The organism is Acinetobacter equi (assembly GCF_001307195.1).
Classification (GTDB): domain Bacteria; phylum Pseudomonadota; class Gammaproteobacteria; order Pseudomonadales; family Moraxellaceae; genus Acinetobacter; species Acinetobacter equi.
The window spans coordinates 173015-230685 of the sequence record NZ_CP012808.1; the positions used below are offsets into that span (position 1 = coordinate 173015).

Consider the following 57671-nt stretch of genomic DNA (forward strand, 5'->3'; position numbering starts at 1 on the left):
TGCTAATAACAGCACCAAACTTTGGAGATAAACCCAAAATAATGGCAAATAAACCCGCAACAACAAAAACAATCGATGAATAAATACGAGTAGCCGCCATTACTCCAATATTTTCAGCATACGTCGTTAAACCTGTTCCTCCGACCGCACCAGACATAGATGTACAAATACCATCAGCAAAAAATGCTTTTCCCATATGCGGGGTAATATTTTTGCCTGTCATTTCGCTCACAACTTTAAAGTGAGCCAAGTTTTCTGCAATAAGAATAAAAGCAATTGGTGTAATCAATAAAATTGCATTCAGCTGAAATTCTGGTTGATGAAATGCAGGCAAACCAAACCAAGCTGCATTTGCCACAGGTGCAAAATCAATTGGTTTTCCAAAGCCCATCATATTTGCAAGTACAAAATAAATAAGATAAGAAATAATTAAACCAACCAATAAAAGCAATCGTCTTAACATACCTGTTGTAAAAACAGCAATTCCCCCAATACACATAGCTGTAAGCAATGCCATCCATGTATCAAATGAATTTCCAGCGATTGCACGAATTGCCCCAGGTGCAAGATTTAGCCCGACAATCATAATAATAGCGCCTGCAACGACTGGAGGAAGTAAATTTTCCATCCATTGCGAACCTGTTTTCATCACAATCAAGCCAATCAGTGCATAGAATAATCCACAGACAATTGTTGCACCTAAAGCAATACCAATATTAGGATTTAGCCCAGATCCGCTATAACCAGTAACAGCAATTACAGCACCAATAAAAGCAAAACTTCCCCCTAAATAACTTGGTACTCGACCACCTGTAATTAAGAAGAAAATAATTGTTCCTATACCCGAAAGTAAGATTGTTAAACTCGGATCGAAGCCCATCAACAATGGTGCCAATACAGTTGCACCAAACATGGCAAATGTATGCTGTAAACCAAGAATAATCGTCTGCGCAGGGGGCAAATATTCATTCATAGATACGGGAGTTTTATCAATATTGCCTTGATAAGGCTTAAATTTCACAAACCAACTTTCTTTCATCACATACCACCCCAATTTACGGCTATGTGAGCTAATACTTAATGGCATTAGCCTGATAAAGTAATTGCAATATTATTCAGATAGTAATTTTTTCTTTTATAAAAACTGTAATTAACTGGTTTAATAAAAGTAATGTCAAAATTTATTCACACCTTACTATTTGAATAACTTTTTAAAATATTCATTATTTTTTAAGCAACAAATATACCAAATATTAAAAATATGATTTTCAAATGACTTAAATAATAAAAATCTAAAAATTCAGCTCAATATTCATAACTTATAGAAATTTATAAATTTAATTTGCACCAAAATAACATCAACTGTTCCATTTTTGAACAAAAAGTCAAATTTAAACACCTACTCAAGGAAATAAATATATATTTTTAATATCAAATATTTTCAATTAAATTCATTCACTTAGTTTTAATATTTTATTTTAAATTCTTATTATTCGAACATATTATTTTATTTATCAATAAAATTAGAAATATATTTTACAGCTTCCCTTTCTAATTTTATACATTAATCAAAAAAGCCATCCATAGCATTTAATTTGAATGACAAATTAATATAAATAGGCTAAGGATGGCTAAATTTATTAAATTAATGCTTTAAAATCTTGTTGACGCCATGCTTCATATAAAATTACGGCAGTCGCATTTGATAAGTTTAAGCTACGTGAATTTGCAGCCATTGGTAAACGAATCCAATGCTCTTTCGGAAACATTAAACGTACGTGTTCTGGCAAACCACGAGTTTCAGGTCCCATCAACAAAGCAACAGGTCGATTCAAATTAGAAGTATGCGGTGTTTCAAAACCCTTGGTTGTTAATGGATAAATTGCATCCATTTCAATACCTTTAGATTTTAAGTTTTCTAAACATTCTTCAAAATTTTCCCAAATTTGCATACGTGCATATTCGTGATAATCCAGACCTGCTCGTTTTAGTTTTTTATCATCAAGTTCAAAACCTAATGGTTTAACCAAATGCAATTGTGCCCCTGTATTCGCACATAAACGAATGATATTCCCTGTATTGCTTGGAATTTCAGGCTCGTATAACACTACATGAATCACAGGATATCTCTACTCTTTTCAATGTAACAAAGCAATTAGCCTTGCCACTGTAATTGTTCACGCAAGCAAACCACTTCACCAATAATGGTTAGTGTTGGTGCTTGTATTTGATGATCAGTCACTTTAGAAGCAATATCTGCTAAAGTTCCAACCACGACTTTTTGCTCTGGCGTTGTTCCTTTCGAAATCAACGCAACAGGCATATTTGGTCTTTGACCATATTCAATCAGTCTTTGACAAATTTTTTCCAATCCAACCAAGCCCATATAAAGTACTAAGGTTTGATTTTCATAGACGAGTTCATTCCAAGGAAGTTCTGGCGAACCTTCTTTTAAATGTCCAGTTAAAAAGCGCACACTTTGTGCATAATCACGATGTGTTAATGGAATGCCTGCATATGCTGAACATCCCGATGCCGCAGTAATTCCAGGTACAACTTGAAATGCAACATCTGCATCAAAAAGTTCTTGAATTTCTTCACCACCACGACCAAAAATAAATGGATCACCACCTTTTAAGCGACAAACACGTTTACCTTCTTGAGCATATTTTACTAATAAAGCATTAATGCCTTCTTGTGGTACAGCATGATTTGAACGTGCTTTACCTACATAAATTTTAGTTGCATCACGGCGGCATAAATCCATAATAGGCTGTGACACCAAACGATCATAAATCACAACATCTGCTTGCTGCATTAAACGCAAAGCTTTTAAGGTTAAAAGTTCAGGATCGCCTGGACCTGCTCCAACTAAATACACTTCGCCTTTAGGTGTTTTCCACTCAATTAATGCTTGCTCAATAATTTGATTCGCTTCATCTAAGCAATCATTAAAGACTTTTTCCTTAAGTGAACTTGCATATAAATTTTCCCAAAAAATACGACGTTCATCAGGATTGATAATTTTTGCTTTAACCTGACTACGCCATTTTCCAGAAAATTCAGCAAGTTTGCCCATACCATGCGGAATAGTTGTTTCAAGTTGAGTACGAATCTGACGAGATAAAACAGGAGAAGTACCATTACTGGCAATTGAAATAACAAGTGGTGAACGATCAACAATCGCTGGCACCATAAAACGACAATGTGGTGGATCATCCACACTATTCACTAAAATATTCTGTGCTTCACAAACCTCAAATACATTTTTATTGGTTTGTGCATCATCTGTTGCGGCAATCACTAACCGATACATATTTAAAGGTATCGATTGATCAAATTTAGCCTGAATATATTTCCCTTGGCTTTCTTCAACCAATTGTAATAATTGTGCATCAATTTCAGGGGCAACAATATCAATTATTGCACCTGCTTTGCTTAAAAGTACTGCTTTTCGATAGGCAATATGTCCGCCACCGACAATCAAACAACGTTGCTTCTGCAACTTTAAAGAGATTGGAAAAATATCCACCAAATAACCTCAAAATATCAATCTGATTGCCGTAGCCGACATTTACACACTCTCTTACATCAACAGTTAGTCGATATAAGTTGCACCACCCATATATGGACGTAAAACTTCAGGAACTTCAATTGAACCATCGGCACGTTGATAATTTTCCATTACTGCCAATAATGTACGACCAACAGCCAAACCTGAACCATTTAAAGTATGCACGAATTCAGTTTTCTTTTGGTCTACACGGTAACGTGCTTTCATACGACGTGCTTGGAAATCGCCCATGCATGAACACGAAGAAATTTCACGATATGTATTTTGACTTGGTACCCAAACCTCTAAATCATAAGTTTTGATTGCACCAAAGCCCATATCACCACCACACAATACGATTTTACGATATGGTAGACCTAATGCTTGAAGGATTCCTTCAGCATGACCTGTTAAATCTTCAAGTGCTTGCATTGATGTTTCAGGTTTTACAATCTGAACCATTTCAACTTTATCAAATTGATGCTGGCGAATTAGACCACGTGTATCGCGACCATAAGAACCAGCTTCACTGCGGAAACATGGTGTATGTGCGGCATATTTTAGTGGTAAACGATCTGCATCAATAATTTCATCACGCACAAAGTTTGTTACAGGAACTTCAGCTGTAGGAATAAGATAAAATTCTTTTTCACCTTGAAGTTTAAATAAATCTTCTTCAAATTTAGGTAACTGACCTGTACCGCGTAAAGAGTCAGCATTCACTAAATAGGGTACATAAGCTTCGGTATAACCATTTTTCAAAGTATGTGTATCTAACATAAATTGAGTCAAAGCACGTTGTAAACGAGCTAATGGTCCTTTTAATACGCTAAAGCGAGTTCCAGTTAACTTCGTTGCAGTTTCAAACTCTAAACCACCCATCATTTCACCAAGATCAGTATGATCTTTGATTTCGAAATCAAATTGACGAGGTGTTCCCCATTTCAAAACTTCAACGTTATCACTTTCATCTTTACCTTCAGGTACAGACTCATGTGGTAAGTTTGGAATAGATAAAGATTTAGCTTCAATTTCAGCTTGTAATTCAGTAAGTTCAACTTCAGCAGCTTTAATTTCATCACCAATAGCACCCATACGCGCCATGATTTCTGAAGCATCACCACCTGCTTTTTTAATTTGACCAACTTGCTTCGCGCCTGCATTGCGTTCAGCTTGTAGATTTTCAGTTTTGGACTGAATTTCTTTACGACGAGCTTCTAATGATGCCCATTCTTCTACGTTGAGTTGTACACCACGTTTAGCGAGGGCTAAGTTAACAGCCTCAATATTATTTCTAAGTAATTTAGGGTCGATCATAGTCAATCTTGAGTAAAGAAAAAAACTGGCTATAGTGTAAGCTCTTAGCACTAAAAAATACAGTGATAGAGCTTACAGCTGTGCCTTATTAAGACAATAAAATCATTATTTATACTGATTAACGTTTTTTATAATTTGGTAAACTTGGCAAATATTCTGGTTTAATCACAGCTTGACTCACACGGTAAGGTAAAATGAGTTCAGGCATACCTTCTGCATAACTTGCTAATTCATATAATGGATATACAAAAACAAGCCCATCTACACCGTAATAAAAGTTATCACTTAATTGTAGTTTATCTCTAGTAATCGCATGATCATTTAACCAATTAGCATTTGCTGAATAAAGCTCATCAAGAACTTTTCGTTCAGTCCCTTTAATTAAAATATCTTGTAAAGCAATACGTTTTTGTAAACTTAAATCAAAATTTACAAATTCTTTATGGTATAAACCATGTGCTGCCCCTGCACTATAAGTATATGAATCAACAATAAATGTTGCGACTTTATACCACTGACTCAAATATCGTACTGACATACTACTTTGACTTAAACCAGCAACAGCTCCTTCTCCAACCTTCACCTGTTCATTTGGCTCAGCCGAAAATGCAGCAGGTTCTGCTTTTTGAATACGATCTTCAAAATATTGATTAATCCAATCTACATTTGTTTCGATAGTTTGAAGATCATATTGCGTACAACCTTCCACATTACATGCTTCTGATTTTAGAAGACTCATCTCAACCGTTTTAGCTTGAATTAAAGGTATTGTCTGTTCTTCTTTTACTTCAACTTGCTTATCTGCAACTGGTTCATTTCGAGGTTTACATCCCGCCAATAAACTCATTGAAATAGCAACAGTTGCAACTACAGCCGAAGTTTTGACTTGCATGAGCTTCATGCTCACTCCCTTTTTATATATTTAAATAACTATTTAAACTATAACAAACTACATATAATTTTTTATTACCCCAATATAATATACAAACACTTATTTAGTGATTAAAAACACAAAAAATACAAATAAAATATAATAAAACACAAAAACTTACTAAGATATAAAAAAGCAACCCATAAGGACTGCTTTCATATTTCACAAAAAGAATTCTTTAGCTTTTTACATAAACAAAACTACTTATTGATCAATGATGTCTGTTCCTTTTGGTGGAACAAAATTAAAGGTAGATGCTGGAATCGTACTATTTACTTTCACATTATTAAACTTCACATACGTTGTTTGCCCTAATGAATCTTGTAGCACCATCAACGATGGTTTATTTTTCGCACTAAAGCTAATTGTTAAACTCTGGAAAGCACTTTCTTTATTTTTTGGAATTAATGTGTAATACGTTTTTGCTTTATCTGGTTGAGTCACTTTATAACTACTCATAATTTGATTAGTATTACCAGACAATAATAAAGCAGGCGTATTTGCAACTTGGTCATCTAAACTTTGACGCACAGCCTGTTGTAAATCTGGATCATAAATCCAAACCAGTTTCCCTGAAGATACGATTGTTTGTTTTACTGGTGATGTTATTTCCCAATAAAACTTCCCTGGACGCTCAACTTTCATCACACCTTTAAAAGTTTGATTCATGTGCTGAGCGGTTAAACCTTTATTTTTAACTGCTTTTGTATTATGAACTTTAGTAGTTTGTTCAAAATTGGCAGTTAAACTTTGTAATCCATTTAATTGGTTAATCAAACTCGCTGCTGCTTGCTGCTCCGATGCCGCTGTGGCAGCAAATACAGTAGTACTCATCATAGGTGTCATACATACTGCACCTAAAGCAATAGTACATACAGTTTTACGAAGCATATTCATAGATTCACCTTTTATATTTGCTTAAAGCAATGATGTAATGTCTTATATTAAACCAATTAAAACTCATAAATTTAGAGAAAATAAGAAGATTTGTTTTGTTATACATATGAATTGTGCAGATTTCTCCATGATGATGAAGAAAAAACATTTTATTATTTATTATTTGAATAATTATTAAAAAAAACCCACTTAAAAAGTGGGCTTTTTCTATTAAAGCTTATGCTTCAACAGTTACGTAGCGACGGCCAAATTGACCTTTCACTTCGAATTTTACTACGCCATCAGCAGTAGCAAATAATGTATGGTCACGACCCATACCAACGTTTGCACCAGCGTGGAATTCTGTACCACGTTGACGAACGATAATGTTACCTGCAGTTACAGTTTGACCACCGTAAACTTTAACACCTAACATTTTAGGATTCGAATCACGACCGTTCTTAGTAGAACCACCGGCTTTTTTACTCGCCATGTCTTATACTCCTAGTGAATTAGCCTGAAATACCAGTAATTTTCAACTCAGTGAACCATTGACGGTGACCTTGTTGTTTACGGTAATGTTTACGACGACGCATTTTGATGATGCGGATTTTGTCGTGACGACCATGGCTAACCACTTCTGCAGTTACTTTAGCGCCAGCTACAACTGGAGCACCGATTTGAATGCTATCGCCATTTACAACCATTAATACGTCATCAAACGTAATAGTTGAGCCAGTTTCAGCTTTCAATAATTCAACTTTAAGGGTTTCACCCTCAACTACACGGTGCTGTTTACCACCGCTTTGGATTACTGCGTACATAATGTACTCCAACTTACCCGTGTTGTCGTGCCGATAAAGGGATATATCGAACTTAAAACGAGCACCACTGGGGTTATATAAGGGCAAAGATTTTAAGTGATATTCATATAAACAACAAGTCATTTGCTGAAAATATTATCACAAGCCATATGCATACTTTATAAACAGTTGCTTTCATACAGTATTCATAGTATCAAAAGCATGTAGAAATCTAATATTCCCAAATGAAAAATTAGCTACAATATTGATATTGTTTGAGTATTCAATATTAAGTTTGAATATTAAAAACTTATCTATTTTAACCGAGTACAACGTTATAGATTAAAAATTTATTTTTTGGCAGACTTAGCAAGCGCACATTTCTGTATACTATGGCAAAACTCACCAAACTGTACTTTTCAACTTTTACATCGAATAAATGAGGTTTCCCTTCACATGACCATCGATTTTAAGCAAGATATTCTCGCTCCAGTTGCCACTGATTTTGCCACGATGGATACATTTATTAATGAAGGAATAACATCTAAAGTTGCATTAGTGATGGCAGTAAGCAAACATGTTGTTGAAGCAGGCGGCAAACGCATGCGTCCTATTATGTGCTTACTTGCAGCAAAAGCATGTGGTACTGAAGATTTAGAAAAACATCGTAAACTCGCTGCAATTATTGAAATGCTCCATACAGCAACGCTCGTTCATGATGATGTTGTTGATGAATCTGGTCTACGTCGTGGTCGTCCAACGGCAAATGCCACTTGGAATAATCAAACTGCGGTACTTGTTGGTGACTTTTTAATTTCACGTGCATTCGACCTATTAGTCGATTTAGAAAACATGGTGTTATTAAAAGACTTTTCTACAGGAACATGTGAAATTGCAGAAGGTGAAGTTCTACAATTACAATCACAACACCAACCAGATACAACTGAAGCAACATATTTAGATATTATTCATGGTAAGACTTCTCGCTTATTTGAATTAGCAACAGAAGGCTCTGCAATCTTATCTGGCAAAGATCAATACCGTGAACCTTTAAAACGATATGCTGGTCATTTTGGTAATGCCTTCCAAATTATTGATGATATTTTAGATTACACCTCTGATGCTGAAACATTAGGTAAAAATATTGGTGATGATCTTATGGAAGGAAAACCAACTTTACCGTTAATCTCAGCTTTACAGAATACTGTAGGTGATGATCATGATCTTATTCGTAAAAGTATTGCCACGGGTGGTACATCAGACTTAGATAAAATCATTCAAATTGTACAAAATTCAGGTGCATTAGATTATTGTCGAAAACGTGCAACTGAAGAAACTCATACAGCCATTCAAGCATTACATGAATTACCAAATAGCCAATACAGATTAGCGCTTGAAAAGTTAGCACTACTTGCGCTTAATCGTATTCAATAAAACATCACTTTAATTGCTCATGCACATTCAAATCAATGACTTACTGATAAAAATGAAAGAACAGCTAGATACTCAAGCTGTTCTTGAAGATGATTTATTAATTGAGTTAGTTAGTCGTATTCGCCCAACAGATACTCACAATATAGATGAAATTCATCAAAAATTTCAAAGCTTTATTGAAGCACTATTAATTACACCAGCAGCAGCAATTACGCTCCAAAGTTTTGTACTTAAGCTCATTAGTCAATATAAGCAAACTAGTCTTTATGCTGATACTGGTATTTTGTCATTAGATGGTTTTTGGAATCAGCTATTTCAGCGTCTTGGTGCATATTTTCTTCCTTTAATTAATGATCCAAATCAACTGCAAGATTTAGTTCGACGGGTTTTTCATCAACGAAGTGATCAATATTGGTTAGATAGTATTTCTTGCACTGAATGGAACCAATTATTTTCAATTTTGAATCAAAGCAATGCAAATCAAAATGAAAAGCGCCTCATTCGGGTTGACTTAATTAAAGCTTTAACTGTTTTATCTTATCGTGTCAGTGGAATTGGTTTATATCCTGAATTTATCAATGCTTACCCTGAACTTACAGAATATGAATCTCCATTCTTAGTGCAAAACAGAGAAATTATTGAGTTTATTCAGCAATATAAACAACTTCATCAAAACGCAGATGATGTTAGTGCTATAACACCGCCTGATGCATCTCAAGCCCTTGTCATGCTTGAACAATGTAGAGATGTTGTCTTAAAAATCAGACGATCGACTAAACGAATTGGGGTAAGTATTAGCTTAACTTATCTTCTTTCACTACTTGAACAATGCTTAGAGCGTATTGAAATTATTCTTAATCTTATTGTTGAAGAAGATGAAGTGCGCTTTGAATCTATTGGTCAGTTACTTACAGACATTACTGATGCAATTTATAGTGAAACAAGTGTTCGCTCACTTTTAGCAACAAATAGTGAATTAATAGCATTACAAGTAACAGAAAATGCGAGTAAAACAGGTGAACACTATGTAAGTACCGATAAAAAAGGTTTTGGAAGCATGTATAAGTCGGCTGCAGGCGCCGGAATTATTATTGCATGTATGGCAACCATTAAAACCTTAATGACTCGGCTTACACTTGCGCCATTAATGCAAGCATTTTCATATAGTATGAACTACTCTCTAGGCTTCATGCTGATTCATGTGTTGCACTTTACTGTTGCAACAAAGCAACCTGCGATGACGGCTGCTGCTCTGGCTGCGACCGTACATCATCGCAAAGGATCTAAAACCGCCCAAATTGCAGAACTTGCAGCACTAATTATTAATATTATTCGAACACAGTTCATTGCTATTTTAGGAAATATCTCCATTGCAATTCCTGTTGCTGCATTGATTGCCTTTTTCTGGGACTTTGCCTTACATGAACCACTAATGAATCATGCCAAAGCAGCAAAAACATTACACGATCTTAATCCATTTACCTCTTTAGCAATTCCGCATGCAGCTATTGCTGGGGTTTGTTTATTTTTCTCAGGATTACTTGCTGGTTATTATGACAATATGGCTGTGTACCGTAAGATTGGTCCACGTATAAAAGCAGACTATCGCTTAAAGAAAATATTGGGACAACCGAGATTAGATAATTTTGCTAATTATATTGAGAGAAATCTTGGTGCTTTAGCAGGTAATTTTTTATTTGGTATTATGCTTGGAAGTATGGGTACGCTTGGGTATATTTTAGGCTTACCACTCGATATTCGTCACATTGCCTTTGCTTCTGCTAACTTTATACAGGGCTTAATGACGATTAATGATACCCCAGACATTGGTCTAATATTAGTTTCATTTTTCGGTGTCTTACTTATTGGTTTAACAAACTTATTTGTAAGCTTTAGCCTCACAATTATTGTAGCATTACGTGCTAGACGTGTTCGTTTTGAACAATGGAAACCACTTGCAAAACTTGTACTCACACACTTTTTAACACGACCAAGTGACTTTTTCTGGCCTCCAGAAAAGAAACTTGAAATCAACGAACAGCAGAATACAGATAAATGATTTGATTAAAATAAAAACAAAACATATCTTATCTATGAAATATTTTTTAAAAAAGCATATGTTTGTGGTGCTTGAAATAAAGTGTACTGATGGGTACACTTTGTTCAATGAATTAGGTTGTACTCGTCATTGATTACACTTACAAGGATGATAATGTGCCAACTTTCATGATTATTTTTGGCAGTTTTCTTTTAATTATCAGTTTTTTGATACTCAATATAACCCCACTCAATGCTATAGATTTAGCAATAATTGAGTGGTTTAGTCACCAAAGAACACAACAATTAAATGAAATTTCCATTGTACTTTCATATTTGGGTGGCATACCTTTTGTATTATTTATAACAACATTATGGTGTTTTTACGCAAAGTTGTTAAAAAAATACGGACGGATCAATTTTGTCTGGTTTGGACTTTTGGGAAGTATTTCTCTTACATGGTTATTGAAATACTTAATTTCAATACCTCGTCCACCAGAAATTTATCATCTTGTAAATGTGTTTGGTTCTTCATTTCCTAGTGGGCATACAGTCTATGCGACGGCACTTGGATGTTTAGCCATTTATGCGTACTCGCAGTCAAAAAAATTTAGAGTAATTCTATTTTTCTCTATAATTTGGATGGTTGTCATGGGTATTTCACGTGTTTATTTAGGTGTACATTACCCATCAGACGTACTCGCTGGCTGGGGTACCGGTTTGATATATATTTCAATAACCTATCTAATCTGTATCAAATTAGAAGGCTCAAGAAAATTTATAGTTTTAGATTAAATCTAATCGAGGTGGAAGAATGATGTCGGCAAAGCTTTGGGCCCCTGCCCTGACTGCTTGCGCATTAGCAACAAGTATTGCACTTGTTGGTTGTAGCGAAGATCCAAAAGATGCTCAGCAAGCTGCGGCAGCCCAACAAATGCCACCAACTGAAGTTGGTGTTATTGTTGCTCAGCCACAAAGTGTTGAACAAACAGTTGAACTATCTGGTCGTACTTCAGCATATGAAATTTCAGAAGTTCGCCCTCAAACAAGTGGTGTCATTCTAAAACGCTTATTTGTTGAAGGCAGCTATGTTCAAGAAGGTCAAGCACTCTATCAACTAGACTCACGTACCAATAATGCAGATTTAGAAAATGCAAAAGCAACCTTGAATCGTCAAATTGCAAATCTAAATATGTTACGTGTGACCGAAGCACGTTATCGTCAGCTTGTGAGCTCAAATGCCATTTCAAAACAAGATTATGATAATGCTGTAACACAGGTAAAACTTGCAGAAGCTGATGTAGCAGCATCTAAAGCACAAGTTCGAAATGCTGAAATTAACTTAGGTTACTCAACAATTCGTGCACCAATTTCAGGTAAAACAAACCGCTCTACTGTCACTGTTGGTGCTTTAGTCACAGCAAATCAAGCTGATCCTTTAGTCACAATTCAACGCTTAAATCCAATTTACGTTGATATTAACCAATCAAGTGCTGAACTTTTACGTTTACGTAAACAAATCAACGAAGGGAAAGTAAGCGATGCAAACAATCCTGTGGTAAAGTTGAAACTTGATGATGGTAGTTACTATCCAATTGAAGGTCGTTTAGCATTCTCAAATGCAAGCGTTAATCCTGATACTGGTACTATTCTTTTACGAGCAACCTTTAACAATCCAAATGATGGTTTATTACCAGGTATGTTTGTTAATGCGCAAATCGTACAAGGCATTCTTCCAAATGCTTTCTTAGTTCCTCAAGCAGCACTTTCACGTACGCCAACAGGTCAAGCTATGGCAATGCTTGTAAATGCGAAAGGACAAGTAGAGTCTCGTCAAGTAACAACGTCTGGTACACAAGGTCAAAATTGGATTGTGACAGAAGGACTTAAACCTGGCGATAAAATCATTGTTGATGGTATTGCAAAAGTAAAACCTGAGCAAAAAGTTATAGCAAAGCCATATCAACCTAAAGGTGCAGCACCTCAAAGCATGGCTCCAAAAAGCGCTCAGCCAGAAAAACAAGCTGATGTAAAACCAGAACAAAAATCTACTTCAAATGCATAAGGAGTAGACTGAATGGCTCAATTTTTTATTCATCGCCCCATCTTCGCATGGGTAATTGCATTGGTCATTATGTTGGCAGGGATTCTTTCCATCGCCAACATGCCAATTGCACAATATCCAACTGTTGCTCCACCAACAGTTACCATTTCAGCAACATATCCTGGCGCATCAGCAAAGACAGTTGAAGATACTGTAACCCAGATCATTGAACAACAAATGAATGGTCTAGATGGTTTACGCTATATTTCATCTAACAGCTATGGTAATGGTCAAGCATCGATAGCCGTAACATTTGAACAAGGTATTGATCCTGATATCGCACAAGTACAAGTTCAAAATAAATTACAATCTGCGACAGCATTACTTCCACAAGCGGTACAACGCCAAGGTGTAAAAGTTACCAAATCAGGTGCAAGCTTCTTACAAGTACTTGCCTTCTACTCTGATGATAACAAGCTAACAGGCGAAGATATTAAAGATTATGTAAACTCTTTTATTTCTGAACCACTTAGCCGTGTACCAGGTGTGGGTGAAGTGCAGGTATTCGGTAGTTACTATGCTATCCGTATTTGGCTTGATCCTGCTAAATTAGCAAGCTTTCAACTAACACCAACAGACATTTCAAATGCAGTTCAAGCACAAAATGCTCAAGTTGCTGTTGGTCAAATTGGTGGCGCTCCATCTGTTGAAGGTCAAGTTCTTAATGCGACAGTCAATGCACAAAGCTTATTGCAAACACCGGAACAATTCCGTGAAATTTTCTTAAAGAATACTTCGAATGGTGCACAAGTACGTTTAGGCGATGTTGCACGTGTTGAACTTGGTGCAGAAAACTACCAGTTTGATTCGAAATTTAATGGTAAACCTGCTGGTGGTGTTGCGATTAAACTCTCAACAGGTGCTAATGCATTAGATACAGCAAAAGCAGTTGAAGCACAACTTAAAGAGATGCGTAACAACTATCCTGAAGGATTGAAAGATACCATCGCCTTTGATACAACGCCATTTATTCAAATCTCTATTGAGAATGTAGTAGAAACATTATTTGAAGCAATTGCGCTCGTATTCTTGGTAATGTTCTTATTCCTTCAAAACTGGCGTGCAACAATTATTCCAACCCTAGCCGTACCTGTTGTGGTATTGGGTACGTTTGCTGTTATTAATGTTTTTGGCTTCTCGATTAACACATTAACCATGTTTGCAATGGTATTGGCCATTGGTCTCTTGGTCGATGATGCAATTGTTGTAGTAGAAAACGTCGAACGTGTCATTCAAGAAGAACATTTAGATCCAGTTCATGCAACTGAAGTTTCTATGAAACAAATTTCAGGTGCACTTGTCGGGATTACAAGTGTGTTATCTGCTGTATTCGTTCCAATGGCATTCTTTGATGGAACAACTGGTATTATTTATCGTCAGTTCTCCATCACACTTGTAACAGCAATGGTGTTATCACTATTAGTTGCCTTAACATTTACTCCTGCTTTGTGTGCTACTTTACTCAAAGCACATGATCCAAATGCCGTTCCAAGCCAACGATTACATGCACGTTTCTTCAGATGGTTTAACCACACATTTGAAAAAATCAGTCATAAATATCAAAACGGTGTAAACCGTATGACACACCATAAAGTATTTTCTGGTGTGCTATATGTGGTCGTAATTAGTGCAATTGTTGTTTTATTAAATAAACTGCCATCGGCATATTTACCAAATGAAGACCAAGGTGTCATCATTACATTGGTTCAATTACCAGATAATGCATCATTGCAACGTACTGAAAAAGTCGTTGATCAAATGAGTGCCTTCTATCGCGAAAAAGAAAAGGATGCTGTTGACTCTGTATTTAGTGTTGCTGGCTTCTCTTTTGCTGGTGTTGGACAAAACGTCGGCTTAGCTTTCGTTAAACTTAAAGACTGGAAATATCGTACGACACCTGAAACACAAATCGGGGCAATTATTCAACGTAGTATGATCATGAATGTCTTGTTTAAAGAAGCAACGTACATTCTTCCGCTACAATTACCAGCAATGCCTGAATTAGGCGTGAGCGATGGTTTTAACCTCGAACTACGTGATGTTGGTGGTAATGGTCATGCAAAACTGAATGAAGCACGTGATGCAGTGGTAGCCATGGCTGCTCAAGATCCGCGCTTAATGCAAGTTCGTCAAAATGGTCAGCGTGATAATGCACAATATCAGATCAATGTTGATCAAGCTGTTGCGGGTGCAATGGGGATTAATATTGCAGATATTAACAACACCATGAGTATTGCTTGGGGTGGTTCATATGTGAATGACTTCATTGATCGTGGACGTGTGAAAAAAGTCTATGTTCAAGCCGAAGATAATGCACGTATGTTGCCTGAAGATCTTGATAAGTGGTATGTCCGAAATAATCAGAACACTATGGTACCGTTCTCGACATTTGCTACAGGCGAATGGACATATGGTTCACCATTGTTACAACGCTATAACGGTGTTCCAGCGATTAATATTCAAGGTTCTCCTGCACCAGGCACTAGTTCGGGCGATGCAATGCTTGCAATGCAAGAAATCGTTAAAAAACTACCTGAACAAGGGCTCAAAGGTTTTGACTTCCAATGGACAGGTATTTCTCTCGATGCACAAGATTCATCATCTCAAGCACCGATGGTATATGCACTTTCATTATTAATCGTCTTCCTTTGCTTAGCAGCTTTATATGAAAGTTGGTCTATTCCATTCTCTGTAATTTTAGTTGTGCCATTAGGTGTAATTGGTGCAGTTGCATTAACATTCGCAGCAATGATTCTGAAAAGTGATCCAAACTTATCAGATAACATTTACTTCCAAGTCGCAATTATTACCGTGATTGGTTTATCTGCGAAGAATGCTATTTTAATTGTAGAGTTTGCAAAAGAACTGCAAGAAAAAGGTGAAGAACTTTTCGAAGCAACCATGCACGCTGCAAAAATGCGTTTACGTCCAATTATTATGACAACACTCGCATTTGGTTTTGGTGTACTTCCACTTGCTCTATCTACAGGTGCTGGTGCAGGTAGTCAAAACTCTGTTGGTTATGGTGTGCTTGGTGGGGTTCTCTCTTCAACTTTACTGGGTATTTTCTTTATTCCAGTATTCTTTGTTTGGATTCGAAGCATATTCAAATATAAACCAAAACAAATAAATAATCAGGAGCAATCATCGTGATGCAAAACATATGGTCTATTTCAGGTCGTAGCATTGCGGTATCTGCACTTGCGCTTGCTTTGACAGCTTGTCAAAGCATGCGTGGTCCAGAACCCGTAGTACAATCTAATATACCTAGCACATATACCAATGCTTCTGGTACTTCTATTGCAGAACAAGGCTATAAAGATTTCTTTGCTGACGCTCGTTTAGTTAAAGTGATTGACCTAGCATTGGAAAATAACCGCGATTTACGTACAGCAACATTAAATATTCAGCGTACACAACAACAATACCAAATTTCTAAAGACAACCAACTACCAACAATTGGTGCAAGCGGTGGTGTTTTACGTCAAGATACGATTACAGCACCTTCTCCTTACACAACTTATAGTGTTGGTTTAGGTGTAACATCATATGAATTAGATTTTTGGGGTCGTGTACGTAGTTTAAAAGACAGTGCGTTAGATACATATTTAGCAACTGCTAGCGCTCGTGAATCGACTAAAATTGCCTTAATCAGTCAAGTCACGCAAGCATGGTTATCTTATGCTTTTGCGAATGCAAACTTGCAATTGGCTGAGCAGACTCTCACAAGCCAACAAAAGGCTTATGAGCTCAACAAAAAGCGCTTTGATGTCGGTATTGATAATGAACTATCCGTTCGACAAGCACAAATTTCTGTTGAAACTGCCCGTAGTGATGTTGGAAGTTATAAAACTCAAGTTTCTCAAGCACTCAATGCTCTAAACTTATTGGTTGGTCAACAAGTTCCTCAAGACTTATTACCACCTGCGCATTTAGAAAAAGTGACAAACATTGAGGCAATTGGTACAGGCTTACCAAGTGACTTACTGAATAATCGCCCTGATTTACGTAGTGCGGAATATCAACTATCTGCTGCTGGTGCCAATATTGGTGCTGCAAAAGCTGCTTTATTCCCAACGATTACCTTAACAGGTAATGCTGGCTATTCATCTACAGATTTAAGTGATTTATTTAAATCAGGAAGTTTTGTATGGTCTGTTGGTCCAAGTCTTAATCTTCCAATTTTTGACTGGGGCACACGTAAGTCAAACATTAAAATTGCAAAAATTGATCAAGAAATTGCACTTTCTAACTATGAAAAAGCAATTCAATCTGCATTTAGTGAAGTGAACGATGCTCTTGCTGTTCGCACACATATTGCTGATCGCTTATCGGCTCAAAAACGATTAGTCGAAGCTTCTAAAGCAACATATCGTTTATCTGATGCACGTTTCAAAGCGGGTATTGATGGCTATTTAAATGTACTCGATGCTCAACGAAGTTCTTATTCCGCTGAACAAGGTTTACTTGCTTTAGAACAAGCAAACCTCAATAACCAAGTTGAATTGTATAAATCTCTTGGTGGTGGTGTAAAAGCAATATCTTCAGAGCAACTTACAGCCGAGCCTTCTACTTCTGATCTAAAATATGGTAACAAATAAAAAATCTAATCATGATTTTTTATATTGAATAAAAGAGCTCACTTCGGTGGGCTTTTTTATTGAGTAATGATTCGCTTTGAGATATTTTGATCTTCAATCTTTTAAAGTTTCATTTATGACTATGCAATTAAGTAATTTAGAAACTATTCCTGGACATCGAATTCTACGTCAACTAGATGTGGTTTATGGAAGTACTGTAAGAAGTAAACACGTTGGTCGCGATTTGCTTGCAGGATTGAAAAACATTGTAGGTGGTGAATTAAAAGCCTATACCGAACTTTTAGAAGAATCTCGCCAAGAAGCAATGAATCGTATGATTGAAAAAGCACAATCATTAGGTGCAAATGCGATTGTTGGTATTCGTTTCTCTACCTCAAATATTGCCCAAGGTGCTTCAGAACTTTTTGTTTATGGTACAGCAGTCATTATTGAGCCAAATACGATGACAAAACTTCCAGATCCATTTCCAGTACAAGGCTAAGAAACATGGATGGCTTACTGTTTAAAATTGCATTGACCGCTTTTCTATTTTTTATAGGATGGATTTTTGGTCGTCACATTGAGCATAAACACTTACATGAACTAGAAGTACAAGAAGAAAAATTAGCTTATATCACTATAGATACCAATAAATTCAATACATCAAATCACTTTGGACAACTTGTGAGTAGTAATGTTGTACTCTCACATGACTATTTTAAATATATTATTTCTCTTATTCATAATTTCTTTGGTGGTCGTCTAAGCACTTATGAAACTGTACTTGATCGTGCAAGACGTGAGGCAGTTGTTCGACTCAAACAAGAAGCTGAGAAAATAGGAGCTCATCATATTATGGGATTACGTCTAAGCACTACAGAAATGGGCATGGATGGTGGCATGATTGAAGTCTTTGCTTATGGAACGGCTATTTCTAATAAATCCCAATAAAATGAAATACATCTAATATTGATAATCTTTTTCATAAGACTTTGGAATAACATATCTTACTCCATTAAATCTGAGTAAGAAATTTTGCTTTGAAGTCTTTCTATTTATTTCAAAACAATTTTCCTCATCCCCTGTCATTTCATAATGCTCTAGCCGACTACGAACTTGAATATCGAAATATCCATGTGTTTTTGTTGGTCGCATCACTAAGACTGAGTTTCGTTCTTCAATATCTGCATTACAACGCGTATCAGTATCCACAATGTATTCATTCACAATCAGACTATCTAGAATATGTTTTTTATTGTCTAAATCATATAAATTTAAGATAGTCGCATGATATGGGTGAACTTGAGATCTTAGAGAATAGTTTAATCTCAATCCAACAATACGATAACTAGGCTTCACAAAATAAGGAGCAAAATCCCAAGTAATACTCAAAAGTTCAACTGCATCTGAAAGTAATTTATCTTCAATGGCATAAAAGTAATCAACTTTTCTATTTTTATGATTCACACCTAAAATATAAAGTTGATAATCTCCTATTTCTTTTTCCTCATCATATTGCTGAACCGCATACACCATTAATAACTGATTTTCATTTTGAGGATTAGCCTTACAACTTATTAAATGACTTGGATTAAACTCTAAATCAACTTGGTTAAGCACATGGTCAATATTTTGTTCATTTTCACAATTAAATGCATAAACAAAAGATGAGATAAATAATTGTAAAAATATTGCTAAAAAATTAATTTTTATCATGATCAAAATCGACTTCTAATCATGCTTTAGAAGTCTTCCTCATTAAAAAATATCACTTCACTTTCGTTTTTCTAATCATTTTATATAAGGTACTTGGTGAAATCCTTGAAACCCAAGTTCCTAAAACTTCTTTACGTCCACCAATTACAATATATTCTTGCCCATTCAGTAAAGCTTTAATCGAAATATCTGCAAAGTCTTCAGGTTCTAAACCATTTTCAATAGCTTCATCCTGATGTCCTTGTGGCTGTCCTGCACCATTTAAAGCATTAAATGACACATTGGTTTTAACAAAACCTGGAAAAATTACAGAAACATCAACCCCCTCATTGGCAACTTCAGCACGTAAACTATTTGCCCACATATGAACTGCGCCTTTAGCAGCTGAATATGTCGCACGATACTGCGTACCCAATAAACCAGCCACACTTGAAACAAAAACAATTCGACCCGATTTCTGCGCTAAAAATGTAGGTAAAACAGTTTTTGTTAAAAAGACTTGAGAAAAATAATCCACTTCCATAATGGCACGTTCAGTTTGCATAGTTGTATCTGCAATTAAAGCTCTTTGGCTTAAACCAGCATTATTAATCAGCCAATCAATTCTTCCTTTTGCATTCAAAACTTTTTTATATGCCTGAAGTACCTGTTCTTCATCCGTAATATCGGCAGCAACAGATAAATGTTTTTCAGAATGGAGTAAGGCTAAACGAACACTTTCCAATTCATCTACACGGCGTGCTGTTAAAATTACTTCTGCACCTAATGCAGCACACTTTTCTGCCAAAGCTTTTCCTAAACCTGAAGATGCGCCAGTAATCCAAACCACTTTATTTTCTAAGTTTTTTAATTTACTCATCTTTAAACTTCTTCCTGAATTTAAATTCAAATTTCGCTTATTCTTTCATACATCATCTGAAATGATCTTTGGCAAAAAAGATGAAAGATCGCATATTGCTAATTCTTTTCTAAAAAGCCCATAAAATAACGAAAATAAACTTGCGATGTTTCTAAATCAAAATGAGGCACAATTTTTTGAATGCGTTTATATCCTAATTGTGTGGTGACATTAATCACTCCATTTAAGGTTTTGTCGACCACAAGATTAAACTTCAGCATATCTTTCGGTGTACGAATTAACTGACTTACGCCTTGATCAATAATTTTAATAAATAAATCAAATGTTGGGCGAATAAAAGTAGAACTACCCAAATTTAATTGTTCAACACAATTTAAAGCTTCATTCGCTAAAATATCATCAACAGTATAAGTTAAGAACCATTCACCATCTCGTTCTTCCATTTGCTCATAAATATAATTCACCATGGGCTTTAAACGTTCATTACTAAATAAAGAAATTGCCCATGGCATATATTTTTTTAAATTATCGGTAATTTGTTGCAGCGTATGTTCTGTTTCACCTACACCTTTAAAATTTTGTGCCGTAATAATACTAAAAACACGGTCAATCACTTCACATGAAATTTCGGTAAGAACATCACCTAAGGGCTTGGCTAAATTACTCGAACCGTCTTGATTCATTTCATGATGAATGCACTGAAACTTTTGAAATGTAGGCAAATTTAACTGTATACAAATTCGATAACCCATAAAATTCACTCCAATTTTTATCTTAAATTTTCAACTCAAATCATTGTTTTCATGAAAATGATCTTAACTCACTATCACATCATTTTTTATCTATCTGTTTAACATAGCGTACACATCACTAAGATGTCATTTTTTTTGCTACAATAGTTCTAATTATTCATTCACTTTTAATCCGTTCTGACTATGACTGATTCTGCGCAAAATATTGCTACGACTTATGATCCTACCGAGATCGAAAAAAAATGGTACAAGACTTGGGAAGAAAATGGCTACTTTAAGCCATCGGGTCAAGGCGACTCATTCTGTATCATGATTCCGCCACCAAACGTCACTGGTAGCTTGCACATGGGTCATGGTTTCAACAATGCCATCATGGATGCTTTGACACGCTATAACCGTATGTCTGGCAAAAACACATTATGGCAACCAGGTACTGACCACGCAGGTATTGCGACTCAAATGGTTGTTGAACGCCAATTAGGTGCTCAAAACATTAGTCGCCATGACTTAGGCCGTGAAAAATTCATTGAAAAAGTTTGGGAATGGAAAGAACAATCTGGCGGTAACATTACACGTCAAATTCGTCGCTTAGGTTCTTCTGTAGACTGGTCTCGTGAACGCTTCACTATGGATGATGGTTTATCGAATGCAGTTAAAGAAGTATTCGTAAAACTTCATGAAGAAGGCTTAATTTACCGTGGTAAACGCCTTGTAAACTGGGATCCTAAATTACAAACTGCCCTTTCTGACTTAGAAGTTGAGTCAGATAAAGAAGAACAAGGTTCTTTATGGCACTTCAAATATTTCTTTGAAGATAAGTCTCTTCGTACTCACGATGGTAAAGATCACATCGTAGTTGCAACAACTCGTCCTGAAACATTATTAGGTGATACAGCCGTTGCTGTTGCACTTGATGATGAGCGTTATGCAGACTTAGTAGGTAAAAACATTATCCTACCAATTACAGGTCGTGCGGTTCCAATCGTTAAAGATGAATATGTAGACAAAGAATTCGGTACAGGCTGTGTAAAAATCACCCCTGCACACGACTTCAATGACTATGAAGTAGGTAAACGTTGCGAATTGCCAATCATCAACATCTTCAACAAAAATGCTGAAGTTCTTGCTGAGTTTGAATATATCGCTAAAGCGGGCGAGCAAATTTCTAAAACGATTCCTGCACCTACGGACTATATTGGTTTAGAACGTTTTGAAGCGCGTAAGAAGTTAGTAGAACAAGCTGAAAGCGAAGGCTGGTTAGACCAAATTCAACCATATACATTGAAACCACCTCGCGGTGACCGTTCAGGTGTAATTGTTGAGCCGTTATTGACTGACCAATGGTATGTGAAGATCGCTCCACTTGCAGAACCTGCAATTAAAGCAGTGAAAGATGGTGACATCAAATTTGTACCTGAGCAGTACAGCAACATGTACATGGCTTGGATGAACAACATTCAAGACTGGTGTATCTCTCGTCAATTGTGGTGGGGTCACCGTATTCCTGCTTGGTACGATGCTGAAGGCAATGTATTTGTTGGTCGTGACGAAGCTGAAGTTCGTGCGAAAAACGGTATTGCCCCTGAAGTTGAATTGAACCAAGACGAAGACGTATTGGATACATGGTTCTCATCAGGTCTTTGGACATTCTCAACATTAGGTTGGACTGGCGACGAAGCGAAAGATAAAGAAAACTATTTCTTAAATACTTTCCACCCGACTGATGTATTGGTTACTGGTTTTGACATCATCTTCTTCTGGGTTGCTCGTATGATTATGCTTACGATGCACTTCATGAAAAATGAAGATGGTACGCCACAAGTTCCGTTTAAAACTGTGTATGTACACGGTTTGGTACGTGATGGCGAAGGTCAGAAAATGTCTAAATCTAAGGGGAACGTACTTGATCCTCTAGATTTGATTGACGGTGTTGATCTTGAAACTTTAGTACAAAAACGTACAACAGGTTTGATGAACCCGAAACAAGCTGCGAAGATTGAAAAATCAACCCGTAAAGAATTCCCAGAAGGTATTCAATCTTACGGTACAGATGCAGTTCGTTTCACATTCTGTGCGCTTGCGAACACAGGTCGTGACATTAAGTTCGACATGAAACGTGTTGAAGGTTACCGTAACTTTGCTAACAAAATCTGGAACGGTACTCGTTTCGTTCTTATGAATGTTGAAGGTCAAACTGTTGGTCAAACTGCACGTCCTGATCTTTGGGAATTGCCTGAACAGTGGATTGTAAGCCGTTTACAAAAAGCGACTGCTGCGGTGCAAACTGCATTTGCAACATACCGTTTAGACTTAGCTGCTCAAGCAATTTACGAATTCATTTGGAATGAATACTGCGATTGGTACGTTGAATTAACTAAGCCTGTATTAAACGATGAAAACGTATCTGAAGAGCGTAAAGCTGAAGTTCGTCGTGTACTTCTTTCTGTAATGGAATCTTCTTTACGTCTTGCGCATCCGTTAATGCCTTACTTAACTGAAGAAATTTGGCAAACACTTGCGCCAATGATTGGTTTGGGTGGCGAAACTATTATGCTTGCTCAGTACCCAACAACTGACGAAGCGTTAATGAATGACCAAGCTGAAGCAGATATGCAATGGCTTCAAGGTTTGATTGGTGCGGTACGTAACATTCGTGGTGAAATGGGTCTAGGTAATGCTCGCTTATTACCTGTTCTGCTTCAAAACACGACTGATGCTGAAAAAGCACAAATCGCACGTATTGAACCGTTGTTTAAAGCATTGGCGAAAGTTGAAAGCATTACTTTCCTTGCAGATGCTGAACAACCGCCATTGTCTTCATCTTCTGTAGTGGGTCATGTGTCTGTATTTGTTCCAATGAAGGGTTTAATTGACCCTAAAGCGGAATTGGGGCGTCTACAAAAAGACTTAGACAAGGTTCAAAAACAGCACGACCAAATTGCAACTAAACTTTCTAACGAAGGTTTTGTAGCAAAAGCACCTGCGGCTGTGGTTGAAGGCGAGAAAGTAAAACTTGCTGAATTTGCTGACCAATTAGCGAAGATTAAAGCGAATATGGAGCAAATTGCAGCGCTTTAATGCTGTAGTTTGATTCAAAAAAATCCCCTCTTAGTGAGGGGATTTTTTATACTAAATATTTTTCAATTTGGATGATCCACTCAGGTTTTTCTGAAATTTCTTGTCCACAATATAAATCACAGAGTTTAGCTTTATTACAATCAATAAATTTATGAATCTCGTCTTTTAAGTGCTTTGGATTGCCTTCAATTTTTTGTTCGGTATCTAAATATATTATTGAATCATCACCCTTGATGTAACTATTTAGAGCACTTTCATCAAATTTAAATTTAGAAAATATGTCTTTAATATTCTGTTCATTTGATTGCTCAATACAGCTACTTAAAGCATTATAAAAAGCCTTTGGCACTAGAGCTTCTTCAATCTCTGTTGGATAGTGAACTGTACTTTCAATAGTATGAAGTTCAATTTTTTGACTATTAGATTGTAATCTTCTAATTCTCATGATGTTACCAACATCTGATTTTTCCGAAAGTCTTACACCCTGTATGTCAGTATCAATTAAACAAAAAATCTTCCCTTTAAAGGTTTTATTATCATGACCTTGTGCAATAGGAGTATGTAAATAATTATATAATACCGCTACTATTGCACAGCTACCTACAGGTAAAAATTTAGTTTTTTGGATTAATTCTTCACTTAGATGCTTACATATATATTTCTTATCATCTTCGCTTTCAACGACAAGCCAATTTACATCTTGGAGACGTAAAGAACTAATTATAGATGATACTAAGTCAAAATAACTTTTGAATTGAATATCATCAGGATGCTGTCGCTGTTTAGCAAAATAATTAGAAAATGAAAATGGCTTAATTTCAGCTACTTCTGAATCTGATTGAATATGATGTAAAACACCTTCATCAATTATCGGTAAAGCACCATACCAATGAGTTGTAACAAATAACTGTACATTAAATTTTGTTGCCAATATTTGCAATCTTTTAAATTGGTCATAGCACATAGAAACATGTAATGATGATTCAGGTTCATCAATCGCTAAAATAATATTTTGGCTAAGTTTTCTTTCTTGTGTTAAAAATGCATAAGCTATATCTATTAGTGCTTTTTTTCTCTCACCTGCCGACATATTTTCGATAGGTTTACCATCTCGTTTTAATTTACGTTTGGAGAAAAATGAATCAACAATAATATCTGTAAGATGGTTAGCTGTAAGCTTGGTTTTAGCTTTATACTCTTTTTCAAAGTCATACTTATCATCAATTAATTGGACTGTATGAGCTACTTTACCAACGAAATCTTCTAAATCTGAATTGACTATATCCAATAAGCTTTTTTGAGATCTTCCTTCTTGTACTGGTGCTTTTTGGGTGAGCACTTTTTCTATTCTTTCTTTAATATTTTCACTCATCAAGTCCTGCATTCCTTTGGACTCTAATCTTAGAAAATCATTGAGTGATGTTTCTACAGGAATATATTGATATGAATATTTACTAATAAGATCTGACTTTAATTTTTCTAAAACCCTACGCAATTTTTTTCCATCTGATAATTCTGGGACTTTCTCTTTGATCTGCTTAATAACTGATTTATTAAACGTAATAAAAGCATTCTCAAGAAACTCTCCACTAGGTGAATGAGAGCTTAAAATCAAGTAATGAGTTTCGTTATATTTTTTTAAACAATCTCTATGCTCAAAAAAATTATTGTAAATTTTATAATTACCTGAATTTCCATCTAACTCCATAAAAAATTCATTAATAATTGGAATAATTTGCTGAACATCTTTATCAAATTTTTTTAATTCACTTTTTTCTATTAAAAAAACTGGAGCAACAAATGCATCATTTTTATTTTGATGAGTATTATATATAAACTCTCTATTGTTAAAAAAAGAATCTAAAGACTCTAAAATAGAACTCTTCCCTGCTCCATTTTGTCCAATAAAAAGATTAAAATTTTCAACGTCATTAATACCGAAAGGAATATATCGAGCACCTTTATATATTTTAAAGTGACGAAGAAAAACACCAACTAACATACAACCCCAAAGCACAAAATTATTCTATATTTCACGAATTTACCATGATTTAAAATTGAATCCTATTTATTATTGGTCTAATAAGTCTTATTACAGAAAACGAAATTTTAGATTCATAAGTTGTTTGGCACGTAAGAGTTGCCACATCAAATTTTCTGCATCTGTGGCGCATGGATTTGGCGAATTCTAATAGTTGGGGATCTATTTTCATTTTTATTTCCCTCTCAAATTTATTGTCATTATATGCGACGCAATGAAGTTCCCTCTCCTCTCAGGAGAGGGCTAGGGAGAGGTGAAGCTAGAGAATTAAATCTACAAAATACCCTCATCCCCTTGCGGAACCATGTTCCTCATCCCAAAGGGAGAGGGAGAAAAGCTTAAAGCACCTGATGCTCCAACAACATCTCCAACCCACTCTCTTTCCCCATATACATGAGTCTCTGTTTTTCTGCTTTAAGCTGTTGCTTCACCGCCGACACATCCGCATCAATCTGCTTATATAAGTCTGTAATATTCAGTTGCCCTTTTGACTTACTTACTGCAATTTTGGCTTTATTCGACCAAATAAGCGAATCAATTAACTCCTGAATCTGCATCTTTAACGCTTGGCTTTGCGCTTCCAACGCCTGTTGGTAAAACTTCACTTGCTCTGTGCTTAAACCTTTATTTGAACCATTTTTACTTTGCTCGACTTCAAGTTGCAATTTTAGTAAAAAGAACAAATCTTCCTGTTCATGGGCTTCATTAGCACGTTGTAACAGTTCAGTCTTTTCCGCTTTTTTAAACTCATCAGGCTCACGGTCAGGGTGAATGATTGAAGCAATTTTTAAATATACCGTTTTCAGTGATTGATTCACTAACTTTTCAGCTTGTGCTTGTTTATCCTCCTGACGTTTTAACTTGGCTTGTTCACGTGCTTGTAGGTATTTGTCACTGTTCCAACCTTCATCCAAACTTTCTTCTTCAACTTTTAAGTCTTTATTTTCAGGTTCGTTAAAAGACTCTGAACTTCTCTTCTTGGTTTTTTTCTTATCGTACTCGTTTGCCTGCTGATAATAAGCATACATCTTCTCAACCTCATACACCTGCTGTTGATTCAACATTCGAGAGCCTTGCAATAGACGAGCTAGAGCTTGAACCTTATCTTCAACTGTTGCTGTATCAGTTTTGTTGAAACGGTATAGATTCAAGCTATTCCACAATGTTTGCATTTGCTCAAACAAAGTTCTATATAAATCTCGATATGCAGGCATCAGTGCCTTTTGACTATAGGTACGAATTTCATCTTGTGCTTGTTGCCATGCAGCCAGCAACAGTTTTTGCTGTTCAATTTCATCAATTAAACGATTCAGCTTTTTATGTTGTGGTGAAACTTCAAGAACAGTTTGACCAGTAAGTTGGAGTTCCAAAGACATATACATTTCAATAAAAACAACGTGACACTATTATGCCTATCTCTCTAGAAAATACCTACGTTTAATCATTTAAGCTCTATAAAGTAGAGCTATAATAATAACTATAAATTCATCACTATATAAATATTATATAATTCACATATAACAATAATGAGTTTAAGTTTAATAAATTATTTTAATAACAAAAAATATATCTACTTGACAAAAATAGGATTTTAATCCAACATTTTATCTACAAAAAAAACTAAATCAAAATTTTAAAAATCTCAAACAATGTAAAAATTAACGACCAAAATAAAAAAGGATTAATCACGATGTTATTACAATATAATGGCTATAGCATAGAGCTAGAATCAACTTATATAAATCAACTTATCGCAGAAAATAAATTCAAACTAAATGGTACAATTGTAGAAAAAACACATTAATGTTTGAATTTGAAGCCTTTATTGAAGATGAAGAAATCATTATTGATGCTTATTACTCAGATAAAGACTTAGTCAAACTTTATATCGATGAAACGTATGAAATAAACTTCAATAGATATTTCAAAAAATCAGATTTTGAAAATTTTAAAATAATCCAAAAAACCTATTAACATATCAATTAGAATAAAATATATTTTTTATTCTAAATTTCACTTAATGTATAAATCAATTTACTCTGAAATTACTTTCAATCACCGAATAAAGGTTTAGAATGGATCTATATAAGTTTCATTTATCCTATATCCTTTCAATCTAGCCTTTTCTTCATTTTCAAACCTTATTAAGCTTTGTTCTTCTTTATATTGATCTATTTTTAATAATCGCTCTTGCATACTTAATCTTAAAAATTCATATTCCTGCTCTGGAATACACGTTAAATCAGACTCTAAATCTGCACCCATATAAGCATCTAATTTAACGGAATAATCCTTATAAAAATCGATTCTAAAAACCATTTCATCTAAATAAAACTTTGTTTCTATGCAAAAAAAAATCTGGGGTTTGTAACGCACTTTTAAAAGCTTCCACATTCAAAACTTCAGGTGCGATACACAAATAAGGTTGCTCAAAAAAGACTGAAATGCATTCTGTCTTATCATACCTTGCTTCATAAAGCTCAAAAAAATGCTGACATCCTTTATCTAATAAACTTTGAATATACTTTTGATACAATACAAATACATCATCGATATTCAACTGAGCATCAGCCAATTGAAAAACCATATAAATTGAAACAATGTCTCTCTCTTTAATTCGTATAGATAGCTCATTAACATGTTTAAATTGTAATTGACGAAATAATGTATTAATTGAAACAGACACTAAATCTGATGAGTTTTTATTGGCATAGCCTTTGGATACGAAATTAAAATCGTAGTCAGTATATCGGTTATAAATGGGTGGGAAAATAATATTTGCATCATCTAAGTTGCACTCCTGTTCAAGCTGAAAATATCCTTTCCGCCCTAACCCAATATTTAACTCAGAATTTTCAATTTTAATTTGCCCATAGCCCTCTATACTTTTATGAATTGAAAGATCATTATCTAATTTTTCAATTGGGCTTTGTCTGTAAACAAACGAGTCTTTTAAAAAATTTAAATAAAATACTCTATAAGCAAGTATAACCAATATTGTACAAGCTAAAGTCAATCCGATCAGAAATGCATCCATTCATTTCCTCCAAATTCTTTTTATTGTTAAATATTTCTTAAATATTATTCTACAAGAAATTTTTATTTTTTCTAGCGTAGATTCACATTAATATAATATATACGCCTTGAGCTTGTTTTAACTACAATTTCAAACCAAAAAAAATGTATATTTCAAATAAAAATAATATATAAAATACTCCTTACTTTACATTTTCTAATTAATTTTAAAATTCTTATGTGCTCATAGTTTTTTAAGATATTAATTCCTATCAACTATCCAGAACTTTCATACTATTATCAAAAGAAGGCTTAATAATTTAATTTATTAAAAAACATGTATAAAATTCACATTTTCACTATAAAAATACTAGGTGTACATTATAAATCACATAAATTTTATAATCAGAATTTCTGTACATAAGACTTATTCACATCAGCAAAAATATAATTAAATACCTAATATTAAAATATATTTTAATATTACTATTTCACTACCTTACATCAAATATATAATATTTAATGCAATTTAAACCTTATTTGAATTATAGTATATTTCACATAATTTATGAGAATTACATCTAGTTTTTTATTATTTTATAGACAAAAACATTAGTTACAAAATGTTTCTATTTTTCCTTAACCTCAATTTAAAAACCGTTTTTTTTTACTAAATATCAACAATAAAAAATAGCTGCACCCCTTATAAATACTCAACTTTCTAAAATAAAAGTAAAAACCAAGTCACATTTTAAGCATAGTAGTTCTATAAAATTATTCTACTTGAGGAAATATAGTTAAGTCGCATAAGATAAATGTGATGTAACTCTTTCGTAAATAAAAATACATCTTTTATACAGATGAATTCATTTTAAATAACGAAATAGTTAGTTGAAGAAAAAATTATATTAAAACGGAGTTTTATAGATGACATATCAATGCAGTAAGCTATCGGTTCTTTGTGCAAGTGTTTTAATGCTTGGTCTAAGTGCCTGTTCAGACAATAAGAAAGCACCTGCAAGCGAAGGAGCTGGTTCCGAAGCAACAATAACTTCGGGAACATTAGATAAAATTAAACAGTCAGGAACAATTGTTCTTGGTCATCGTGACTCTTCAATTCCATTTTCATATATTGCAGATAATCCAAACCAACCCGTTGGTTATGCACATGACCTTCAAATGAAAGTTGTTGAGGCTGTTAAGAAAGAACTTAACATGCCAGATCTGAAAGTACGTTATAACTTAGTCACAAGCCAAAATCGTATTCCACTCGTTTCAAATGGAACTGTTGACCTCGAATGTGGTTCTACAACTAATAATAAAGAACGTCAGCAACAAGTCGACTTCTCTTTAGGTTTCTTTGAAGTAGGCTCTCGCCTTCTTACTGCAAAAGATTCCGGTATTAAAGATTTCTCAGACTTAAAAGGTAAGAAATTAGTTACTACGGCTGGAACTACATCTGAGCGTTATATTCGTCAGCATCAACAAGAGTTAGGAATTGGGGAAATTATTTCAGCAAAAGACCATGCTGAATCATTCTTAATGTTACAAAATGGTCGAGCTGCAGCATTTATGATGGATGATATTTTACTTGCAGGGGAAAAATCTAAAGCTAAAGATCCAAACAAATGGGAAATCGTAGGGACTCCACCAATTCAAGAAGTCTATGGCTGTATGCTTCGTAAAGGAGATGCGGGCTTTAAAAAAGTGGTAGATGGTGCAATTAAATCAACCTATGATTCTGGTGAAATTAATGAGATGTACAAAAAATGGTTCTTATCTCAAATTCCACCAAAAAACATTAACTTAGACTTCGCAATGTCAGATCAGGTTAAAGCTTTAATTAGCTCACCACATGACCGTGATCAATAATTTAAAACAATAAAATTTATTTCAGGCAAAAGTGATTTTTGCCTGAAATCATTCGGAGTTATTATGAATTATACTTGGAACTGGGGAGTCTTATTTCAGTCTACAGGTGTTGGCACTACCACATACTTCGATTGGATTCTAACAGGAATCGGTTGGCTATTTGTCATTGCTATTGTCGCATGGTCTATTGCAATGGTACTCGGAAGTATTTTAGGTATTATGCGAACATTGCCCAATAAAACTGCACGTGCAATTGCAACAACATATGTGACAATTTTTAGGAATATTCCCCTTCTTATCCAACTGTTTATTTGGTTCTATGTTGTTCCAAATTTTTTACCTGGTCCAATTAAAACTTGGTGGATCATGGATTTAAGTGCCAATACTTCTGCACTTATTTCTGCAAGTGTCGGTTTAGGTTTATTTACAGCTGCACGTGTATGTGAGCAAGTTAGAACAGGGATTGAAGCATTACCTCAAGGGCAAATCAATGCTGGTTATGCCATGGGATTCAGTACATTTCAGTTATATCGTTACGTGGTTCTCCCTCAATCATTTAGAACTATTTTGCCACCACTCAGTTCAGAGCTAACCAACTGTGTAAAAAATACGTCCGTTGCTTCTCTTGTTGGGGTTGCTGAAATTATTACGCAAATGAAAACCATCAGTGAATACACCCAAAGTACAATTGAAGTCTATACCTTTATCACTTTGATTTTTATTGTTATTAATGTATGCCTAATTCAAAGTATGTTATTGCTTGAGAAGCGTTTACGTATTCCAGGCCTCATTGCAGGAGACAAATAATGGAATGGCTCACTGCATTTTTCTCAGACTTACAAACTTCTTCTCCGGCACTTTGGTATGGTTTTACCATTACGTTAAAAGTACTCATTATTTCAACTATTGGCGGTGTTTTCATCGGAACGATATTGGCATTAATGCGTTTATCTTCCATACGTATATTCAACATTGTTGCCAAAGGTTACGTTAATTTATTTCGTTCCATTCCTTTACTTTTGGTCCTAATGTGGTTTTATTTTGCTGTACCATTTTTCTATACAGCAATCACTGGAAAATACTTAACCATAGATACAGCACTTGTTTCGAGTATTGTAGCATTTATGCTTTTCGAAGCAGCTTACTTTTCTGAAATTGTCCGTGCAGGTATTCAATCAATCCCACGTGGGCAATCTGCTGCTGCATACGCTTTAGGAATGACTTATGGTCAGTCTATGCGTCTAATTATTTTACCTCAAGCATTTAGAAAAATGACACCGTTGCTGTTACAACAAACCATTATTTTATTCCAAGATTCTACAATGGTTTATGCAATTGGGTTACTCGACTTTTTCAGAACAAACTACGTTCGTGGTGACTTAATGTCATTGCTGACACAATATATATTATTCGCAGGTTTGGTCTATTTCACTATCAGTGTTTTAGCAACGTACATAGTTAAAAAATTACAAAGGAGGTTAACTGTATGACAGACAACAAAGTAATGATCGACCTCCAAAACGTCAATAAATGGTACAACAAAGATTTCCAAGTATTGACTGATTGCAACGCTCAAATCCGTCAAGGTGAAGTTGTCGTTGTGTGTGGTCCTTCTGGTTCAGGAAAGTCTACTTTAATTAAAACTGTTAATGGCCTAGAACCTTTTCAAAAAGGAAATATTCTAGTTGATGGAATTTCAATTACAGACCCTAAAACTGATTTAAATAAATTACGTAGCCGTGTAGGCATGGTGTTTCAACATTTTGAACTCTTTCCTCATTTGAGTATTACAGAAAACTTGACTATTGCTCAGATTAAAGTGCTTGGACGTTCTGAAGAAGAAGCAATGAAAAAAGGCTTAGCATATTTAGAGCGTGTAGGTTTAAGTGCGCATGCAAATAAATTTCCATCTCAACTTTCTGGCGGACAACAGCAACGTGTTGCTATTGCACGTGCACTGAGTATGGATCCTATTGCAATGCTATTCGATGAACCAACCTCTGCTCTTGACCCTGAAATGATTAATGAAGTATTAGATGTCATGGTTGGTCTGGCTAAAGAAGGGATGACTATGATGTGTGTAACCCATGAAATGGGCTTTGCACGCCAAGTTGCAAATCGCATTATTTTCATGGATCAAGGTAAGATTGTTGAAGATTGTAGTAAAGATGAATTCTTTAATACTCAACGAAGTAATCGTGCACAACAATTCCTAGATAAAATTTTACACTAATTCTTTATATAAAAAAGCAGACTTTTAAGTCTGCTTTTTTCATTACTCGACTACAATTCTTGCATTTTTCTTTTGTACAGGTCTGTTATTGGGAAATACCATTTTTTGTTGTATAGCCTGTAGCTCTGAACCTGATAACATCACACTTTCTTTTAAAACTAACCAACGGACACCCTCTGTACAAGGTGGTGTCGTTAGTGACCCATTAAAACGATAATATGCTTTTTCTTTAGGTAAAAGTTCACTCAACTCTATAGACTTTTTCAACTCATTAGTTCCCCCCTGCGGTGGTGTATTTTTAATAAGTTGTTGAATCGCACGATTTGAAGCTCCTTCATTATATAAAACAGCCAAAACAGCCAACTCATTATTTGTATTTGCATGGACAAAATGAGCTTCTAATGGTGAATGCTGTCCACCAACCGTATTTTCACTTGGACTATGGAAATGAATTTGCTTTAATTCAAATACTTCATCATCTATACCAATAGAAGCCCCTGAATTAAAATTAATTTGGATGGTATGTGGTAAGTTTTGAATATTTTTTATACTTAAATTTTTATAATTAAATTTTATATTTTCTAAATTTCCACTTACTGTTTTTTCAATATTAATCGGTGATTGATTATGCCCTAAACATGCATGATAATTCTGATTTAATGTGGCCCATTGATCTGGTGCATTTTCATTTTGATATCCCCAATCATGTCCTTCTGCTGCCCATGTATTCATAGATAATAATACTGACAAAATAGTCATCTGAAATTTTTTCATTAATTTTATTCTCTTAAAATAAAAGAACAGTAAGATTTAAATAAAAATTGCTTAAATTTCAAAACTTAAAATGACATTTTTATTTAATAAATTCTAAAAAATAAGAAAAATAGTAAATTTTAACTTATATATAAAAATTATATTTAAAAATTAATAAGGTTCAATATTTTATGCTTTGGATATAAAGCATAAAATGTATATCTGTAAATACACTCCACGACAATCACAATAACTTATTGATTTAAAATATTTTGCAATTTTACTTTTCACAAACTTTAACCACTAAAATTTAAAGCTCTAATTTAGGAAAAATATAAATATGATTGTTTTTTAATAAAATTTTATAAATTAATATTTTTTAATATATTTATTTGTAATATAAAATGACTGACATTTTACAATAATACAAATTTAACTTTAATTTTATTCTATTTAAAAACCACTTTTATATTAAAAATTCCGTATGATTTTTAAATAAAATCCAAGACTTCATTCAAATGACTTATTTTGAATCCTACATCATCATTAGAAAAATGAAATCCAGTCAATAATAAAGTATGTAACCCTGCACAATTTGCTCCACGAATATCATTAATTGGGTGATCTCCCACAAATAAACAATTTTCTGGTTTCACATTTAATAATTGACACGTATGCGTAAAAATTTCAGCATTTGGTTTACTGACCCCCATTTTTTCAGAGCTCATAATGATATCAAAATAATGTTCAAAACCGAGCCCTTTTAAAATAGTTAATCGAGTGGCATGCCCACCATTAGAAATAATAGCTAATTTTAAATTTAATTTTTTTAAAGTCCTTAGTAAATTTTCAGCACCATCCATCGCGACTGAGTTTTTACCAAATCGCTCAAACCAAAATTGGCTTAACTCTTCTAAGCTCGGTTTTATTTTCCAATCTACCTCATTTAAAAGTGCATATGCAACAGAAGTACCTATACTTTTATGCGTGAGCATTTCCTTTTTAGGATATCCTCCTTGATCAATACGCTGAATGATTTGAATGATCTGTGTAAGCAAATTTGCATCTAATGACATTTGATAAGACTGAGCTAGATCATGTGCATAACGATAAATACTTTTATCCCTATGTGTTAATGTATTATCTAAATCAAATAAAACCGCTTGAATAGACATTGCGTTGTCTCAACAAAGAATCATTTATAAATTTAGCACTAATCTACCTTTTCTATTCGATCAATATTAAATATCATTATTCCCAAAACTGAAAATGGCGACTGCTTTCAAGATAAAAATCTTAATTATAATTTTTCGGACACAATTCTCTATTTTTAGTAACTCCTATTCCACTAAAAAGAAGATATTAGTCAATCACACTCTAATAGATTATTTAAGTGATTAGCTTAATTAAAACACTAGCTTTCTAGAAATTTCATTCAATTTCTCTAAAATCAATACTTCTTTAAAGTTCTTTTCCGTATACATAGTTATCAAAAAACAACAACTTTAAAAACTTGCTAACACATTTAATTAAATTGTATTAACATGATGGCAATCATATATTTTTCGACCATTTCATTTATGAATCAAATTTATTTTAATTTTTTACAAGAGCATCTTGAAAAACAACAAGACTCTATTGAGTCTTATAAAATTGAAAATATAAAAGTTTGGTTAAAAAAAGCATCTTCACGTCATTCTTCATTGATTTATTTACCTTTGACATGGTTTTCAAAAATTTTTGGTCTTGGTTTTCTCAAACCAGTACCTAATTGTGGTGGAGAAGCTTCTATTAAATGTGAAGTAAATCGAATACAACAATTAAGCCAAGCTGGTATTCATGTTCCTGAAATTTTGGCGTATTCTTCAAAGGGCATATTACTAAAAGATGCTGCTAAAGAAAATAAACCTGTTCTACAATTACAAGCAGCATTGAAACAAGAAGCTTCCACAGAAGCTCGTTTATCTTTATATGCCGATGCAATTCAAAAAATTCAAAATATACACAATGCAAACTGCTATTTAAGCGAAGCGTTTTCAAGAAATATTCTTGTTGACCAAGATCGTAATTTTTCCTTTATCGATTTTGAGACAGATCCAGGCGAGGTTCTAACACTCGATGAATGTCATGCTAGGGATTGGTTATGCTTTATTTTTTCTACAGCAAGTTGCTTTAATGAAGATGAAATAGATCAAGTTCGCTACCTGCTTCGTGATAATTTAATAAAAGATCAAAAAATTTATCATACCCTCTGTAAGGTTGGTCGTAAAATTAAATGGATTTTAAAATTTAAGCTTGAAAAATTAGGCAGTGATGGGCGTCGTTTAAATAAATGTATTTTATTACTAGCCCTATTGGATCAAGAAAAGTAATTTCGACTGGTAAAAAGGATAAGTAAATAACTTATCCCTTTTATATAGATCAATATGACATTCAACTAGATACCTTAAATTCATCTCAAAAATTATTTTTATATATCCATTTCTTCTTTCAGCGACTGTTTTTTGCCCATAAAAATATTGGAAATAAACATAAAATTGCTATTAGACTGATGATTATCAAATATGAAAAATATCCTAATTCATCACCAATAAAACCACTTATACTATAGAGTATCCCACTTATTGTCGCCATAAGTGCAACCTGAAATGTAAAATCAGTTCCTGCAAATATTTTCCGACTATATTTTAAAATTAAAGTTAGCATCGCTACCAACAACATTGAAGACACCATATCTTCTACGGCATTAATGCTATAAATCACCCAATTAGCAATAATCGCCTTAGATTCATATTGATATGCAAGCCAAACATAAGCCCATAAGCTCATCACTTTAAATACAGAAAAAACGATCAATGTCGGTGCTATTGCATAAAATTTTAAAATCCCCCCAGCTAAACCTGCACCCAATAAAGCAGCAACTGCTCCCAATACAGTAATGTACAACCCGATTTGAGTGAAATTCAAACCTAGATCAACCATTAAAGGTTTTAATAAGGGACCTGATAAACCATCAGCAACCTTAAATGTCAGCAATACAAACAACCATAATTTTAAAGTTTTTGATTGAAAAAAATATCGTAAATAAGCTCGAATCTGAGTCCATTTATTTTCTTGATTTTTAGATGCTTGTTTTTCCGAATATTCAGATTCTTTATACAATAAAATAGGAATAGTATTTATTGTAACCAATCCTGCAAGCATTAAAAATGTCGTTTGCCAATCAAGCCAATCCAAAATCCACAAGATGACTCCACCACCAACAATAAAGCCTAATCGAGATCCTATGACTTGAATCATATTTCCCCAATGCTGTTGACCTTCTTTTAAAATATTGACCGCTAAACCATCTGTTGCAATATCTTGTGTTGCACCAAACACATTCATGCTCATTAAAACAATAAAAAATATGAGAAGATAAAGCGGCTGATTTAAAGATTGAATGGGAAGAAATGCCAATATAACCAATGTAATGATCGTTAAAATTTGTGTGGGAATAATCCACGAACGATAGTGACCTTGTTTAATTGATCCATAACGATCAATCAATGGTGCCCATAATATTTTAATTGACCAAGGCAGCATAAGAAGACCAAACCCACCAATATGAGCTAATGAAACACCTTCTGCTCTTAATATGACAGGTAATGCATGCGTCATAAAGCCCACAGGAAGACCTTGAGCCCAATATAAAGAAAATAAAATGATATAAGTATGACGAAAATTTAACATAAAATATTCGGAATCTACGAAATTATGGTGCTATGAAGTGCATCCTCTTTCTTTTAATACTATTACAAGGTAGATTAGCGCTTATATATTACATGAGTAATTTAGCATTCTTATTGAAAGCCTAGAACATTATGTCAATAAAATTTCCAAAACTACCGCCTTTAGTTCCTCACCGCGGTACGACTATCAGCCAAAATTTTTTTAAAACAGTTTACCTTGCTCAAGGCTGGGAAATGCACGGCGAATTTCCAAATTTACCAAAAGCAGTTGCTATTGTTTCACCACACACCTCAAATTTAGATGCTTGGTATGGTTTTTTAGCGCTTTTGGGCTTGGATATTAAAATTACAATCTTTGGCAAACATACATTATTTAAAACACCATTAAAACCAGTTTTAGAATGGATTGGGGTTATGCCTGTAGAACGTAATTCATCTCATGGTTATACACAGCAAATTGCAGAAATCATGAGAAAAGAAGACCGTATTTGGATTGGAATGATGCCTGAGGGCACACGCAAAGAAGCAGAAAAATTTCGTAGTGGTTTTTATCATATTGCACATGAAGCTCAAATTCCGATTGTTATGTTTGCTTTAGATTACCAAAAGAAAGTTATTCGTATTTTAGGTATATATGAAACTACTGGTCATTACGAAGAAGATCTAGAAAAAATTTTAGAACGTTATAAAGGAAATTTTTCTCCTAGAAATTCCAAATGGTTAGCAAAACCGTTACAAAAGCTTTGGAAAAAAGACTAGGCAAAGCGCATTTTTTTTGGTCAGATATGCAATTGTTTTATCTACTGATTGTTTAAATAAACAACTATGAAACTTATTCATCTCTCATTTTTAACACTGCTTGGTCTGAGCTTAGCTGGCTGTGATAAAGCAGTAAAAACACCAAGTACGACAACTCCTATCAATGCTCGTGAACCTGTCATTGCCGTTGCTCTTGGTGGTGGAGGTGCAAAAGGATTTGCTCATATTGGCGTATTAAAAGTTCTAGAGTCACATGGAATTAAACCTAAAATCGTGACTGGAACAAGTGCAGGTAGTTTCGTTGGTAGTTTATATGCTAGCGGAAAATCACCTTATCAACTTCAACAAATTGCGATCAATTTTAAAGAGTCTGATATTCGTGATTTAACCCTGAGTAGCCAAGGCATCTTACAAGGTAAAAAGCTGCAAGATTATGTCAACAAACATGTTGGCAATAAACCCATGGAACAATTCCCTATTCGTTTTGCTGCTGTTGCAACACGTTTAGACAATGGGAAAAAATCTGAGTTTATTAAAGGCAATGTGGGTCAAGCAGTTCGTGCATCTTGTAGTATTCCAAATGTCTTTGTTCCTGCAACAATTGGTGGTGTTCAATATGTTGATGGTGGCTTAGTAAGTCCAATTCCCGTTAAAACAGCTAAAGCTATGGGTGCTGACATTGTCATAGCTGTCGATATTTCTGCACGTCCTGCTGCTGGTAAGTCTGGAAATATTTTTGGCTTACTTGACCAAACCATTAATATTATGGGGCAACAAAGTATTAATGAAGAACTAAGTCAAGCCAATGTCGTGATTCAACCTAAAGTCGGTCATATTGGCACACTCGATTTAAAAGCAAGTAATGAAACTATTTTGGAAGGTGAAAAAGCGACTCAAGCACAAATTCGCTCTATTCAAAAAGCCATTACTGACTTTAAAAAATCTCCTGCTGCACTTAAACCTGCACCAAGACCTCGATTTTAGTACACCAATTAATATTTAAATAACAAGATATCTTTCATTCATTGTTTATATTTTAAATAGGGATGAAAGATGCCTTCTTTTAGATTTTTTATCGTTTATATCGCATTTTGTTTTGAATAAAAATTAGCTATATTCATATATAATTTCATCTGTTACATTAATAGAATATTAAAATCCATATTTCACGCATCGGTCAAAATACACACCAATGCAATGATAAAGAGAAATTTTATGGAATTCGTTTTAGAACCTTGGCATTGGTTTGTTTTAGGTGTTCTTCTCATTATTTCAGAATTATTACTTCCAGCATTTGCAGCACTTTGGTTTGGTATAGCTGCCATTTTGGTTGGAGTTTTATATTGGATTTTCCCAATGATGAGCTTGACCACACAACTTGTGATTTGGATCATTCTTGCCATTTTATGTACATTAGCATGGTTTAAATTTATTAAACCACTTTCTGTAGATAAAACAAAAGCTGGATTATCAAGAGAAGCAACCATTGGACAAATTGGAATGGTCATCCAAACACAACTCGAACATGACCAAATTAAAGTTCGGTTCCCTATTCCTGTTTTAGGTTCAGATGAGTGGAACTGCCGTACTTTATCTTCAGTTCAAGTGGGTGATAGAGTTCGAGTGATTGATATTTTAGGCAACGACTTAGTTGTACAATTAAATAATATACAAAATGAAAAGTGAGTAAATTATATGAATGCTGGTGCAATTATAGTTTTAGCAATTTTAGTTTTTGTGGGCGTCACTATTTTTAAAGGTGTTCGTTTGGTTCCACAAGGTTATTCTTGGATTGTTCAACGTTTAGGAAAATATCACCAAACACTAAAACCTGGTCTTAACTTTGTTATTCCTTATATTGATGAAGTTGCATATAAAGTAACAACTAAAGATATTGTGCTTGATATTCCATCACAAGAAGTCATTACACGTGATAATGCTGTTTTACTCATGAATGCTGTTGCATATATCAATTTAACTACTCCTGAAAAAGCGGTTTACGGTATTGAAAACTATAGCTGGGCAATTCAAAACCTTGTTCAAACAGCACTACGTTCTATTGTTGGTGAAATGGATTTAGATGATGCATTATCTTCACGCGATCATATTAAAGCGAAGTTAAAAGCAAGTATTTCAGATGATATTTCTGATTGGGGCATTACGCTTAAGACTGTTGAAATTCAGGATATTAAGCCTTCTCATACCATGCAAGCTGCAATGGAAGAACAAGCTGCAGCAGAACGTCAACGTCGTGCAACGGTAACAAAAGCAGATGGTGAAAAACAAGCGGCTATTTTAGAAGCAGATGGTCGTTTAGAGGCATCTCGTCGTGATGCTGAAGCACAAGTTGTCTTGGCTGAATCTTCTCAACGTGCAATTGAAATGGTAACTTCTGCAGTTGGTGATAAAGAAATTCCTGTTGCTTACTTATTAGGTGAACAATATGTAAAAGCTATGCAAGATATGGCGAAATCTAATAATGCCAAAACTGTGGTCTTACCTGCAGATGTCTTGAATACAATTCGTGGAATTATGGGGCGTTCTTGATCATTTTATAAAGTAAATTCACAATTTCACATAAAATAGACAGTTAATTTACTGTCTATTTTTTATTTTTATTTCGATAAAAAAGCATTTATTGTTAAATTGTGTTTAAATTTCGCTTTCATATTTATTTTTCTGGCTATTGAAATAACTTCATCGAGTTTGTTCTTACGATAAACACTCTTTTTCGTCGTTTACCGATCGCCAACTCGAACATGGATATTGTATGAGCTCCCTAAATCCGACCTTAATTACCTTTCTATTTTATATCGTCGCCATGATCTTTATTGGTCTAATGGCATATCGTGCGACCAGCAATTTTTCTGATTACATTTTAGGAGGGCGTCGTTTAGGAAGTTTCGTTACAGCGCTTTCTGCTGGTGCTTCAGATATGAGTGGCTGGTTGCTTATGGGCTTACCAGGCGCAATCTTCCTTTCTGGTCTTTCTGAATCATGGATTGCCATTGGTCTTATTATTGGTGCATGGATTAACTGGTACCTTGTTGCAGGTCGTTTACGTGTACACACAGAAGTCCAAAATAATGCATTAACACTACCTGACTATTTTGCAAATCGTTTTAATGACCACAAAAAAGTTCTACGTATTGTTTCTGCTTTTGTTATTTTAATTTTCTTTGCTATCTATTGTGCTTCAGGTATGGTTGCAGGTGCTCGCCTATTTGAAAGTATGTTCAATATGTCTTATGGAACTGCTCTTTGGATTAGTGCAATTGCAACAATCAGCTATGTATTTATTGGAGGCTTCTTGGCTGTAAGCTGGACAGATACGATTCAAGCTGGTCTGATGATCTTTGCATTATTACTCACCCCAATTGTTGCTTTACTCTCTTTCTCAGATTTAACGCAATTTGCAATTGCATTAGATGCTGCGCGTCCAGATGCCATCAATATTATGGGGAATTTAAGCTTCGTTGCGATTATTTCTCTATTGGCATGGGGATTAGGTTACTTTGGTCAACCACATATTCTTGTACGCTTTATGGCGGCAGATTCAGTAAAGTCTATTCCAAATGCTCGTCGTATTGGTATGACTTGGATGATTTTATGTTTAGGTGGTGCTGTTGCCGCAGGTTTTGTTGGTATTGCATTCTTCCAACAACATCCTGAATTAGCATCTGTAGTGAATGCCAATCCTGAAACTGTATTTATGGAATTAACTAAAATTCTATTTAATCCATGGATTGCAGGTATTGTACTTGCTGCAATTTTAGCAGCAGTAATGAGTACATTAAGTTGCCAATTACTAGTATGTTCAAGTACTTTAACTGAAGATTTCTATAAAACATTCCTTCGTAAAAACGCCTCTCAACGTGAACTCGTTTGGGTTGGTCGTCTTATGGTTCTACTCATTGCGATTCTTGCAATCTGGTTAGCTTCAAATCCAAACTCTAAAGTCCTTGGTCTTGTTGCTTATGCATGGGCGGGTTTTGGTGCTGCATTCGGTCCTCTCATTATTTTATCGTTATTCTGGAAACGTATGACTTTAAATGGTGCGATTGTAGGTATGATTGTGGGTGCTGTAGTGGTAATTATTTGGAAAAACTTCTTAGGTGACACTGGTCTTTATGAAATTGTTCCAGGATTTATTCTGTCATTCATCAGTATCGTAGTCGTTAGTCTCTTAGATAAACAACCAACTCAAGATATTGCTGATCGTTTTGAACAAGCAGATAAACTATATAAAAAACAAATCTAATCACAGACATTCAATAAAAAAGGAACACTCTATGTGTTCCTTTTTTATATCTTCATTTTATAACGTAATTAATTTGTTTTAACTCGTCTATTTTTAAAACGTCGTGATGGCCAAGTCATAGTAAATCTAGCACCTCCTAATGAAGGACTTTCATCTACTTCAACCTTCCCACCAAACCAATAAGCAATACGACTTACAATAGATAAACCTAGACCATATCCACCAGAGGCTCTAGTACGACTTCCATCTAACCGTGCAAATGCTTCAAATACACGTTTACGATCTGCCTCAGGAATACCACAACCATCATCTTCAACACAAATATAGGCAAAACCTCGTTCATTAATACCGCCAGTGATTAAGACTTTATCATCACAATAGCGTACCGCATTTCCTACCAAGTTTTGTACCACTCGATGTAAATAGCGATATTCTGCATCAACCTCTACATTTGCAGCAGGTGCATTTAAAATAATTTCTTTTTGTGTTTTTAATGCTTCAGTTTCAGAAACAACCTGATCTAAAACTTCAACTAATGAAATACGCTCAAAATCAAATGATGGTGTCCCCTGCTCTAACTTAGCATAGGTCATAATCTCATCAATTAAGTTATTTAATGCTTCTATATCTTTATCAATTTGCTCAACCTGATTCAAACGATCTTGATAATTATCTTCTTCGGCAAGCATTTCCATACCAAATCGAATACGTGCAACTGGTGTTCTGAGCTCATGTGAAACTGCACGCATCAATTCTCGTTGAGATTCAATTAATCGTTGAATATGGTCTGACATACTGTTGTAGTTCGATGCCAAACTTGCCATTTCATCTGCACCATTCACAGGAAGTCTTAAACTTAAATCGCCTGACTTCATTCGATTCAAAGCATAATTAACTTCACGAAGTCTTCGCTGCATTGGCACTAATAAACCATACACACCTAAACTTAGCACAAATAAACTTAATAAAGTTACACCTGTTGCCAACTCAATTGGCATCCAATTAAAGAGCGGTATTGGTCCAATGACTAACACTTCTCTTGGTGCCTGTGGCTTCGGTGAATAAATCGTAATCGTCGTACCACTTTCACTAGCACTATCACGATAAGAAACAATATTATGGTCTAATAAAATTCGGCTTGTTTGTTCCGTATCCAAATTTAATTCAGACAAATTTTTTATTTCCACATGATATTTAAAATGTGGCTGTAATTTTTCTAATTCTTCTTTTTCCTGACCGGGATAATAGGCTAAATAATCCCAAATAAAGATTGGAATAACACGCATAAGCTGTTCATTAAGATCCTTTGCTTTAGCACTCATATAAAGTATATGTTCAGGATCATTTTTTATTGACTTCACAATATATGATGTTTCATTTTGAGCATCATAACGAACAACAGCTTTTTCTTCTTCTAAACGCCGTTGTTCTGCACGTGTTAAATCTACTTTATTTTTATGTAAGTAATACACAGGAAGTTCAAGTAAATCTGAAGCATCCGAAATCCAATCCAGCTTTTCTTGCAAAGAGGGTTGGCGTGCAATCCCCTCACTAATGACTAATGAAATTCCATCTGTCAAAGACTGTCGATATTCTTGCGCACGTTTATAGTTAATAATTTGAACAAATAGGTATCCAAATAATGCCACCAATACGACTAATATGACCAAACCGCCATATATGCGCAAGAATATACTTTGCTTAAACACAAAACATCCTTAGCTAACGAAAATGGTATTCAAAATTAAATACCATTTGTCTCTTTAACAAATAAATACCCTTTACTACGTACAGTTTTAATACGTTTAGGGTTTTCTGGATCATCACCAATTTTGGGACGAATACGAGAAATACGTACATCAATTGAGCGATCTTGACCATCATATTCAATGCCACGTAAGCGTTCAAAAATATCTTCACGAGATAAAATACGACCCGCATTAGAAGCTAATAACCATAACAAGTCATATTCAGCACTTGTGAAATCGACTAAATCACCATTTAAAGTAACTGAACGACCACCGTTGTCAATTACAAGATCATCAAATTCAATACGTTGAGAAACTTCATCATCTGGTGCTTTATCTGTACGACGTAATAATGCACGAATACGAGCAAGTAAAACACGAGGTTGAACTGGTTTCGCAACGTAATCATCTGCACCCATTTCCAAACCAAGTACTTGATCCATATCTTCAGTACGTGCGGTCAGCATTAAAATAGGTTGATGATAATGAGGTCTTACTTCACGACAAATTGTTAAGCCATCTGCACCAGGTAACATAACATCTAGTACAACCATATCTGGCTGTTCTGCAATAATTCTACGAATGGCACGGTTTCCATCTGGTTCCACCCCTACTTCTAATCCATTACGAATTAAGTATTCTTGAGTTAAACGTGCTAAACGCTCATCATCCTCAACAATTAAAATTTTAGGTAACTTTTCTTCTTGGCTCATCTAAACTGCCCCTTTATTAATCTTTATGTATTCTTTGTTTAAAATCCAAAAGATACGCCCAATATATTTCCAATATACACAGGTTTACAATGTAAACAAGATTTTAAGGCTTAAAGATAGTCTTCAACGTAGTATTTTGTAATATTTTGATCATTGATTGATTTATTGGTACTGCATCATCTCAATTTATAAAAAAAATATGTCGTTACAATTTTAGTAAATCATGATCAATACTGATCTTTTGGTCATAAATTGTTAGATCAAACAACTAGTTTTTAGTTATCCACAAGGTTATCTATAAGCACTTTTTCCATGCTTTGTTATGCTATGGCCTTATATAATACGTGTTTAACCACTAATAATAAAAAGAGGATTTTTTAAATCATTTTTGCAAGCAAAACTGATCAAAAAAATTCATCAAATGTCAATATTGATCTACCCTTGATTTTCCCGTATCTTGTGCCTAATTTCAATTTAAACCACTAAGTCTTGTGTTTATTCATTCATCACTGCAACCTAATAATCGCAGTTCAAATGGTCCATAAACATAACAACAGATGAAAATGGAGCTATGCTGACAATGAGCGTAATCACATCCACACCTGGTCAAATTCAGGTGATTAAACGTACCGGGGACGTTGCCGTTTTCGATGCAGAAAAAATTTCTGTCGCAATCGGTAAAGCGTTTTTGGCTGTTGAAGGTCAACAGAGTCAAGACTCAAGTCGCATACACGACCGTATATCTGAACTTACAGAAATGGTTCTAAATACGTTTAAACGCCGTTTACCTTCTGGTGGCACAATTCACATTGAAGAAATTCAAGACCAAGTTGAACTTGCGCTTATGCGTACAGGTGAACAAAAAGTTGCGCGCGCATATGTGATCTATCGTGATCAACGTGCAGAAGCTCGTAAGCTTACAGGTGCAAATCACCACCCTACACTTCAAATCACTGATACAAATGGTCAACTTAAACCACTTGATTTAAGCAAACTTGAAGCAACAATTGCTACGGCGGCTGAAGACCTTGAAGGTATTGATGTTAAAGCAATTGTTGATGAAACAGTTAAAAACTTATACAACGGTGTAAAAGAGTCTGACATCTCAACAACAATGATGATGGCTACTCGTACACGCATTGAACAAGAGCCAAACTACACTTATGTAACAGCTCGTTTGCTCCGTAATGATCTTGTTGCAACTGGTTTAGAGTTCTTAGGTCTTCCTACAAATACAAATGAAGGCGATGCTTTAGAAACTTTCTTGAAAAAAGGGATTGAATTAGACCTTTTATCACCTGAGTTATTAAACTTCGACCTTGCAAAATTGGCAGCAGCGATTCAACCAGAACGTTCTAACCAATTTACATACTTAGGTTTACAAACTTTATTCGATCGTTACTTCATCCATAAAGATGGTATCCGTTTTGAATTACCGCAATTATTCTATATGCGTGTTTCAATGGGTTTATCATTAAATGAAGAAAACCGTGAAGAACGTGCAATTGAGTTCTATAACTTATTGTCTAGCTTCGACTATATGGCTTCTACGCCAACATTATTTAACTCTGGTACGTTACGTCCACAGTTATCAAGCTGCTACTTAACAACAATCGCAGATGATCTTTATAACATCTACGGTTCTATGCGTGACAATGCCCTTCTTTCTAAATGGGCTGGCGGTTTAGGTAATGACTGGACACCAGTTCGTGCCTTGAACTCATACATCAAAGGTACAAATGGTAAATCACAAGGTGTTGTACCATTCCTTAAAGTAGCAAATGATACAGCTGTTGCGGTGAACCAAGGTGGTAAACGTAAAGGTGCAGTATGTGCATACTTAGAAACTTGGCACTTAGATGTTGAAGAATTCCTAGAACTTCGTAAAAACACAGGTGATGACCGTCGTCGTACACACGATATGAACACAGCAAACTGGGTTCCAGACTTGTTCATGCAACGTGTATTTGAAGATGCAGAATGGACATTATTCACTCCATCTGAAACTCCAGATCTTCATGACTTAACAGGTAATGAATTTGCTGAACGTTATGCTTACTATGAAAGCATTGCCAAAGAAACAAATATGTTGCACAAAAAAGTACGTGCAAAAGATTTGTGGCGCAAAATGTTATCTATGTTATTTGAAACAGGTCACCCTTGGATCACATTCAAAGACGTATGTAACTTACGTTCACCACAACAACACGTTGGTGTAGTTCACTCATCTAACTTATGTACAGAAATTACATTAAATACCAACCAAGATGAAATCGCGGTATGTAATTTAGGTTCAATCAACCTTGTACAACACGTTAAAGGTGGTGTACTCGATCGTGAAAAATTAGCACGTACAATTAAAACTGCAGTTCGTATGCTCGATAACGTAATCGACATCAACTACTATGCTGTACCACAAGCTAAAAACTCAAACATGAAACACCGCCCTGTGGGTATGGGTATCATGGGCTTCCAAGATGCACTTTATGAAATGGGCATGGCTTACGGTTCAGATGAAGCTGTAAACTTTGCTGATGAATCTATGGAAGTGATTAGCTACTACGCAATTCAAACTTCTAGCGATCTAGCTGTTGAACGTGGTGCTTATGAAACATTTAAAGGTTCATTATGGGATCAAGGTATTCTCCCAATTGACTCTTTAGACTTAGTTGCAAAAACACGTCCAGAACGTATGTTCGAAGTTGACCGTACTCAACGTTTAGACTGGGACACTTTACGTGCCAAAGTTCAAAAAGATGGTATGCGTAACTCAAACGTAATGGCGATTGCACCAACAGCAACAATTTCAAACATTTGTGGTGTTTCTCAGTCTATTGAGCCAACATTCCAAAACTTGTATGTGAAATCTAACTTGTCTGGTGAATTTACTGTTATCAACCCTTACCTTGTTCGTGCATTAAAAGAACGTGGTCTTTGGGATGCTGTAATGGTAAATGACTTGAAACACTTTGAAGGTTCTGTGCAAAAAATCGCTCGTATTCCTGAAGAGTTAAAAGCAATCTTCGCGACTGCGTTTGAAGTTGAGCCACGTTGGATTGTTGATGCTGCATCACGTCGTCAAAAATGGATTGATCAAGCACAATCTCTTAACCTTTACATCTCTGGTGCAAACGGTAAAAAGCTTGATCTTACTTATAAGATGGCTTGGTTACGTGGTCTTAAGACAACTTATTATCTACGTGCATTAGGCGCAACTTCTGCTGAGAAATCTACAATCAATACAGGTGCATTAAATGCTGTAAAAGCAACAACTGTTGCTGCACCTGTAGCGACTGCTCCTGAAGTGAAAGCGACTGTTCTTGCTGAAGAGGAAGGTTTCTCTCAAGCAGCACCAGTGCCACAAGCATGTTCAATTGACAATCCTGATTGTGAAGCTTGCCAATAATTGGTGAGTTTTAAATCCTCCCCGACCCTCCTTTAATAAAGGAGGGAGAAAGTCCCTCTTTCTTAAAGAGGGATTTAGGGAGATTAAAAATCTAAATAACAAAGGAAAACGCCATGCTTCATATGACCCATAACTATATGTTAGGACTTGCTGTCTTGGTCATTTCCTTTGTTATTTTGTTTTATGTACCCATTGCTTACTTTTGCGTGCATGCACACAAACAACAGCGTAATCAAAATAAGTAGTGGGGATGTTTGGTTCTATTGAACAAAAATAGTACAACCATCGACAAAACTTAATTTTGCTTACACAAATTGAGCGTATAGTAAGACATCTAAGCGACGCTAGATGTCTGTATAAAAGATATAAAGCAACGTAGAGAGAAGTATTATGTCTATCCTAAGTTGGGACGATTTCGAAGATGATTCGCAAAAACCAGCTGCACAAACACAGCAGCCTGCGCCCGTCGATCCGCAAAAAACGACTAATTCGCAAGTGGTATCTGATGCAGAGCAACCACAGAAGAATGTGGCAACTACACAATCCACTGGAACCAGTGCAAACAGAACAGCACATCCAACCGATTCGTTGGCAAGAGCATCTAACGCTCTAGCAAATTTAGATGTTGCACCAGGTCTTGAAGAACTTGAGATGGGTGCACAGCGTGTACAAGTTGATGATAAAGCAATGATCAACTGTCGTGCTGACTTGAACCAATTGGTTCCATTTAAATACGAATGGGCTTGGCAAAAATATCTAGATGGTTGTGCAAACCACTGGATGCCTCAAGAAGTTAACATGAACCACGATATCGCGCTTTGGAAGTCAGAAGATGGCTTAACTGAAGATGAACGTACTATCGTGATGCGTTCTTTAGGTTTCTTTTCTACTGCCGATTCTTTAGTTGCAAATAACTTGGTTCTTGCAATTTATCGTCATATTACGAATCCTGAATGCCGTCAATACATCCTTCGTCAATCATTTGAAGAAGCGATTCACACGCATGCTTACCAATACTGTATCGAATCTTTAGGTATGGATGAAGGCGAAGTCTTCAACATGTACCGTGAAGTTCCTTCTGTTGCACGTAAAGCTGCATGGGGCTTGAAATATACTCAACAATTGAGCGATCCAACGTTCAAAACAGGTACACCTGAAACTGACCAAATTTTACTTCGTAACTTGATTGCATTCTACTGCGTACTTGAAGGTATCTTCTTCTACTGTGGTTTCAGCCAAATTTTGTCTATGGGTCGTCGTAACAAGATGAATGGTGTTGCTGAGCAATTCCAATACATCTTACGTGATGAATCAATGCACTTGAACTTTGGTATCGATATGATTAACCAAATCAAGATTGAAAACCCTCACCTTTGGACTGCTGAATTCCAAGAAGAAATCGTTCAAATGATTCTTGAAGGTACTATGCTTGAAATCGAATATGCACGTGACACAATGCCACGTGGTGTATTAGGTATGAATGCAGCGATGATGGAAGAATACTTGAAATTCATCTGTAACCGTCGTTTAAGTCAGCTTGGTTTACCAGAGCAATTTGCAGGTGTAAACAATCCATTCCAATGGATGTCTGAAATGATGGACTTACGTAAAGAGAAGAACTTCTTCGAAACTCGCGTAACAGATTATCAAACTGGCGGTGCTTTAAGCTGGTAATTGTTTACTCGTCACCGTCACGCGACACATATGTTGTCATTTGCGACACATAAAATGTCATTGCGCGACACATAAGTTGTCATTGAGAAAACCGCCATTCATGGCGGTTTTTTTTAAAAGATGCAATCTAGTCTTTAATTAAATATTTATATTACACATAGATGTTAAAGCAATGAAAAGGCTAAAATACTTACAAAATTAAATATGTGTTAGGGACGAGACTATTTAAATGTCAAAAGATAAGCGCCAAAAAATCTGGAATGAACTAAAAATAACTTATACAAAAATTAAAGAAATTCATTCAGCTCCTCAAATAATCTCTAAAGATCAATATTTGTCTTTAACACCAATTACTAACGCAGATGAAGATAATGCTTATTCTGATATGCTCAAATTTGCATTATCACAAGATAAAATTAACAACATTGCCATAACTGGACCATATGGGTCAGGAAAAAGTAGCGTATTACTTACCTTTCAAACACAAAATCCAAATTGGAAGTACTTAAATATATCATTAGCAACATTTAAAGATCACTTAGAAATTGAAGGCACTAATAATAAAGAAATTGAAATCGAAGCCATAGAAAAAAGTATATTACAACAACTCTTTTATTCTGTAGATCAAAAAACATTACCGCGCTCACGACTAAAGCGAATTGTGACTGTTAAACCTAGAGAGCTACTAGCTAATACACTTTTTATTATGTTTTGGATTTTTCTAACACTTTTTGTGTTTTTTCCAGGAAGTATTTTTTTTGATAAGTTTAGTATACTAGCAAGTTCAGAACAATTCGCTCAAATAACTTTTTCATTATTATTTTTATCATACTGCATAGTTGGATTATTCACTGGAATAAAATATATTGAAAAACTTAAGGAGCTTAAGTTAAAATTTCAAGATACTGAAATAACATTAAATAATGATAAAACAGAATCAATATTAAATAAACATTTAGATGAGATTTTATATTTTTTTGAAAGAACAGATTTCAATATTATCATAATTGAAGATCTAGATCGTTTTGAAAATTCAGAAATTTTCATTCGACTAAGAGAACTTAATACTCTCATCAACAATTCAAAACAAGTAAAGCGTCCTATAGTATTTTTATATGCTATCAGAGACAATATGTTTAAAGATAAAGATCGATCTAAATTTTTCGATTTTATTATTCCGATTATTCCAGTCATAAATCCAACAAATGCTTATGACTTAATTCGGAAAAACTACATTAACAAAGAAAATAATAGCCAACTACACAATGAAATAGAAGATATTTTTTTACATCAAGTCTCACTTTATTTTGATGATATGAGACTTGTAACAAATATTTTTAATGAGTTTAAACTTTATGTAAAAAAACTCAACAATCCAAATCTCAATAAAAACAAATTATTAGCTTTAATAATTTACAAAAACCACTACCCTGCTGAATTTGCAAATTTACATTCAAATAAAGGAGAAATATTTCAAATATTCAAAAATAAAAAGAAAAAAATAATTGCAAGTCAATTAGAGGAAATTAAAAAAGAAATTAAAAATTTAGAAGAAAAAATTCAAACGTCAGAACTCGAAATAATTCAAAATATAATAGAATTGAGGAAATTATATATACATGAAATTCTAAAAAGATTCCCACAAATCACTAATATTGGCAATAGATATTATTCTATAAATCATATTACATATCTAATAAAACTTAAAGTAGGTGAATTAGATCTAGATTATGAAAACCTAACATTAGATGAAAACTTCGAAATTATTAAAAAAGCAAATAATATCCAATGGGTTGTTGAAATCCAAAATAATATTCAACACACAAATATTGAAATTAAAAATAATCAAGATATTACGTTTAGCTTTAAAACTATTGAAAATATAGTTCACAGTTCACTTTCATATAAAGAAAGGGAAACTAGAATTAAAAATCGAGAAGTCACAAATCGCGGGGAAATATTGGAGCAAAAGCAAGCTTTATTAAATAAAAAAAATAATCTTAAGCTAAATACACTAAAAGAGTTACTCACTATATACTCAAGTGAAGAATTCTTTGAATCTGACATGCATCCACCTTTACTTCAATTTTTAGTTAGAGAGGGTTACATAGACGAGCACTATCCTGACTATATTTCATTCTTTATTGACAGTGTAATAAATATTACTGAAAGAGATTACGCACAGTGTGTTATAAACCATCTAAATTCAGAGTTTGACCTAACTTTAACTAATGTGGAAAAAATATTAGAAAAATATTTAACACCTAGACAGTTTTTACATACAAGCATTCTAAATTTTAATTTAGTAGATTTTATACTAAAAAATGATACTCAATTTAAAGATCATTACAATAATTTATTCAAATTATTATCAAATCAGGATGAACGTTCAATTCAGTTTATTTTCGAATATATAGATAAAGGAGAAAACTCCCCCCTATTCATTAATGAAATAGTTAAAAGCTGGCAGACTTTTTTTAAATATATTCATACGTCAATGACAGATGAAAAAGTCGAAAGCTATCTTCTGCTGATATTTAAAAATTTAGAAAAAGAAAATATTCCTTTACTTAACAAAGATGACATTCTAAAAAACTATCTGTCTTCTAAAAGAAATTTTATCGAATATATCAAAGATGCCTATAGTACTGAGCAAGAAATTCTTAACTTTCTACAGCTTATTAAACCAATATTCGAGTATTTGGATTGTACTAATCAAAATAATGTAAGTATATTTAATGAAATATGTAGAAATGAATATTTTGAATTTAATGAAAAAATGATATTACAAATTATAAGTATAAATAATGAAGATAAAAAAATTGATGAAATCAAAAATATTTTTACTTCAAAACCATATGGTACATTACAAGACTTTGCACCAGACTACTTGAAAACTCAGGTAGACCAATCCATCAGCCATTTCTTCGAAGAAGTTTATATTTCATCATCTGAAAATTTAAACGAATCTTCAAATAACTTCATCAAATTAATTAACAATGAAGATTTAGATAATTCTCATAAAGAATGGTTAATTGAAAATAATGAAGTTCAAATTTCTGATTTAAATGAAATTAAAAATAAAACCTTATGGAGCCATATACTTAAGAACTATAGATTAAATCCAACCTGGAATTCAATTCTTTACTACTATGAAATTATTGAATCTAATATAGATAAAACTATAATTGAGTACATAAACTCACCAGAAGTTTATAATAAATTAAAAGAAGAAAAAATTTCCGAGGCTAATAGCTTTGATAAACTTGGTGATATTTCCAAGAAGTTTCAAAGAGATCTATTAAAGGAGAACCTTTTAAATATTTCAGCATATCAATGCATAATCAAATCTATCTATTTTACATATAATAATCTTGATATCTCTCAATTATCAGAGGACAAGATTTTATTATTATGTAGAAATAAAGTGTTAACACTAAATTGTGAAAACTTAGATAACTTAAGAAATAAAACGAAAAATTTAGTAATAGAATTTCTCTTACCATTTCAAAATATCTTATCTAGCAAAGTACCAGAAGATATCGAATTATCTAATGATGAACTTGAGCTTATACTAGCATCTAACAATTTTACGAATACATTTAAAAAAAATATTATTGATAAATTAAAAATTGATCTATTTTCAAAGTCTGAAAATATTAGAATCTCAATTATAAAGTTGTATAAAAGTTTATCTTTGAAACTTCCACAAGAGTATCTCGACTTTTATTTTGAAAAATCAATTTCTAATACTAAGAATCTAGAACTACTTATAGACCAGATTAAATACTTAGAACATGAGAAAATTTGTAAATACCTAAGCCTACTACAAAACCCATATAATGAAATTTCAATCGCAGGTAGACATATAATTATATTAAATGACTTAAATAGTAAACTTTCACTTGAACTAGAAAAAGTTAGTTTTATTCACAAAAAAGAGATAAAAAGATACAAGATAGCCCAAGATAAAATAGTTTTTTATACTAAATAAGAGAAAAGTCTATTCTTTATTAGTATTTAAAGGATAGGCTAATTCTCTAAAAATTTAGCTAAATCTTGCTCTAAAATACTTAACCAGTCGCATAACTCAATCACATCCAGTCGTCTTTCCAAAATTTCGACTTTGGAAACATACGATTGAGGCTTATTCAAGCGACGTGCAAGCTCAACCTGAGTCATATTTTTGGACTCACGAAGTTCTATAAGTTTCTTAATTAGGTCTTGATACCTAGGATCGTGTATTGAGCGCATGGCTCAATATCAGTTACAATTAAAAATATCCCAAAATAGGATATTTTCATTTAACCCTCGTATGTTTATTGATTTTTTTATTTTGGATAATGATTGAACGATAGTTTAGGAACTCAATGTGAAGCAAAAATTTTCTGTAACTCAAATTAATAGCATTGTTAAAAAACATTTAGCAGGTGCCACTATCGAACAGGTTTGTCAGGAATATCAAATTAGCGTGGCAACTCTCTATCGCTGGAAAGCAAACTATTTAGACGTAAGTGAAAAAATTCTCACTCGTTTAGATAAGTTAGAGCAAGAAAATTTCATTTTAAAACAGATGTATGCTGAAGAAAAATTATCTAAACGGCTGGAAATATAGGGCTTTTAACCCACCTATTCTTTACGATCCATTAGCTCCAATTAAAAATTTCGAATGTAAATTTCAAAGATAGTTTGCATTCGATGCAGTTCAAATAGCATCTTTTCCCAGAACGCTATCTCCATCCAATAGATTTAGTACTCGTGTTTCATGCAATAAATTTGATAATGCTCTAACACTTTCCTTTCTTGTAATACCTACTTTCCCCTTATCTTCCATTGCTAACAATAGATTTATCAAAATTCTCACATTTTTCGAAAAACTGTCTACAAAACTTTTATCCAATACTTGCTTTGTTGAGCTAACTAAAGAGAAAACGTTCGAATTAATTAATGAAATAAAGTTTTCACGATAATTAAAGAATGGAAGTTCAGTACAGATAATAAGTAGAGTCCTATAAATAGACTGACTTAATGCAGAAGTATCCTCTTCCCTTTGAACAGCCAATTTAAAAAAAACTATCTGTGCTGCCAATGCATCCAATCCAGCTAAATACTCTAACTGGCGTAATTTTCTTTTAGATAGGTGCATGACTAATGCACTCCCACAATCGTATTTGTTAGCTTTATAAAGAATACGTTGGACTTCCCACGATAGATTTCTAAGCTCATCACTTAACAGCGAATCAATACTAATGGAGTTATTCATTACCTGCCAAAGAGTATGTTTAAGAAGCATAGAGCTGCCTTGTACATGAGATTCTGCCTGGCCTATAAGTATAGGACTTGGAGTATGTTTACCTAAGCGATAACCTCGCCATTTATTATTATGATAAGCATCACCATGCTTATTTTTATTAAAAGCATCCGGCTCAATTACTTTTTCAATTTGATAATCTGAATTTTTAGATAAATTGACCCTAATATACCAATACCATAATGAAACTCGAACGATATCTATCTCACTTCTTTTTTCCATTTGTGTATTTTTCATTTTTTAGTCAACCTCAAAAAAAATCCTAGTTATAGTTATTTATAATTTAAAAACAATAAATTAGAAATTTGTATAGAGTAAAAGATTGAGCTATTTTTACTTTCTACACAACTTTTTTTAAAAGATATATGCTTCTGTTGTGACAGGACAATACAAGATACCCTATGCAAAACCATTTAATAGTTGATGCAACAACAATTGAAAAAGAGCTATTTGACCGTTACGGCCCACTAATAGCTGATGATGCTTTAAGAATTGCTTTAGGTTACAAAACCACAGATGCTTTTCGTCAAGCATTAACACGTAAAACTGTTCCTATTCCTATTTTCACTTTCCCTAATCGTCGTGGAAAATATGCGTTAGTAAAAGATGTTGCTACATGGCTAGCAAACCAAAGAAACTCATCTTTAGATCCGAACCATAACCACTAAATTTTCATTCTTCAAAAATTTTTATGGAGTCATCATGAAAAACTAAACCAAAAATCAATAAAAAACGGACCCTAAAAAAGGATCCGTTCGTGACTTTATATAGAAGCATATAAAGACCTGAGAATCATAGTATCTTCTCTATATCGTCACCAGTCAAGTAAGTACTATTCCATTGGAATAGTACAGATTAGCTCATTCTCAAATGTTTATTGAGAATAGAATTACTTCTGGATGAACAGATATGTCTTATAAAACAGTTTTTTCAAAAACTGATATTCAAACAAGTATCCTAGAACAAATCAGGATTGCCTTCGAATCAACAGCAAATGTAGCAGCTACATTACATGGTCAACGAAAAATCCATCAAGGTTCTTTTGGTCGTAGAACCTCTCTATTCCCTAGTCAAAAGTGTTGCGGTGCAATACCACTAGAAAGCCGTCTTGAACTGGCTCATGCGATCAGTTTAGAACAAAATCCAAACGTCATTAATTATCGATCACAAGCATTAAAAATTTTACTTATCAATGAACAGTATTGTTTTCCAGATTTCTTGGTTCAAACTAAAGAAGGTGCTTATGAAGTCCATGAAGTCAAACCATCCATAGCATCATTGTCAACTGATGACTTAAACCGCTTTGCAAAACTTTCTAATCTACTCCACTCAATGGATATTACTTTTAAGCTAATAGATCACACAGACTTACCAAGTGAATCAGAAATTTCGCAGCTACTTTACTGGTATCAAAGAGGACATAGATTCAATTGGAATACCCTCGAAATCAATTACGCCTTACGTCACTTAAATTTCGAAGAATTTTATACCTCACAGCAAGTCTACAAAACACTTGAATCAATAGGTCTTAAACAAGAACTCGCTGATTATTTATTTTTTCATAAAAAAATTAAGCTTCGCTCAGAAAATATGAATAGTCGAAAGGTCTATTAATATGGAAAACTCTCTTTTTATACCTCAATCTGGTTTTCGTTTTTATTTTAAAGCACATCCCGACTATATTTTTGAAATCGGATCTATAACCTATAATGCTATTCGGTATGCTGCTATAGCTGGTGGAAAATCATTTTCAATAACACCCACCGAATTCGAAAGCCGCTATAAATTAGGTGAAATTTTATGTGTATTTGCACCTGAGAAACTCATAATCAACTCCAAATATAGCTCAGAACTTCATCGCAAAGAACGCTATGTTATTAATGCATTACAACTATTGGAGCACCCTACAAGTATTAATCTGCTTTCCAAATTAATCCCCCAAATAGCTTCCGACATTAATGACCTTAACCCACCTTCGTGCCGTACTGTAGCAAGATGGATCAATAAATATCAAAGTTCTTCTCAGAATAAACTGTGCTTACAAAATAAACATTCAGGTAATCGCAGTTTACGATTCTCTCCTGAAATTTATCAAATTCTAAATCAAGCAATCA

The 57671-nt window shown here is 34.3% G+C and carries 50 protein-coding genes and 1 pseudogene (2 of these 51 running past the window's edge); 28 read left to right on the plus strand and 23 right to left on the minus strand.

Annotated elements, in window-relative coordinates; translation table 11 throughout:
- The 8 genes from AOY20_RS00800 to rplU form a co-directional block, all read right to left on the minus strand.
- A protein-coding gene (locus AOY20_RS00800) for a solute carrier family 23 protein (RefSeq protein ID WP_054580108.1) crosses the window boundary here: on the minus strand, positions 1 to 1039 show its 5' portion. It extends 296 nt beyond the left edge of the window; the window shows 1039 of its 1335 coding nt (coding positions 1–1039); it begins with the start codon at positions 1037 to 1039; its stop codon lies off the left edge, out of view.
- Between the two features lie 601 nt (positions 1040 to 1640).
- The gene (locus tag AOY20_RS00805) at positions 1641 to 2120 is read right to left on the minus strand and encodes a tRNA (cytidine(34)-2'-O)-methyltransferase (protein WP_054580109.1); all 480 of its coding nucleotides are present in this window, start codon (positions 2118 to 2120) and stop codon (positions 1641 to 1643) included.
- A gap of 35 nt (positions 2121 to 2155) precedes the next feature.
- On the minus strand, positions 2156 to 3532 hold the full coding sequence (gene cysG, locus AOY20_RS00810; protein ID WP_054580110.1) for a siroheme synthase CysG: 1377 nt from the start codon (positions 3530 to 3532) through the stop codon (positions 2156 to 2158).
- 66 nt (positions 3533 to 3598) lie between these two features.
- Entirely contained in the window at positions 3599 to 4870 is a 1272-nt protein-coding gene (gene serS / locus AOY20_RS00815; protein WP_054580111.1) for a serine--tRNA ligase, read from the minus strand.
- Between the two features lie 118 nt (positions 4871 to 4988).
- On the minus strand, positions 4989 to 5771 hold the full coding sequence (locus AOY20_RS00820) for an RsiV family protein (RefSeq protein WP_054580112.1): 783 nt from the start codon (positions 5769 to 5771) through the stop codon (positions 4989 to 4991).
- A 234-nt stretch (positions 5772 to 6005) separates the two neighbouring features.
- On the minus strand, positions 6006 to 6698 hold the full coding sequence (lolA, locus tag AOY20_RS00825) for an outer membrane lipoprotein periplasmic chaperone LolA (protein WP_054580113.1): 693 nt from the start codon (positions 6696 to 6698) through the stop codon (positions 6006 to 6008).
- A gap of 217 nt (positions 6699 to 6915) precedes the next feature.
- Positions 6916 to 7170, minus strand: a complete 255-nt coding sequence (gene rpmA / locus AOY20_RS00830) for a 50S ribosomal protein L27 (RefSeq protein ID WP_054580114.1) — start codon at positions 7168 to 7170, stop codon at positions 6916 to 6918.
- A 19-nt stretch (positions 7171 to 7189) separates the two neighbouring features.
- Entirely contained in the window at positions 7190 to 7501 is a 312-nt protein-coding gene (rplU, locus tag AOY20_RS00835; protein ID WP_054580115.1) for a 50S ribosomal protein L21, read from the minus strand.
- Positions 7502 to 7936: 435 nt separating this feature from the next.
- Here rplU and sdsA point away from each other — a divergent pair, with 435 nt between their 5' ends.
- The 8 genes from sdsA (at position 7937) to AOY20_RS00875 (ending at position 18586) form a co-directional block, all read left to right on the plus strand.
- Positions 7937 to 8914: an All-trans-nonaprenyl-diphosphate synthase gene (sdsA, locus tag AOY20_RS00840; RefSeq protein ID WP_054580116.1), complete on the plus strand. Its 978-nt coding sequence runs from the start codon at positions 7937 to 7939 to the stop codon at positions 8912 to 8914.
- 19 nt (positions 8915 to 8933) lie between these two features.
- Positions 8934 to 10973, plus strand: a complete 2040-nt coding sequence (locus AOY20_RS00845) for a site-specific recombinase (RefSeq protein WP_054580117.1) — start codon at positions 8934 to 8936, stop codon at positions 10971 to 10973.
- A 155-nt stretch (positions 10974 to 11128) separates the two neighbouring features.
- Complete coding sequence (locus AOY20_RS00850; RefSeq protein ID WP_054580118.1) at positions 11129 to 11746, plus strand: phosphatase PAP2 family protein; 618 nt, start codon at positions 11129 to 11131, stop codon at positions 11744 to 11746.
- A gap of 19 nt (positions 11747 to 11765) precedes the next feature.
- Complete coding sequence (locus tag AOY20_RS00855; protein WP_054580119.1) at positions 11766 to 13016, plus strand: efflux RND transporter periplasmic adaptor subunit; 1251 nt, start codon at positions 11766 to 11768, stop codon at positions 13014 to 13016.
- Positions 13017 to 13028: 12 nt separating this feature from the next.
- On the plus strand, positions 13029 to 16208 hold the full coding sequence (locus AOY20_RS00860; protein WP_054580120.1) for an efflux RND transporter permease subunit: 3180 nt from the start codon (positions 13029 to 13031) through the stop codon (positions 16206 to 16208).
- A complete protein-coding gene (adeC, locus tag AOY20_RS00865) occupies positions 16208 to 17656 on the plus strand; it encodes an AdeC/AdeK/OprM family multidrug efflux complex outer membrane factor (protein WP_054580121.1) in 1449 nt (482 codons plus the stop codon). Before AOY20_RS00860 ends, adeC begins: the two co-directional genes overlap by 1 nt.
- Positions 17657 to 17777: 121 nt before the next feature.
- Positions 17778 to 18137: a YbjQ family protein gene (locus tag AOY20_RS00870; RefSeq protein ID WP_054582507.1), complete on the plus strand. Its 360-nt coding sequence runs from the start codon at positions 17778 to 17780 to the stop codon at positions 18135 to 18137.
- A 5-nt stretch (positions 18138 to 18142) separates the two neighbouring features.
- Positions 18143 to 18586 (plus strand): YbjQ family protein, encoded by a 444-nt coding sequence (locus AOY20_RS00875; RefSeq protein WP_054580122.1) that lies wholly within the window; start codon positions 18143 to 18145, stop codon positions 18584 to 18586.
- Positions 18587 to 18598: 12 nt separating this feature from the next.
- Here the strand turns inward: AOY20_RS00875 and AOY20_RS00880 are convergent, their stop codons facing one another.
- The 3 genes from AOY20_RS00880 to AOY20_RS00890 all read right to left on the minus strand — a co-directional run bounded on the left by AOY20_RS00880 (position 18599) and on the right by AOY20_RS00890 (position 20962).
- Complete coding sequence (locus tag AOY20_RS00880; RefSeq protein WP_054580123.1) at positions 18599 to 19351, minus strand: PA3715 family protein; 753 nt, start codon at positions 19349 to 19351, stop codon at positions 18599 to 18601.
- 52 nt (positions 19352 to 19403) lie between these two features.
- Positions 19404 to 20210: an SDR family oxidoreductase gene (locus AOY20_RS00885; protein WP_054580124.1), complete on the minus strand. Its 807-nt coding sequence runs from the start codon at positions 20208 to 20210 to the stop codon at positions 19404 to 19406.
- 98 nt (positions 20211 to 20308) lie between these two features.
- Positions 20309 to 20962, minus strand: a complete 654-nt coding sequence (locus AOY20_RS00890; RefSeq protein WP_054580125.1) for a hypothetical protein — start codon at positions 20960 to 20962, stop codon at positions 20309 to 20311.
- A gap of 183 nt (positions 20963 to 21145) precedes the next feature.
- Here AOY20_RS00890 and AOY20_RS00895 point away from each other — a divergent pair, with 183 nt between their 5' ends.
- Positions 21146 to 24040 carry a valine--tRNA ligase gene (locus tag AOY20_RS00895; protein WP_054580126.1) on the plus strand — a complete coding sequence of 965 codons (2895 nt, stop codon included), beginning with the start codon at positions 21146 to 21148 and terminating at the stop codon, positions 24038 to 24040.
- Positions 24041 to 24086: 46 nt separating this feature from the next.
- Here AOY20_RS00895 and AOY20_RS00900 read toward each other — a convergent pair whose 3' ends face one another.
- The 3 genes and pseudogenes from AOY20_RS00900 to AOY20_RS00905 all read right to left on the minus strand — a co-directional run bounded on the left by AOY20_RS00900 (position 24087) and on the right by AOY20_RS00905 (position 27457).
- Positions 24087 to 26042, minus strand: coding sequence for an AAA family ATPase (locus AOY20_RS00900; RefSeq protein WP_054580127.1), 1956 nt, complete (start codon positions 26040 to 26042; stop codon positions 24087 to 24089).
- Between the two features lie 99 nt (positions 26043 to 26141).
- A pseudogene (locus AOY20_RS14895) lies at positions 26142 to 26253 on the minus strand (endonuclease domain-containing protein); the annotation flags it as partial.
- 166 nt (positions 26254 to 26419) lie between these two features.
- Entirely contained in the window at positions 26420 to 27457 is a 1038-nt protein-coding gene (locus AOY20_RS00905) for a hypothetical protein (RefSeq protein ID WP_054580128.1), read from the minus strand.
- A 427-nt stretch (positions 27458 to 27884) separates the two neighbouring features.
- Between AOY20_RS00905 and AOY20_RS14710 the strand changes: the two genes are divergently transcribed.
- A complete protein-coding gene (locus tag AOY20_RS14710) occupies positions 27885 to 28055 on the plus strand; it encodes a hypothetical protein (protein ID WP_158319983.1) in 171 nt (56 codons plus the stop codon).
- Positions 28056 to 28151: 96 nt separating this feature from the next.
- Here AOY20_RS14710 and AOY20_RS00910 read toward each other — a convergent pair whose 3' ends face one another.
- Complete coding sequence (locus AOY20_RS00910; RefSeq protein WP_144424745.1) at positions 28152 to 28346, minus strand: hypothetical protein; 195 nt, start codon at positions 28344 to 28346, stop codon at positions 28152 to 28154.
- Positions 28347 to 28401: 55 nt separating this feature from the next.
- Positions 28402 to 29118, minus strand: a complete 717-nt coding sequence (locus tag AOY20_RS00915) for a hypothetical protein (RefSeq protein ID WP_054580130.1) — start codon at positions 29116 to 29118, stop codon at positions 28402 to 28404.
- Between the two features lie 905 nt (positions 29119 to 30023).
- On the opposite strand from AOY20_RS00915, the gene AOY20_RS00920 reads away from it, so the two are divergent.
- From AOY20_RS00920 to AOY20_RS00935, 4 genes are all read left to right on the plus strand, one after another.
- Positions 30024 to 30968, plus strand: a complete 945-nt coding sequence (locus AOY20_RS00920) for a transporter substrate-binding domain-containing protein (protein ID WP_054580131.1) — start codon at positions 30024 to 30026, stop codon at positions 30966 to 30968.
- Between the two features lie 63 nt (positions 30969 to 31031).
- Positions 31032 to 31775 carry an amino acid ABC transporter permease gene (locus tag AOY20_RS00925; RefSeq protein WP_054580132.1) on the plus strand — a complete coding sequence of 248 codons (744 nt, stop codon included), beginning with the start codon at positions 31032 to 31034 and terminating at the stop codon, positions 31773 to 31775.
- Positions 31775 to 32458 (plus strand): ABC transporter permease subunit, encoded by a 684-nt coding sequence (locus tag AOY20_RS00930; protein ID WP_054580133.1) that lies wholly within the window; start codon positions 31775 to 31777, stop codon positions 32456 to 32458. Before AOY20_RS00925 ends, AOY20_RS00930 begins: the two co-directional genes overlap by 1 nt.
- 14 nt (positions 32459 to 32472) lie before the next feature.
- Positions 32473 to 33201, plus strand: coding sequence for an amino acid ABC transporter ATP-binding protein (locus AOY20_RS00935; RefSeq protein WP_171250427.1), 729 nt, complete (start codon positions 32473 to 32475; stop codon positions 33199 to 33201).
- A 42-nt stretch (positions 33202 to 33243) separates the two neighbouring features.
- Here the strand turns inward: AOY20_RS00935 and AOY20_RS00940 are convergent, their stop codons facing one another.
- Positions 33244 to 33975 (minus strand): carbonic anhydrase, encoded by a 732-nt coding sequence (locus AOY20_RS00940; protein WP_054580135.1) that lies wholly within the window; start codon positions 33973 to 33975, stop codon positions 33244 to 33246.
- Between the two features lie 470 nt (positions 33976 to 34445).
- A complete protein-coding gene (locus tag AOY20_RS00945; RefSeq protein ID WP_054580136.1) occupies positions 34446 to 35129 on the minus strand; it encodes an HAD family hydrolase in 684 nt (227 codons plus the stop codon).
- Positions 35130 to 35534: 405 nt separating this feature from the next.
- Between AOY20_RS00945 and AOY20_RS00950 the strand changes: the two genes are divergently transcribed.
- Positions 35535 to 36326 carry a BUD32 family EKC/KEOPS complex subunit gene (locus tag AOY20_RS00950; RefSeq protein WP_054580137.1) on the plus strand — a complete coding sequence of 264 codons (792 nt, stop codon included), beginning with the start codon at positions 35535 to 35537 and terminating at the stop codon, positions 36324 to 36326.
- 118 nt (positions 36327 to 36444) lie between these two features.
- Here the strand turns inward: AOY20_RS00950 and AOY20_RS00955 are convergent, their stop codons facing one another.
- A complete protein-coding gene (locus tag AOY20_RS00955) occupies positions 36445 to 37686 on the minus strand; it encodes an MFS transporter (protein ID WP_054580138.1) in 1242 nt (413 codons plus the stop codon).
- A 131-nt stretch (positions 37687 to 37817) separates the two neighbouring features.
- Between AOY20_RS00955 and AOY20_RS00960 the strand changes: the two genes are divergently transcribed.
- The 5 genes from AOY20_RS00960 to putP all read left to right on the plus strand — a co-directional run bounded on the left by AOY20_RS00960 (position 37818) and on the right by putP (position 42705).
- On the plus strand, positions 37818 to 38444 hold the full coding sequence (locus AOY20_RS00960) for a 1-acyl-sn-glycerol-3-phosphate acyltransferase (RefSeq protein ID WP_054580139.1): 627 nt from the start codon (positions 37818 to 37820) through the stop codon (positions 38442 to 38444).
- 66 nt (positions 38445 to 38510) lie between these two features.
- Positions 38511 to 39428 carry a patatin-like phospholipase family protein gene (locus AOY20_RS00965; protein WP_054580140.1) on the plus strand — a complete coding sequence of 306 codons (918 nt, stop codon included), beginning with the start codon at positions 38511 to 38513 and terminating at the stop codon, positions 39426 to 39428.
- A 231-nt stretch (positions 39429 to 39659) separates the two neighbouring features.
- Complete coding sequence (locus tag AOY20_RS00970; RefSeq protein WP_054580141.1) at positions 39660 to 40130, plus strand: NfeD family protein; 471 nt, start codon at positions 39660 to 39662, stop codon at positions 40128 to 40130.
- Between the two features lie 9 nt (positions 40131 to 40139).
- Positions 40140 to 40991, plus strand: coding sequence for an SPFH domain-containing protein (locus AOY20_RS00975; protein WP_054580142.1), 852 nt, complete (start codon positions 40140 to 40142; stop codon positions 40989 to 40991).
- A gap of 223 nt (positions 40992 to 41214) precedes the next feature.
- A complete protein-coding gene (gene putP / locus AOY20_RS00980; RefSeq protein ID WP_054580143.1) occupies positions 41215 to 42705 on the plus strand; it encodes a sodium/proline symporter PutP in 1491 nt (496 codons plus the stop codon).
- 68 nt (positions 42706 to 42773) lie between these two features.
- Here the strand turns inward: putP and AOY20_RS00985 are convergent, their stop codons facing one another.
- Positions 42774 to 44414 carry an ATP-binding protein gene (locus AOY20_RS00985; protein WP_054580144.1) on the minus strand — a complete coding sequence of 547 codons (1641 nt, stop codon included), beginning with the start codon at positions 44412 to 44414 and terminating at the stop codon, positions 42774 to 42776.
- A gap of 35 nt (positions 44415 to 44449) precedes the next feature.
- Positions 44450 to 45166, minus strand: a complete 717-nt coding sequence (gene bfmR / locus AOY20_RS00990; RefSeq protein WP_054580145.1) for a response regulator transcription factor BfmR — start codon at positions 45164 to 45166, stop codon at positions 44450 to 44452.
- 580 nt (positions 45167 to 45746) lie between these two features.
- On the opposite strand from bfmR, the gene AOY20_RS00995 reads away from it, so the two are divergent.
- From AOY20_RS00995 to AOY20_RS01005, 4 genes are all read left to right on the plus strand, one after another.
- The gene (locus AOY20_RS00995) at positions 45747 to 48572 is read left to right on the plus strand and encodes a ribonucleoside-diphosphate reductase subunit alpha (RefSeq protein ID WP_054580146.1); all 2826 of its coding nucleotides are present in this window, start codon (positions 45747 to 45749) and stop codon (positions 48570 to 48572) included.
- Between the two features lie 113 nt (positions 48573 to 48685).
- Positions 48686 to 48817: a hypothetical protein gene (locus tag AOY20_RS15120; RefSeq protein WP_417855673.1), complete on the plus strand. Its 132-nt coding sequence runs from the start codon at positions 48686 to 48688 to the stop codon at positions 48815 to 48817.
- A gap of 145 nt (positions 48818 to 48962) precedes the next feature.
- Entirely contained in the window at positions 48963 to 50246 is a 1284-nt protein-coding gene (locus AOY20_RS01000) for a ribonucleotide-diphosphate reductase subunit beta (RefSeq protein WP_054580147.1), read from the plus strand.
- A gap of 229 nt (positions 50247 to 50475) precedes the next feature.
- Positions 50476 to 54240, plus strand: coding sequence for a YobI family P-loop NTPase (locus tag AOY20_RS01005; RefSeq protein WP_054580148.1), 3765 nt, complete (start codon positions 50476 to 50478; stop codon positions 54238 to 54240).
- A 38-nt stretch (positions 54241 to 54278) separates the two neighbouring features.
- Here the strand turns inward: AOY20_RS01005 and AOY20_RS01010 are convergent, their stop codons facing one another.
- Positions 54279 to 54500, minus strand: coding sequence for a helix-turn-helix domain-containing protein (locus AOY20_RS01010; RefSeq protein WP_054580149.1), 222 nt, complete (start codon positions 54498 to 54500; stop codon positions 54279 to 54281).
- A gap of 118 nt (positions 54501 to 54618) precedes the next feature.
- Here AOY20_RS01010 and AOY20_RS01015 point away from each other — a divergent pair, with 118 nt between their 5' ends.
- Positions 54619 to 54861: a transposase gene (locus AOY20_RS01015; protein WP_054580150.1), complete on the plus strand. Its 243-nt coding sequence runs from the start codon at positions 54619 to 54621 to the stop codon at positions 54859 to 54861.
- A 90-nt stretch (positions 54862 to 54951) separates the two neighbouring features.
- On the opposite strand, the gene AOY20_RS01020 is transcribed toward AOY20_RS01015, so the two are convergent.
- Complete coding sequence (locus AOY20_RS01020) at positions 54952 to 55794, minus strand: hypothetical protein (protein ID WP_054580151.1); 843 nt, start codon at positions 55792 to 55794, stop codon at positions 54952 to 54954.
- Between the two features lie 164 nt (positions 55795 to 55958).
- On the opposite strand from AOY20_RS01020, the gene AOY20_RS01025 reads away from it, so the two are divergent.
- From AOY20_RS01025 to AOY20_RS01035, 3 genes are all read left to right on the plus strand, one after another.
- Positions 55959 to 56225, plus strand: a complete 267-nt coding sequence (locus AOY20_RS01025) for a hypothetical protein (RefSeq protein ID WP_054580152.1) — start codon at positions 55959 to 55961, stop codon at positions 56223 to 56225.
- A gap of 241 nt (positions 56226 to 56466) precedes the next feature.
- On the plus strand, positions 56467 to 57171 hold the full coding sequence (locus AOY20_RS01030; protein ID WP_054580153.1) for a hypothetical protein: 705 nt from the start codon (positions 56467 to 56469) through the stop codon (positions 57169 to 57171).
- A gap of 1 nt (position 57172) precedes the next feature.
- On the plus strand, positions 57173 to 57671 hold the start of the coding sequence (locus AOY20_RS01035) for a Mu transposase C-terminal domain-containing protein (RefSeq protein ID WP_054580154.1). Its footprint extends 1382 nt past the window's final position; 499 of the gene's 1881 nt are visible here — the first part of the coding sequence; the start codon lies at positions 57173 to 57175; its stop codon lies off the right edge, out of view.

Coding starts and splice junctions, on each gene's coding strand:
- AOY20_RS00915 (WP_054580130.1), bottom strand. CDS start 29,118: ATGGATGCATTTCTGATCGGATTGACTTTAGCTTGTACAATATTGGTT.
- AOY20_RS00950 (WP_054580137.1), top strand. CDS start 35,535: ATGAATCAAATTTATTTTAATTTTTTACAAGAGCATCTTGAAAAACAA.
- AOY20_RS00995 (WP_054580146.1), top strand. CDS start 45,747: ATGAGCGTAATCACATCCACACCTGGTCAAATTCAGGTGATTAAACGT.
- AOY20_RS00820 (WP_054580112.1), bottom strand. CDS start 5,771: ATGAAGCTCATGCAAGTCAAAACTTCGGCTGTAGTTGCAACTGTTGCT.
- AOY20_RS00890 (WP_054580125.1), bottom strand. CDS start 20,962: ATGGGTTATCGAATTTGTATACAGTTAAATTTGCCTACATTTCAAAAG.
- AOY20_RS00955 (WP_054580138.1), bottom strand. CDS start 37,686: ATGTTAAATTTTCGTCATACTTATATCATTTTATTTTCTTTATATTGG.
- AOY20_RS00940 (WP_054580135.1), bottom strand. CDS start 33,975: ATGAAAAAATTTCAGATGACTATTTTGTCAGTATTATTATCTATGAAT.
- lolA (WP_054580113.1), bottom strand. CDS start 6,698: ATGAATATGCTTCGTAAAACTGTATGTACTATTGCTTTAGGTGCAGTA.
- AOY20_RS00845 (WP_054580117.1), top strand. CDS start 8,934: ATGCACATTCAAATCAATGACTTACTGATAAAAATGAAAGAACAGCTA.
- AOY20_RS01020 (WP_054580151.1), bottom strand. CDS start 55,794: ATGAAAAATACACAAATGGAAAAAAGAAGTGAGATAGATATCGTTCGA.
- AOY20_RS00925 (WP_054580132.1), top strand. CDS start 31,032: ATGAATTATACTTGGAACTGGGGAGTCTTATTTCAGTCTACAGGTGTT.
- adeC (WP_054580121.1), top strand. CDS start 16,208: ATGCAAAACATATGGTCTATTTCAGGTCGTAGCATTGCGGTATCTGCA.
- AOY20_RS00965 (WP_054580140.1), top strand. CDS start 38,511: ATGAAACTTATTCATCTCTCATTTTTAACACTGCTTGGTCTGAGCTTA.
- AOY20_RS15120 (WP_417855673.1), top strand. CDS start 48,686: ATGCTTCATATGACCCATAACTATATGTTAGGACTTGCTGTCTTGGTC.
- AOY20_RS00885 (WP_054580124.1), bottom strand. CDS start 20,210: ATGAGTAAATTAAAAAACTTAGAAAATAAAGTGGTTTGGATTACTGGC.
- AOY20_RS00855 (WP_054580119.1), top strand. CDS start 11,766: ATGATGTCGGCAAAGCTTTGGGCCCCTGCCCTGACTGCTTGCGCATTA.
- AOY20_RS00880 (WP_054580123.1), bottom strand. CDS start 19,351: ATGATAAAAATTAATTTTTTAGCAATATTTTTACAATTATTTATCTCA.
- AOY20_RS00960 (WP_054580139.1), top strand. CDS start 37,818: ATGTCAATAAAATTTCCAAAACTACCGCCTTTAGTTCCTCACCGCGGT.
- AOY20_RS00860 (WP_054580120.1), top strand. CDS start 13,029: ATGGCTCAATTTTTTATTCATCGCCCCATCTTCGCATGGGTAATTGCA.
- serS (WP_054580111.1), bottom strand. CDS start 4,870: ATGATCGACCCTAAATTACTTAGAAATAATATTGAGGCTGTTAACTTA.
- AOY20_RS00895 (WP_054580126.1), top strand. CDS start 21,146: ATGACTGATTCTGCGCAAAATATTGCTACGACTTATGATCCTACCGAG.
- AOY20_RS00875 (WP_054580122.1), top strand. CDS start 18,143: ATGGATGGCTTACTGTTTAAAATTGCATTGACCGCTTTTCTATTTTTT.
- rplU (WP_054580115.1), bottom strand. CDS start 7,501: ATGTACGCAGTAATCCAAAGCGGTGGTAAACAGCACCGTGTAGTTGAG.
- AOY20_RS00905 (WP_054580128.1), bottom strand. CDS start 27,457: ATGTCTTTGGAACTCCAACTTACTGGTCAAACTGTTCTTGAAGTTTCA.
- AOY20_RS00870 (WP_054582507.1), top strand. CDS start 17,778: ATGCAATTAAGTAATTTAGAAACTATTCCTGGACATCGAATTCTACGT.
- AOY20_RS00970 (WP_054580141.1), top strand. CDS start 39,660: ATGGAATTCGTTTTAGAACCTTGGCATTGGTTTGTTTTAGGTGTTCTT.
- AOY20_RS00945 (WP_054580136.1), bottom strand. CDS start 35,129: ATGTCTATTCAAGCGGTTTTATTTGATTTAGATAATACATTAACACAT.
- AOY20_RS00910 (WP_144424745.1), bottom strand. CDS start 28,346: ATGGGTGCAGATTTAGAGTCTGATTTAACGTGTATTCCAGAGCAGGAA.
- AOY20_RS01025 (WP_054580152.1), top strand. CDS start 55,959: ATGCAAAACCATTTAATAGTTGATGCAACAACAATTGAAAAAGAGCTA.
- AOY20_RS01000 (WP_054580147.1), top strand. CDS start 48,963: ATGTCTATCCTAAGTTGGGACGATTTCGAAGATGATTCGCAAAAACCA.
- rpmA (WP_054580114.1), bottom strand. CDS start 7,170: ATGGCGAGTAAAAAAGCCGGTGGTTCTACTAAGAACGGTCGTGATTCG.
- AOY20_RS00900 (WP_054580127.1), bottom strand. CDS start 26,042: ATGTTAGTTGGTGTTTTTCTTCGTCACTTTAAAATATATAAAGGTGCT.
- AOY20_RS00920 (WP_054580131.1), top strand. CDS start 30,024: ATGACATATCAATGCAGTAAGCTATCGGTTCTTTGTGCAAGTGTTTTA.
- AOY20_RS00975 (WP_054580142.1), top strand. CDS start 40,140: ATGAATGCTGGTGCAATTATAGTTTTAGCAATTTTAGTTTTTGTGGGC.
- AOY20_RS01010 (WP_054580149.1), bottom strand. CDS start 54,500: ATGCGCTCAATACACGATCCTAGGTATCAAGACCTAATTAAGAAACTT.
- AOY20_RS01005 (WP_054580148.1), top strand. CDS start 50,476: ATGTCAAAAGATAAGCGCCAAAAAATCTGGAATGAACTAAAAATAACT.
- AOY20_RS01030 (WP_054580153.1), top strand. CDS start 56,467: ATGTCTTATAAAACAGTTTTTTCAAAAACTGATATTCAAACAAGTATC.
- putP (WP_054580143.1), top strand. CDS start 41,215: ATGAGCTCCCTAAATCCGACCTTAATTACCTTTCTATTTTATATCGTC.
- bfmR (WP_054580145.1), bottom strand. CDS start 45,166: ATGAGCCAAGAAGAAAAGTTACCTAAAATTTTAATTGTTGAGGATGAT.
- AOY20_RS00930 (WP_054580133.1), top strand. CDS start 31,775: ATGGAATGGCTCACTGCATTTTTCTCAGACTTACAAACTTCTTCTCCG.
- sdsA (WP_054580116.1), top strand. CDS start 7,937: ATGACCATCGATTTTAAGCAAGATATTCTCGCTCCAGTTGCCACTGAT.
- AOY20_RS00935 (WP_171250427.1), top strand. CDS start 32,473: ATGATCGACCTCCAAAACGTCAATAAATGGTACAACAAAGATTTCCAA.
- AOY20_RS14710 (WP_158319983.1), top strand. CDS start 27,885: ATGTTTGAATTTGAAGCCTTTATTGAAGATGAAGAAATCATTATTGAT.